This is a genomic window from Streptomyces avidinii (assembly GCF_014650695.1).
Lineage (GTDB): Bacteria > Actinomycetota > Actinomycetes > Streptomycetales > Streptomycetaceae > Streptomyces > Streptomyces avidinii.
Window position 1 is genome coordinate 1 of record NZ_BMVL01000025.1, and the last position, 49,608, is coordinate 49,608.

Here is a 49,608-nt window from a genome sequence, read left to right on the forward strand (position 1 = left end):
TTTCGCAGCTGCCCCGAAGTCGCCCCATCGCGCCCTGAAGCCGCCCGTCCAGGAGGTTCGCCATGTCCGCCGACCGGCCCGTCGCGCTCGACGAATACCCCATCCACCAGGCTCCCTTGTCGATGAAGCACGTCGTCAGCGGTGACCGGAACGCCTACGACCGCTGCATCTTCCACGTCTTCGACCACGCCGGCCGTGCCGTCCTGATACTCGGCCTCGGCGTCTACCCCAACGCCGGGGTCATCGACGCCTACGCCACCCTCCGCATCGGCGACGAGCTCCTCGCCGTCCGGGCCTCCGACGCCCTCACCGACGACCGGATGAGCCTCTCGGTGGGACCGCTGTCCATCACCGTCGACGTGCCGCTCAAGCAGCTCACGCTGCGCTGCGCTCCCGATCCGGCGGACCCGCACGGGCTTTCGTACGACATCACCTGGACCGCCGAGTTCCCTGCCGTCTGGGAGCCGCACCACGTCCAGCGGCGCGGTGACCGCCTCATGCTGGAAGGCCGCCGCTTCGTCCAGGCCGGCCGGGTCGCCGGCACGATCCGGGCCAAGGGCGAGGAGTACGTCCTCACGCCCGGGGAATGGACCGGTACCCGCGACCGGAGTTGGGGCGTGCGGCCGATTCCCGGGGAGGAGGGGGGCCGCGCGGCCGAGGAGTACCGGCCGGAGGGCTTCCACTGGCTGTGGATCCCGGTCCGCTTCGAGGACCGCTTCGTCATGGTCATCGCCCAGGAGGACGCCGACGGCCACCGCACCCTGAACGAAGCCGTGCAGGTCTTTCCCGAGGGCAGCGGGCGCCGCGACGGCCAACTCGGCTGGCCGCACACCGAGATCCGCTACCGGCCCGGCAGCCGGCACCCCGAGCGGGCCGTCGTCCACCTCACCGACCCCTCTCGCAAGCCCCTGGAGCTGGGCGTGGAGATCCTGAACTCCTCCCCGCTCGCCGTCGGCGCCGGCTACCCGCCCGCCGGTGACTGGCAGCACGGCACGTGGCAGGGCCGCGGCTGGAGCGACCGCCGCGTCTACGACCTCTCCGACCCCGCGGCCCACCCGGCGGCCGCCTTCGGGGTGACCGACCACTCGGCCCGATTCACCCTCGACGGGCAGATCGGGCACGGCATCTTCGAGCACGGCAGTTTCGGGCGCCACGACCCGAGCGGACTCGCCGACTACTCCTCCGTCGCCCAGTAGGTCCGGTACGACCAGCAGGAAAGGGGATCGACCATGGCCACCGCACCACGTCCGCGTACCTCGACCCGGGAGCCCGAGGAGCTCGGCCGCCGTCTCGCCGCCTGGCTGGACACCCGGCTCCCCGGCGCGAAGGTCACCAACGTCTCCGTCCCCGGGTCCAACGGGATGTCCAGCGAGACCCTGCTCTTCGACATGGAGCACCCCGACGCCCCGTTGCGCGCGTGCGCGCTGCGGCTCGCCGCCGACCCGGCCGCCTACACCGTCTTCCCGACCTACGACATGCCGCGCCAGCACCGCGTGATGAGTCTGGTCGCCCGGCACACGGACCTGCCCGTCCCGCGCGTGCAGTGGCTGGAGGAGGATCCGGGTCCGCTGGGGGCGCCGTTCTTCGTGATGGCCCGTGCGGAGGGGCGGGTGCCGCCCGATGTGATGCCGTACACCTATGAGGGCAACTGGCTGCACGCTGCCACCGATGTCGAGCGCGCCGCCCTGCAGGAGGCGAGCATCGGGCTGCTGGCCCGACTGCACGACCAGTTCCCGGCCGAGGAGGCCGAGTTCCTCCTCCCCGAGGGCGAGGGCACGCCCCTGCGCCGGCACGTGGACGCCCAACGCGCCTACTACTCCTGGGTGGTGGGCGGACTCGCCCCGTCGCCGCTCATCGAGCGGGCGTTCGCACGCCTGGAGGAGCTGTGGCCGCAGGACGAGGGCCCCGCCGTCCTCAACTGGGGCGACGCCCGCATCGGCAACGTCATCTACGACGGATTCACGCCGGTGGCCGTCCTGGACTGGGAGATGGCCGCCTACGCCCCGCGCGAGGTGGACCTCGGCTGGACGGTCTACCTGCACCGGTTCTTCCAGGACCTCACCGTCGGCTTCGGCCAGCCCGGCCTGCCCGACTTCCTGCGCCGCGAGGACCTGGAGCGCAGGTACGCCGAACTCACCGGGCACACCCCGCGGGACATGGAGTTCTACACCCTGTACGCGGCCCTGCGGCACGGGATCGTGATGCTCCGCATCGCCTACCGGCAGGCCCACTTCGGCGAGGTCGAGGTCCCGGCGGATCCCGACAGCCTGATCCTGCACCATGTCGGCCTGGCCGCCATGGTGCAGGGAACGTACTGGTAGGACGGGCGCGCGGCGCAGGGGTACCGGCGCGTGGGGGAGCAGGGGTGGTGGAAGGGGAGTCCGGCGGCCGTCAGGCCGACCGGGCCCGCCTCAGGCCGCCTGGGCGTGCTGCTGGCGGGTCTGCGTCTGCTGCGGCAGCACGGGGCTCACCACGCGGACCGGGCGCGAGCCCGGGCCGCCGACGTGCGAGAAGGGCTGCGTCCGCCAGTCCAGCCCCTGGGGCAGGGCCGACAGGACGACGGACTCGAGCTCCGGCGCCTCCACCGGCTGGATCATGCCCACGGTGGGCAGGGCGTCGCTCGCGGGCCGTCCGGTGCCCGCGCACACGGTGAGGCCGAAGGGGTTCCAGGGGGTCAGGCAGAGGGCGTGCTGGGGCAGGTACTCCTCGTCCGCGACGAGGGCGATCGACTGGCCGCAGTCGGGGCAGATCGCGTGGTGGATCTCGAACCCCTCGATCTCGTCGAGGTACTCGCCCTCCCCGCCGTCGTCCGGATAGGTGCCGTCCGCGGATTCGAGCAGTTCCAGGGGCTCCGGTTCGGTGCGACCGGCGCGCTTGGTATTCAGCATGGATGTACTCCCCCTTGGGTGGGCCGGGCGGGCAGGTTCTTCGGCCTCGGCCACAGCAACCAATTCCCGTCGAGCGTCACGAGTAACCACAACAGACAGGCCTCCACCTGCATACCCCTGTGGCCTTCGTCACATGCCTGCCGCAGATGCCTCCAGTGGGCGGACAGCACTGGGCCTGGAGCGCCCTTGGGCCGTAAGTTGAGCGGCTATGAGCGCAATGGAGGAGCTGGACCGCCAGATCGTTGATCTGCTCGTGCGGGACGGGCGGATGAGCTACACGGATCTGGGCAAGGCCACGGGACTGTCCACGTCGGCAGTCCATCAGCGAGTACGACGTCTGGAGCAGCGCGGAGTGATCCGCGGCTACGCGGCCGTGGTCGATCCGGAGGCCGTCGGCCTGCCGCTGACCGCGTTCATCTCGGTCAAGCCCTTCGACCCGAGCGCCCCGGACGACATCGCCGACCGGCTGTCCGGGGTCCCCGAGATCGAGGCCTGTCACAGCGTCGCGGGCGACGAGAACTACATCCTGAAGGTGCGCGTCGCCACCCCCCTGGAGCTGGAGGACCTCCTGGGCCGGCTGCGCGCGCTCGCCCACGTCGCGACGCGCACGACGGTCGTCCTCTCCACCCCCTACGAGGCCCGCCCGCCCCGCGTCTGATCCACCGCTGATCCACCGCTGATCCACCGCTGATCCACCTCCGGCCCGCGCCCGACCCGGCTCCGACCCGCGCCGCCCCGCTGCGACCCGCGTTCCGGCGGGGACCCGGTGGTCGGGCCGGGACGGGCGACGCGGGACACTGGTCGGCATGACTGACCGCACCGCCCACTCCGCCGATGCCGCCGGAGCACCGACCAGGACCGTCCTCCTCCGCGGGGGCGAGGTCCACAGCCCCGCCGACCCCTTCGCCACCGCGATGGTCGTCGAGCGCGGCCGGATCGCCTGGGTCGGTTCCGAGGGCGCGGCCGACGCCTTCGCGCAGGGCGTGGACGAGGTCGTCGACCTCGGCGGCGCGCTCGTCACGCCCGCCTTCACCGACGCCCACGTCCACACCACCTCCGCGGGCCTGGCCCTGACCGGCCTGGACCTCACCGGCGCGCGCTCCCTGTCCGCCGCGCTGGACCTCGTACGCGCGTACGCCGCGAGCCGTCCGGCCGACCGGGTGCTCCTCGGGCACGGCTGGGACGCCGCCCGCTGGCCCGAGCGCCGGGCCCCGTACCGCGCCGAGCTCGACGAGGCCACCGGCGGCCGCCCGCTCTACCTCAGCCGCGTCGACGTGCACTCGGCCGTGGTCACCACGGCCCTGCTCGCGCTCGTCCCGGGGGTACGGGCCGACGGCGATCGGCCGCTGACCGCCGACGACCACCACGCCGTACGGAGGGCAGCGCTGGCCGCCGTCACCCCCGCCCAGCGTGCCGAGGCCCAGCGGGCCGCCCTCGACCGCGCAGCCTCCCTGGGGATCGGCTCCGTCCACGAGTGCGGCGGGCCCGAGATCTCCTCGGCCGAGGACTTCACCGGCCTGCTCGCCCTGGCCGCCGAGCGGCCCGGACCGCGCGTGTTCGGGTACTGGGCCGATCGGGACCTCGAACTGGCCAGGGAGCTCGGGGCCGTCGGAGCCGCCGGCGACCTGTTCGTCGACGGCGCCCTCGGCTCGCACACCGCCTGCCTGCACGCCCCGTACGCCGACGCCGCGCACACCGGCACCGAATACCTCGACGTGCACGCCGTCACCGAGCACGTGGCCGCCTGCACCGAGGAGGGGCTCCAGGCCGGTTTCCACGCCATCGGCGACGCCGCGGTCACCGCCGTGGTGGAGGGGGTCCGGGCGGCCGCCGAGAAGGTCGGCCTGGCCCGCGTCCGCGCCGCCCGGCACCGGGTGGAGCACGCCGAGATGATGACCCCCGCCACCATCGCCGCCTTCGCGGAGCTGGGGCTCACCGCCTCCGTGCAGCCCGCCTTCGACGCGGCCTGGGGCGGCGAGGACGGCATGTACGCCGACCGGCTCGGCGCCGAGCGCGCCCGTACCCTCAATCCGTACGCGGCCATGCTCAAGGCCGGTGTCCCGCTGGCCTTCGGTTCGGACGCCCCGGTCACTCCGCTCGACCCGTGGGGCACCGTCCGCGCGGCTGCCTTCCACCGGACCCCCGAGCACCGGATCTCCGTACGGGCGGCCTTCACCGCCCACACGCGGGGCGGCTGGCGGGCGCTGGGCCGCGACGACGCGGGCGTCCTCGTCCCCGGCGCACCCGCCGACTACGCGGTCTGGCAGACGGGCGACCTGATCGTCCAGGCCCCCGACGACCGCGTCGCGCGCTGGTCCACCGACCCCCGCTCGGGCACGCCCGGACTGCCCGACCTGACCCCCGGTTCCGAACTGCCGGTGTGCCTCGCCACCGTCGTCGGCGGGCGGGAGGTATTCGTACGCCCACAGGGGTGATCCGGCGGGCCTCGGTTCGGTACGGGCCGTCGGACCCGGATAGGTTCGGCCGGGTCCACCAAGGACGTCCGTGCCGGACGACTCCGTCTGTGCAGCGCGCCCGCGCCTCGGGGGCGAGGGAAGGTTTCGCCGGGCGGCGGGTGGCCCCGGATCGGGGTCCGGCGGTCCAGTAGACAACGGTCACGGCGGCCCGCAGCCAGCGGGAGTCTGGCCGGCCCGAAGGACCGCGGGCCCCGATCCCTGTTCTCCCTGTTCTAAAGTCATCCTCTGCGACCAGACGTACAGGACGTGCAAGAGCACAAAAGGGGACTCAGTGAGCGACGGCGGACAGCGGACCTACGGGCCGCTCGGTACGGCCTTGGTGATCATTCCGACCTACAACGAGGCGGAGAACATCGGGCTGATCGTCGGGCGCGTCCGCGCGGCGGTGCCCGAGGCCCACATCCTGGTCGCGGACGACAACAGCCCCGACGGCACCGGCAAGCTCGCCGACGAGCTCGCGATCGGCGACGACCACGTCCACGTGCTGCACCGCAAGGGCAAGGAAGGGCTCGGCGCCGCCTACCTGGCGGGCTTCGTCTGGGGCCTGGAGGCCGGCTACGGCGTGATCGTCGAGATGGACGCCGACGGTTCCCACCAGCCCGAGGAGCTACCCCGGCTGCTCACCGCGCTGGCCGGCGCCGACCTGGTGCTGGGCTCCCGCTGGGTGCCGGGCGGCCGCGTCGTGAACTGGCCCAAGAGCCGTGAGTTCCTCTCGCGCGGCGGTTCGACCTACTCGCGGCTGATGCTGGACGTGCCGATCCGGGACGTGACGGGCGGCTACCGCGCCTTCCGCCGCGAGACCCTGGAGGGCCTGGGCCTGGACGAGGTGGCCTCCGCGGGCTACTGCTTCCAGGTCGACCTGGCCCGCAGGGCCGTGCAGAAGGGTTTCCGCGTGGTGGAGGTGCCCATCACCTTCGTCGAGCGCGAGTTCGGCGACAGCAAGATGAGCAAGGACATCGTGGTGGAGGCCCTGTGGCGGGTCACCCAGTGGGGCCTCAAGGCCCAGGCGTCGAAGCTGCTGGGCAAGGCGACCGGCAGGCCGGAGGGCAAGTCGTAGGCAGGTCGTAGGGCAGGTCGGAGAGCAGGCCCTGATCCGGCCCGGTCGTCGGACACCCCCTAGGGGGTGTCCGGTACCTCCGGCTGAGGTCGCTTTTACGCGGCCCCAGGCACACTGGATGGTATGACGACCGGCATTTCCACGGCCCCCCGGCGGCGCTCACCCGCCCGTACCTTTCTCCCCCTGGCCATCGCCGCCTGGCTGATCCTTGAGATCTGGCTGCTCACCGTGGTCGCGGACGTGGCCGGCGGGCTCGCCGTGGCCGCGCTGCTCGCGGGCGGCATCGTCCTGGGTGCGGTGGTCATCAAGCGGGCGGGGCGGCGTGCCTTCAAGAACCTGGCGGGCACCTTCCAGCAGGCCCAGCAGGGGCAGCAGCCCACGCCGCAGCAGCCCGGCCGGGGCAATGGCCTCACCATGCTGGCGGGCCTGCTGCTGATGATGCCGGGCCTGATCTCCGACGCGGCGGGCCTGGTCCTGCTGCTGCCGCCCGTCCGGGCCTGGATCGGCCGAAGGGCCGCCCGCTCGCTGGAGCGGAAGATGGCCTCGGCCCCGGCCGGCAGCTTCGGTGACGCCTTCCAGCAGGCCCGGATCCACTACCCCGACGGCAAGATCGTCCAGGGCGAGGTCGTCCGCGAGGACCGGCCGGGGCAGCAGGACGGCCCGGACACGGCGTACCGCCCGCCGCTGGCCCCGTAGAGCCCCTGTTCTCGAACAGCTACGGCCAACGGACATGTAGCGCTGTGTGACCGCTGTGGTCGTCGTTTCCCCTCGCCGGGCGCCCTCGTTGAGCCGAACGAGCGACTCGGCTCGGGTTCGCGCTGCTGCTGAAGTCCTTCGAGGTGGAGGCTCGGTTCCCGGAGTCGGTCGAGGAGGTGCCCGCCGCCGCGGTACGTGGCCCACCAGGTCTACGTGCCGGCGGAGGCGGGGCGGACCACGACCGGCAGAGCCAGGCGATCCAGCGCCGCCGTGGTCGGCCGAGCCGATCCGTGCGTCTTCGTACCCGCCGCTCGCGCCCTCGTACGGTCGTTCTCCGCCGCCCACCCGCCGAGGTCAGGAGGGGGCTCTCATATGGACCGCCCGGGGGTGCGGCACAGGTCCCCGCGGTGAAGCCTGGTGGCGTCCCTGTGGCGTCCCTGTGGCGAGCCGGATCGAGAGGCGGGCGAGACGTGGCGACACCGGTCACGCGGATTCCGCTGGACGGCGGTGACTTCATCCTGTCGAGGAACCGGGCGCCGTGTGGCAGGAGGGGCCGGTGAAGGCCGGCCGCGTCGGCGATGCCGTGCGCGAATTGCCGGTGACGCCGGAAGCCGCGCCGGCGCCGGTCACGAGCCGTCGCACGCCCCGCCCTCGACCAGCTGCGCAAGGCGGGCCCCGGCCGGATCGCCGTCGAGTTCGGCACCGACCTCGCGTTCGAGGCCGGGGCCGTGATCACCAAGAGCAACACGGGGAGCTGATCCGGATGACCGGCACAGGGCAGGACATCAGCGGGGGCACCTCCTCGGATGTGGCCGCGGCGGTCGCCCAGATCCTCGCCCCGGACGGGACGGTGGCCGGGGCGGGGTTCCTGGTCGCCGAGACCGTCGTGGTCACGTGTGCGCACGTCGTCGAGGCGGCCGGGAGCGGCCCGGGTGGCGCGGTCCTGCTGGCCTTCCCGCGCATCGAAGGCGCGGAACGCGTGCAGGGGCAGGTGCCGGCCGAGCTGTGGCGCGGAGCCGAGCGCGAGGACGTGGCGTTCATCCGGCTCGCCGCCACGCCGGCCGGCGCACGGCCGCTCCCGCTCGGCTCCGCGGACGGGTGCCGGGGGCACGAGGTGCGCTCGTACGGGTTCCCCGCGCAGGCACCACCGGAAGGGCACTACGGATCCGGCGTCGCCAGCGATGTGCTCCCGGCCACGGCCGGCCGGAGCGCCCTCCTGCAGCTGACCGACGCCAACGACCTGACGACCGGGTTCAGCGGCGGGCCCGTACTGGACGAGGTGACCGGCCTGGTCGCCGGCATGCTGACCGGGATCACCGCGCCCGACCGGTTGGAACGGGGCCAGAACATCGCGTACGTCACGCCGGCGCAGGTACTGCGGGAGGTGCTGCCGGAGCTGGTGGAGCAGGCGGTGTGCCCGTACCGGGACCTGGAGCCGTTCAAGGAGGAGCATGCCCGATGGTTCCAGGGCCGGGAGGACGCGGTCCGGCAGGTCGTGACCAACCTGGCCCGCCAGCAGCGGCTGACGCTGCTGCTCGGCCCGTCGGGATCGGGCAAGTCATCGCTGATGCAGGCAGGGGTACTGCGTGCGCTGGCAGCGGGAGAGGTCCCGGGCGGTGACCGCTGGCTGACCGTGCTCGCGCGGCCGCGGCAGGATCTGGCAGCGGAGATCGAACGGGCAGGGCTGCCCGGGGCACGCACCGACGGGATCGGTGCGGCCGTCTCCCAAAGGCTCGCGGCCGAACCGGGCCACCAGCGCATCCTGCTGGTCATCGACCAGTTCGAGGAGCTCTTCACCCATGCGGCCGACGGCCACGGGACGGCCGACGGCGGACGGATCAACCCCTCCGCCGTCGCGGACCAGATCGTCGCGGCGGTCGACTCGCACACCGGACTCAGCGTGATCCTGGTCATGCGCGACGACTTCTATCCCCAGCTGGCCGCTCTCGCCCCCGGTCTGCTGGCAGCGGCGACGCCGGGACTCCTCAACGTTCCGGGCACCTTGAGCGACCGGGACCTGCACGACATCATCACCCTCCCCGCCGGGGACGTGGGCCTTCGGTTCCAGCCCGGGCTGTCGGACCGGATCGTCTCCGACGTCCTCGCGGTCACCCCCGAGGAAGCGTCCACCCGACAGGCACCCGCGACCGTGCTTCCCCTGCTGGAGCTGACCCTCAGCCAACTGTGGCGCCAGCGGAAGGACGGATACCTCACCCACGAGGCCTACCGTCGGATCGGTGCGGTCAGCGGCAGCCTGACGACCTGGTGCGACAGCGCCCTCGACGAGCTGTCGCCCGAACAACGGCCCGTCGCCCGTCGAATCCTGACCTCACTGGTGCACCCCGCCGACCCCAGCCGCCGTATCCCGGCCGTCCGCGCCCAGGTCCCCTTGAGCGAACTGCGCGAGCTGGCAGTGGAACCCGACGAGACACCCGGCACCGACGTCGACAGCGTCATCGCCGCGCTCACGCGCCACCGGATCATCACCACCCAGACACTGCGCGACTCGCGAAACGCAGATGCACTTCCGGGCGAACCGGTGGCCGAACTGATCCATGACGCGCTCATCCGGGACTGGGGCACGCTGCGCGAATGGGCGAGGCAGGACCGCCGCTTCCATGAATGGCTCGACGCCACGAGGGAACGGCAGGCCCGCTGGGCGGAGAAGGCCGACCAAGGCGATCTGCTCGGCGGCACGGCACTGGCGGAAGGTCTCGAACTGTCGCAGAAACGCCGCCTCCCCAGCGGCATCGCGGCCTTCCTCACCGCCAGCCGAGACCGCCAACGGGCCGTCATCCGGCGCAGCCGACGGCTCAACACGATCCTGGCCGCGTTGCTCGCTCTCGCCCTCATCGCGGGGATCGGCGTCCTCTGGCAGTGGCGGTCCTCGGTCAGCACACGTGAGGCAGCCCAGTCCCGTCAGCTCGCGGCCGAATCCAACGCCCTCATCACCTCGAACCCCGAACTGGCCTCGCTCCTGGCCATCCAGGCGTACCGCACCAGCCACACGCCCGAAGCGCACGAAAGCCTGAACAACGCCGCGGCTCTGCCGCTGCACCGGCGTCTGTCGGGCCATAGCAGTGACGTATACCCGGTGGCGTTCAGCCCGGACGGACACACCCTCGCGAGCGGAAGCGCAGACGGCACCGCACAGCTGTGGGACACGGCTACCGGGAAGGCGGGCATCACATTCGACCACGGTTCCGTGGCCGTGGTCTCACTGGCGTTCAGCCCCGACGGCAGCATCCTCGCCACCGGCAGCAACGAAGGGCCGGTGCGGCTGTGGAACGTGGCCACCGGCAAGCCCCTCGCCACGCTGACCGGGCATACCAGCCAGGTGAAGGCCGTGGCGTTCAGCCCCGATGGGAAGACGCTCGCCACCGGCAGCAACGATACGACCGTGCGGCTGTGGGACGTGGACACCCGAAAGTCCCGCGCCACCCTGCGTGAGCACACCGACATCGTGCACGCGGTGTCGTTCAGCCCCGACGGCCGCACGCTTGCCACCGGAGGCGGCACGACCGTGCGGCTCTCGGACGTCGACACCGGAGCGGCCCTCAGGACGCTGTTCGAGTCGGAAGGCGAAGTGGGCTCGGTGCTGTTCAGTCCCGACGGCCGCACCCTCGTCACCGAAAACGGCGACGGGTCGGTGGGGCTGTGGGACGTGGACACCTGGAAAGCGCGCACCACGCTGTACGGGGATGGCAACCCCATCCACTCCATGGCGTACAGCCCTGACGGAACCATGCTCGTCATCGGAAGTGTCGACCACAGCGTGAAGATCTGGGACGTGGCCACCGGAGCGGTCCGCGCCACCCTCCTCGGGCACACCAACGTGGTGGAATCGGTGGCGTTCAGCCCCGACGGACGCACCGTCGCTTCCGGCAGCCTCGACCACAGCGTGCGATTGTGGGATGTGGCAGACCGCACCGTCCTGACGGGGCACACCGGCTCGGTGCTGGCAGTGGCGTTCCGTCCCCACAGCAGCCTCCTGGCCACCGGCGATGCCCTGGGGGCGGTCAAGTTGTGGGACGCGGCGTCCGGCAAGCCACACGGCACCCTCAACCACGGCGGCGCGGTACTTTCGGCGGCCTTCACTCCCGATGGAAGCACCCTCGCCACCGGTCGCTGGGACAGCGAGGTACAGCTGTGGGACGTGGCCGGGGGCAAGGTCCGCAGCACCATCACCGTCCCCGCGGACAAGGTGAACGCGGTGGCGTTCGGCCCTGACGGCAAGACCCTGGCGACCGGCGCGGACGACGGAGCGACAGCGCTGTGGAACGTGAAGACCGGAAAGGTCCAGACGGTCATGGGCGAGCACACCGCCTTCGTGGGTTCTCTGGCGTTCAGCCCCGACGGCAGCCTCCTCGCCACCGGAAGCGGCGACCGTACGGCGCGCGTGTGGGACGTGGCCACCGGCGAAACCCGCACCACCCTCACCGGTCACACCGACCGGGTGACATCAGTGGCCTTCAGTCCGGACGGACGGACAGTCGCCACCGGCAGCTTCGACCGCACCGTGCGGCTGTGGGACGCGGCGACGGGCAAGACGCGCAGCACGCTGATCGGCCACACCAACGACGTCAATGCGGTGGCGTTCAGCCCCGACGGCCGCACCATCGCCAGCGGAAGCACGGACGGCACCGTGCGGCTGTGGGACGTCGAGTCCGCCAAGACCCTCACCACACCGCTCGGGCACTCCGACAGCGTGGCGTCGTTGGCGTTCAGCCCCGACGGCCGTACCGTCGCCTCCGGCAGCTACGACAAGACGGCACGGTTGTGGAAAGTCGCGCTCCCCGCGCCCGCCGCATCCGTCAAGAAGATCTGCCAGTCGGTCAACCGCGACCTCACCCCCGAAGAACGGACGGCGTACCTGCGGGGCCAATCGGTCAGCCCCGTGTGCCCCTGAGCCGCGGGGTGCGGGGACCGGCTGCTGCCCCCCCGCACCCCCGCCCGGGCGGGCTCGGCAGCGGAACAAAGCCGCCGGAGGCCGCAGAAAGCCGAGGGGCCCCGCCACACACTGTGTGGCGGGGCCCCTCGGTTTGTGTATCCGTCCGGCTGTCAGGCGGACTTGCGGCTGTCCCGCGGATGCACGGCAATGTTCATGGCGCCGGAACGCAGGACTGCAAGCCTTTCGGCCAGCACTTCCTCCAGCTCCTCGCGGGTGCGTCGCTCCATGAGCATGTCCCAGTGCGTTCGCGCAGGCTTGCCCTTCTTCTCTTCGGGCCCATCCCCGTCCACCAGGAGTGCCATGGCGCCGCACGCCTTGCACTCCCACTCCGGCGGAATTTCTGCCTCAACCGAGAACGGCATCTCAAATCGATGTCCGTTCTGGCATGCGTACTCCACCGCCTGGCGCGGGGCCAGATCGATGCCGCGGTCCGTCTCGTAGCTGGTAACCACGAGGCGCGTACCGCGGAGAGCTCGCTCACTCATGAATCGTGCCTCCCGGGCTTGTCGCCCACAGGACAGGTGTCGCTGTCGTCGTCATCCGGTCAACGTCCGGTCGGCGGTATAGATTCCCGCTCCGGGTCGTGCGTCGCCCGTCGTGCCGCCCCTTGTTGTACCCACCAGTGCCCGTTTTGTCACATCTGGCAGCAGATGTCACCCAACGTCCACGCATCTTGAGCGCGCAGTAACGGTCCGCCTGGCAGGCCAAAGGCGTACACTACCGGCCCTTTGCTTGAACGTCTAAATTCGTTCGGAATTCGTTCGTGGATCCGGGCGGTGCGCACTCGCGGACCCGCGTTCAGATCCGCTCCGGTACAGGATTGCCTGCCGCCTCCACCGCGCGCCGCACCGGCACTCGCGCCAGGAGTACGAATCCCAGTGCGAAGAAGACCACCAGCGAGATGATCGCGTCCCGGTAGCTCCCCGTGAGCTGGTACGTCAGGCCGAACACCAGCGGCCCCACCCAGCTCAGACCGCGGTCGCTCATCTCGTACGCCGAGAAGTACTCGGCCTCCTTGCCCGCCGGAACCAGGTGCGAGAACAGCGAGCGCGACAGCGCCTGGCTGCCCCCCAGCACCAGTCCGATCATCGCCGCGAGCGCGAAGAACCACACCGGGGTCCGGGCCGGCAGGAAGTACCCCATCGCCAGCGTCACCGCCCAGGCCGCCAGCGAGCCCAGGATCGTCCGTTTGGCTCCGTAGACGCGGGCGAGGCGGCCCATGCCCAGCGCGCCGGCCACGGCCAGGACCTGCACCAGCAGCACCGCCCCGATCAGGGTGGACTGCTCCAGCTCCAGCTCCTCCGAGCCGTAGATGGAGGCCTGGGAGATCACCGTCTGCACGCCGTCGTTGTAGATCAGGTACGCCAGCAGGAACGACAGGGTCAGCGGGTAGCGCCGCATGTCCTTCAGGGTGGCGACGAGCTGCTTCCAGCCGCTGACGGCCGGAGCCGCCCCCGGCTCCCGGACCACGGCCCGGTCGCGCAGCCGGCGCAGCGGGATCAAGGCGAAGGCCCCCCACCACAGGCCCGCGGAGGCCAGGCAGATCCGTACCGCCTCGCCCTCCGTGAGGCCGAAGGAGTCGTGACCCTGGAAGAGGACCAGGTTCACCACCAGCATCACGGAGCCCGCGGTGTAGCCGAAGGCCCAGCCCCGCGAGGAGACGGTGTCCCGCTCGTCGGGGGTGGAGATCTGCGGCAGGTAGGCGTTGTAGAGCACCATCGAGACGGACAGCGAGGCGTTGGCCACGACCAGCAGCAGGCCGCCCAGGAGGTAGCGCTCACCGCCCAGGAAGAACATTCCGCCGGTCGCCACGGCGCCCGTGTACGCAGCCGCCGCCAGCAGCGGCTTCTTGCGCCCGGTGCGGTCGGCGACGGCGCCCACCAGCGGCATCAGCAGGACGGCCAGGATCACCGAGGCCGAGACCGAGTAGGCGAAGAAGGAGCCGGCCCGCACCGGGATGCCCAGCGGGTGCACGAAACCCTCGGAGTCCGCGGCGGCCTTGGCCACCGCGGTCAGGTAGGGGCCGAGGAAGACGGTCAGCACGCTCGCCGAGTAGACGGAGACGGCGAAGTCGTAGAAGTACCAGCCCCGCTGCTCGCGCTTGCGCTCGGCCGTTGCGGTCGCCGCAGCGGTCGCGGCCCCGGTTGCCGGCGGCGGCTTCGCCGTCGCGGCGGCCGCCGTTCTGCCGTCCTCCGACCCGGGTTCCGCTTCCTCGCTCCTGCTGCTTTCTTCCGCACTCATGCGGTGTCCCCCTCGCTGGTCCCGTACCGCAGCGGCCGCCTGGTCCGCGCGAGGGACGAAGGGCGAGTCAGGCCCAGGCCCCGCGTCGGTCCAGCACCGTGCGCAAGATGTCGATCCGGTCGGTCATGATGCCATCGACACCCAGGTCGAGGAGAGCCTCCATACGTTCCGGTTCGTTCACGGTCCAGACGTGCACCTGGAGTCCCCGCTCGTGCGCGGTGCGTACGAAGCGGCGGTCGACCACGCGGATGCCGGCCTGGGTCTCCGGAACCTGCGCCGCCACCGCGCCCACGCGCAGCGCCGCGGGAATGGCGTACGAGCGCAGCCGCAGACCGAGCACCCCGCGCACACCGTAGGAAGTCGCCAGCCGCGGGCCGGCGATCTTCTGGGCGCGGGCCACCCGGCTCTCCGAGAACGAGCCCACGCAGACCCGGTCCCAGATCCCGGCCCGGGCGATCAGGTTGACCAGTGGGTGGAGCGCCGACTCGGCCTTGACGTCGATGTTCCAGCGGGCGTCCGGGAACTCCTCCAGCAGCTCCTCGAAGAGCGGCAGCGGCTCGGAGCCCGCCACCTTGGCCTCGCGGACCTGCTTCCAGGACAGCTCGGCGATCCGGCCCCGCCCGTCGGTGACCCGGTCCAGGGTGGCGTCGTGGAAGGCGACCAGTTTCCCGTCGACCGTGGCGTGCACATCGGTCTCGAAGTACCGATAGCCCGCCTCGGCGGCCCGGCGGAAGGCGGCGGCGGTGTTCTCCAGACCGTCCGCGGCGCCTCCCCGGTGTGCGAAGGGGATCGGAGCCGGGTGGTCCAGATACGGATGGCGAAGGCGTACGTGCGTCACGGCGGCAGTATGCCTCTTGTTACCGGTGGGACGGGTGCGGCCGCGTGGCTGCGTCATGAACGCCGTGGCTCCCCGGCCGTGCGGCCCGCGCCGCCGGGCCCGCGCCGCCGGGCCCGCGGGCACCCCCACCCTGGTCGGGGTGGCCCCCGGCGTGACAGGCTGTGGGCGCCGAAGCAATCCAATACCGGCGCCGCTCGCGGTCGGGCGAGGCCAATTCGACGAAGGTGGACCGGACAGCATGGCCGAATGGACCTCAGCGGTCGGTGCCGCACAGCTCGCCCGCCTCATCACCTCCCAGCAGGAGCGGCCCAGCGCTCCCGGCGCGCGGAAGCTGCCCGCCTACCGGACCCTGGCCGACGGCATCCGGCTCCTCGTCCTCGAAGGCCGCGTCCCGGTCGCCGCCCGGCTGCCCGCCGAGCGCGAGCTGGCCGTCTCCCTCTCGCTCAGCCGCACCACCGTCGCCGCCGCGTACGAGGCCCTGCGCGGCGAGGGGTTCCTGGAGTCCCGCCGCGGCGCCGGCAGCTGGACCTCCGTCCCGGCCGGGAATCCGTTGCCCGCCCGTGGTCTGGAGCCGCTGCCGCCCGAGTCCCTCGGTTCGATGATCGACCTCGGCTGCGCCGCGCTCCCGGCCCCCGAACCCTGGCTCACCAAGGCCGTCCAGGGCGCCCTGGAGGAGCTGCCGCCGTACGCGCACACCCACGGGGACTACCCGGCGGGCCTGCCCGCACTGCGCCGGATGCTCGCCGACCGCTACACGGAGCAGGGCATCCCCACGATGCCCGAGCAGATCATGGTCACCACCGGCGCGATGGGAGCCATCGACGCGATCTGCAGCCTCTTCGCCGGGCGCGGGGAGCGGATCGCCGTCGAGTCCCCCTCCTACGCCAACATCCTGCAGCTCATGCGCGCCGCGGGGGTCCGTCTCGTCCCCGTCGCCATGGCCGACGGCCTCAGCGGCTGGGACATGGACGTCTGGCGGCAGGTGCTGCGCGATTCGGCGCCGCGCCTGGCCTACGTGGTGGCCGACTTCCACAACCCGACCGGGGCCCTGGCCTCCGAGGACCAGCGCCGCGCGATGGTGGAGGCCGCCCGGTCGGCCGGCACCGTTCTGGTGGCCGACGAGACCATGCTGGAGCTCCAGCTGGACCCGGACCTGGAGATGCCCCGTCCGGTGTGCTCCTTCGACCCGGCCGGCAGCACCGTCGTCACCGTCGGCTCCGCCAGCAAGGCCTTCTGGGCGGGCATGCGGATCGGCTGGGTCCGCGCCGCCCCCGACGTCATCCGGAGCCTGGTCGCCGCCCGCGCCTACGCCGATCTGGGCACTCCGGTGCTCGAACAGCTCGCGGTGAACTGGCTGATGCGGACCGGGGGCTGGCAGGAGGCCGTCGGGATCCGCCGCCGGCAGGCGCGGGAGAACCGCGACGCGCTGGTCGCGGCGGTGCGCCGGGAACTGCCCGACTGGGAGTTCGAGGTCCCGCGGGGCGGGCTGACGCTATGGGCCCGCGCGGGCGGCCTCTCCGGATCCCGGCTGGCCGAGGTGGGGGAGCGGGTCGGCGTACGGGTCCCCTCGGGGCCGCGGTTCGGCGTGGACGGCGCCTTCGAGGGATACGTCCGGCTGCCGTTCACCGTGGGCGGGCCGGTGGCCGAGGAGGCCGCCTCCCGCCTGGCGGCGGCGGCCCGGCTGGTCGGCACGGGAGCGGGCGGCAGCGGGGCGGAGCCGCCCCGCACCTTCGTGGCGTAGCGGAGGGAGCGGGTACGGGGCCGGCTGCCGTCCGGAGCGCACGGACGCCGCCGAGCCCCGCCAAGGCTACGGCGTCTCGGCCGGCACCTCGGGCATTTCCGAGGCATCCCTCGCCGAACCCTGGGCGGGCGGCTGCACCGGCTTCACGAGCCGGTCCGGCAACAGCTCCAGCACGGCCTGGCGGTACGCCGGCTGGGTGCCCTCGTCGTACGGGTCCGGGGTGGCGGGCACCTGCAGGCGGTGCACGGGCCCGGTGCCGAGCCGGGCGTACCCGCGGCCCGGCGGCACCTGGGCCGTCGGGGTGGTGTGCGGCGGCAGTCCCAGCACGTCCGCGATCTGCTGGACGGCGGCGGGCCCGAGGACGGCGCGGGCGCGGGTGTGCTGCCAGACGGAGTCGTTGAGCAGCTCCAGGTGCCCGAACTGCTCGGCGACCACCACCGTCACATGAGCGGGCCGTCCGTGCCGCAGCGGTACCTGCAACTGGGCCAGCGGATCCGGGCCGCCCTCGGAGACGGCGAGGTGGGCCAGCACGGTCGGCTGGTCCAGCAGGATCCACAGGGGCCGCCGGGTGTTCTCGGGCGCCGGCCGGCCGACCTCACGGGCCCGGTGGGTGGCGATCAGCCGCCGCTCGGTCTCCTGCGCGGCCCATTCCAGCGTGGCCTGCGCCCCGGTCGGCCCGCACTCCACGGCGAGGACGCCGCTGCGGCCGGCCAGGCACGTGTACTCGCCGCTGCCCCCGCCGTCGACGATCAGTACATCGCCCCCGTGGCGCAGGGCCTGCAGGGCGACGGAGCGCAGCAGGGTGGAGGTGCCGCTGCCGGGCTGGCCGACGGCCAGCAGGTGGGGCTCGGTGGAGCGGGGCCCGGTGCGCCAGATCACCGGCGGCACGTCGCGGGGCTCGTCGCCCTCCAGGACGGGCAGGGTGCGCTGCACGCTGCCGGCGTCGGTGAAGCCCAGTACGGTCTCGCCGGGCGAGGTGACGAACGGCTGGGCGGCGATGCCCGTCGGCAGCGCCGCCAGCACCTTCAGGTCGAGCTGGTTGCCCTCCTCGTCCCAGTCGAAGAGATACTCCCGTCCGCGCCCGGACTTGGCGTGCAGCAGTGCCTCGATCCGGGCCCGTGAGGTGGCCTCGCCGTCGGTGAAGTAGGCCGGGTAGCGGATGTGGAGCCGGGTGATGCGGCCCGCCTCGTCGAACTCGTAGCCGCTGAAGGCCTTGTCCCAGTCCCCGCCGTGGGCGAAGAGCGGGCTCGGGTCCTCCGGGATGGAGAAGTACGGCACGAGGGCTTCGTAGAGGGAGCCGAGCCGTTCGGTCTCGGCACCGCTGGGTCCGGTCTTCGCCGGATTGCGGTCGCGTCCGTGCCAGGCCGCCGCCGCCATGAGGGTGATCATGGCGAGGAGCGGGCCGTAGGGGACGAGCGCGACCACAAGGACGCAGGCGGCCCCCAGGAACAGCGCGGGACCACGCTTGTCCTTGGGGGTCTCGGACCACCGGCGCCGCCCGGCCGCGGCCAGGATGCGCAGGCCGCGTCCGATGACGAGGAGCGGATGGAGGACGTCCGTGGCACTGTCGGCGGCCGTGCGAGCGAGGTCGCGGCCCCGGGCCAGCGACACGGTGCCGCTGCTGAGGATGCGGGGAAGTGGGCGCCGGGCCACGGGCGTCTCCTGGAGTTGTGGGTGTGACGGTGATTCGGGTGTCGCTGGCGTCGCCGCGTGATGGCCGGGCTAGAGCTTGATCCCGCCGAGCAGGCTGGCGAGGCTCGCGGTGCTCGCCGTGATGCTCGGGGCGATGGCGGAGCCGGCGAGGAAGAAGCCGAAGAGCGAGCAGACGAACGCGTGCGTCAGCTTCATCCCGTCCTTCTTGAAGAAGAGGAAGCAGATGATGCCGAGCAGGACCACGCCTGAGATGGACAGAACCATGAGGTTTTCTCCTGGTGGGTGGGGACAGTCACCATCAGTTCTTCCAGGCTCACAGGAAGTATCAATGCGACAAAAGGTGCATACGGGTGAATCCAGGGGTTTTTCACTTGACCGGCTCAGCCCGGCTGGCGGGCCCGGCCCGGGGTGGGTCGAGGCTGATCATTGCCTCGGCCCGACCCGGACATGTGCAGGCCAGGGCGCTACTCTGGCGATTCACCCGTACGGACGCAGTGCCGTGCACCCCCCTGCCCGCCCGGCCCGGCCGGTTCCTCGCTGCCGCGACGGGCGGGTGGACCATGTCAGCAACGAGTGAAAGGCGGTACGAACCATGAGCGAGCACGCCGCGGAGGGATCCCGCTCCCAGGGTGTCCCCGACGAGGACGTCATCGAGCTGGCCACCAAGATCTTCGACCTCGCCCGCCAGGGTGAGACCGAGACCCTCGCCGCCTATCTGGACGCCGGCGTTCCGGCGAACCTCACCAACGACCGCGGCGACACCCTGGTGATGCTCGCCGCCTACCACGGCCACGCCGATGCCGTGTCGGCCCTGCTGGCCCGCGGCGCCGAGGCCGACCGTGCCAACGACCGGGGCCAGACCCCGCTCGCCGGCGCGGTCTTCAAGGGCGAGGAGGCCGTCATCCGGGCCCTGCTCGCCGGAGGGGCCGACCCGAACGCCGGAACGCCCTCCGCCGTGGACACGGCGCGCATGTTCGCCAAGGCCGACCTGCTGGAACTTTTCGGAGCCAAGTAGTCCGGTTTTGCCTGGGATCTGGCCCGGCCCGGGCGCAGCCCGACCTCACAGGTTGGTCACGGCAGCCATAAATGTGGTCGCGGCGCACAAACCGGCTGGGTCATCATGGCGTCGGATTCGATTCGCGAGCACGGGGGACGGGCAGAAGCGGGCGAGACACGAAGGGTGTGCCGGCCGGCCCGGCCTCCATGGTCACGAAGCACCGACGAGAGTGAGAAGGCAATGGTCTACATCGAGCGGAACATGACGGCGGACGTCCTCACATGCTGTTACGCGGCCCTGTGAATCCCGATTCCCGGTTGCGTCCCCAGCTTGATTTGAGGCCATTCCCATGTTCGAACCAGTCATAGCGCCGAGCGGTACCCTGCTCGGGCTCCTCCAGCGGGGCCGCGGCGACGGCACGCTGCACGCACTCGCGGCACCCAGGGCGGAGGCCCTCGAGGCCCTCAACCACTGCGTGCTCCGCGACCCGCGCCAGGACTGGCAGGTCGAGAACCGCTCCTTGTACTACGCCCGGCTCTACCTGGACCTCGCCGGTCCGCTGGGTGAGATCGAGGCCCACCTCTTCAGCGCCGACGACCTCGTCGACGAGGAGGACCACCGCACGGGCCTCGCCCTGTCCGTCCTGGGCCACCTGGCCTCGTACGGCCGCGACGACGCGCTCATGCTGCTGCGCCGGTACGCCGCCTCCGGGGCGAACTGGGCCTGGGCGCTCGACGAGCTGGCCCTGCGCGACGACGACGAAGGCCTGCGGTCCCTGGCCGCGGCCGTCCTCGCCCGCTTCCCCGCCACGGCGGAGGGCGAGGCGCGGCTGGCCGCCGCCGTCCGCGATGCCTACGAGCCCCGCCCGTGGTGCCTGTGGGAGGAGACCCCCCAGTACGGGGAGCGCCTGCGCGCCGCCCGTCAGCAGGGCTCCTTCGACCGCTGGCAGCGGCAGATGAGCCCGAGCGGGCCCCGGCCCGGCTGGGGCGTCCAGGCCGTCTTCGACTGGGCCGCCGACGGCCTGCGCCGCGGAACCCCGCTGCACGTCCCCGCAGCCCGCTGCCTGGCCGCCGTGGCCCAGCCCGAGGACCGCTCCGCGATCCTCGCGGCCGCCGCCGGCGCCGACGGCGAGGCCGCCCGGGCCACCGCCCTGCACCACCTGGTCCTCGCCGAACCGGACAACCCGGCCGTACTGGACCTCATCGAAGCCGCCGCCGACGAGCCCGCCGTGGCCGCCTACGAGCGCATGTGCGGCCCCGAGGCCGTCGAACGGGCCCGACGCTGGGTCCACCGCCCCGACGCCCTCGGAGAGGCCGCCGCGGCCATCCTCGCCGCGCGCGGCGGAACCGAGGACGCCGTCCTGGTCCTGGGCGCGCTGCGCTCCACGGTCCGTGGCGCGGGCCCGGACACCCGGCGCCTGTTCGCCCTGGTGGACGGAGCCGGCCGGCTCGCCATCGGCTGCGCGGCCCCCGTGCTGCGCCACATCTACCGCGAGACGGCCTCCTCCCACCTGCGCGGCCGGGCCGCCCGGGCCCTGGCCAGCACCGACCCGACCTTCGCGGCGGGCTTCGCCGTCGAATGCCTCTGGGACTGCGAGGAGACCACCCGCGAGGTGGCCGCCCGCCACGCCGAAACGGCCGACGCCCGCGTGGCACCCCGACTGCGCCGCCTGGCCACCGACCCGGCCGAGGAGGAGGACGTCCAGTCGGCCGTCCGCAGCCGCATCACCCCGGAATCGGCCGTGTAGCGCCCCCGGAAAGCCGAACCCCCGCGCCCGGGCCCCGCGACGACGGAGCCCGGGCGCGCCGCGTTCCCGCCCGAGGGCACCGGTCCGCCACGGCCCCCGTGGCGGGGGCCGTGGCGGAGGCCCGTTCTGCCGGGTCCGGCGCGCTTCGGTCAGTGCACCGGCGGAGGAGCGTCCAGGGAGAAGCCGACCTGCGGCCCCCGCCACCCGCCGCCCGGGTGGGTGCACTCCGACCGGGGCTTCCTCTCCGTCACCGCGACGCTCACCCCCTGTGCCCGGAGGTTCCTCACCAGCTCGGGCAGTTCACCGGTTTCATCGGGCCCGCACGAACCGGACCGGAGTACCCGGCCGGGCCTGCGCGGCCGAGTCCAGGGCCGGGCCCGGCGGGACCACGCCCACCACCGGGTAGCCGCCGGTCACCGGATGGTCGGCCAGGAACACCACCGGCAGGCCGTCAGGGGGCACCTGGACCGCGCCCAGCACCATGCCCTCGCTCGGCAGCTCCCCGGCCCGGGCGCGGACCAGCGCAGGACCGCCCTCCGTGCGCAGCCCGATCCGGTTGGAACGCGGCGACACCCGCAACGCCGAGCGCCACAGGCCGGCGAGGGACGCCCCGGTGAACCAGTCCGCCCGCGGCCCGAGCCGGAGCGGGAGCAGCAGTTCCGACGGCGCCGCGGGCAGCCCGTACGCGTCCGCCCCGGGCACCGGGTCCGGTCCCGCGGGGCCCACGGGCAGCAGCATCCCGGCCGACAGGGCCGGCGGCCCGAGGCCCGCCAGCAGGTCCGTGGAGCGACTGCCCAGGACCGGCGCGACGATCAGGCCTCCCCGGACCGCGACGTAGCCGCGCAGTCCCGACTCCGCCCGCCCGACCTCCAGCTCCGCCCCGGCCGGCACCCGGACCGGCGCTCCCCAGGCCACCGGGCGCCCGGAGATCCGTACCGGACAGGGCGCGCCCGTGACCGCCACGACCGTCGCAGCCGGGGCGCGCAGCGACACCCCGTCCAGGGTCGTCTCCAGCGCCGCCGCGTCGGGCGGGTTGCCGACCAGCCGGTTCGCCAGCGCGTACGCCGCCGTGTCCAGCGCTCCCGACCGGGGGACCCCGAGGTGCGCGTAGCCGGGGCGGCCCCGGTCCTGGACCGTGGTCAGCGCCCCCGGCCGTACCACCAGCAGCTCAGTCACGGCCGCCCTCCGTGAACCGCACCCGGACCCCCGGCGCGAACAGCGCCGCCGGTTCCCGATCCGCGTCCCAGAGCACCGCGTCGGTGGAACCGATCAGCTGCCAGCCGCCGGGGGAGGAGCGCGGGTACACCCCGGCGTACTCGCCCGCCAGTGCCAGCGAGCCCGCCGGGACGGCCGTGCGCGGAGTGTCCCGGCGGGGCACGTGGAGGCGCTCCGGCAGCCCCGTCAGATAGCCGAAGCCGGGAGCGAACCCGCAGAACGCCACCCGGAACTCGGTGGCGCCGACGATTCCCGGCACCTCCCCGGGGGCCACCCCCCACAGCCGGGCCACCTCCGCCAGGTCCGGCCCGTCGTAGCGCACCGCAACGGTGACCAGCGGGCCCTCCTCGCGGGTGAGCGGCGGTACCTCCCAGCGCGCGATCAGGACCCCGAGCGCGGCCGGATCCCGTACGCCGTCCAGCAGTACGGTCCGTGCCGCGGGCACCAGGTCCCGTACGGGGCCCAGCGCGCCCGCGTCCCGGCGGCGCAGCAGCTCGGCGTGGAGCGCGGCGACCTCGTCGGCCGAGTCCAGCTCGATCAGCAGGGCCTCGCCGCCCACCACCAGGGTCCTCACGCGAAGGCCTCCACCCGGATCCCGGCCGCGCCCAGTGCCTCCCGGACCCGGCGGGCCAGCCCGGCCGCCCCGGGGGTGTCCCCGTGCAGGCACAGCGAGCGCGCGGCCACGCGCACCGGGGACCCGTCGGCGGCCGTTGCCGCCCCCTCGGCGGCCATTCGGACGGCCCGCGCCACGACCGCGTCCGGGTCGTGCAGCACGGCGCCCGGCTCGCCGCGCGGCACCAGCGTCCCGGCGGGCGTGTACGCACGGTCGGCGAAGGCCTCCGGTACGGGCGCCAGCCCGGCCTCCTCGGCGGCGGCGAGCAGCAGCGACCCCGGCAGTCCGAGCACGGGCAGACCCCCGGTGGCACCGGAGCCCGCCGCCAGCCGGACGCCCGCGACCACGGCGGCGGCCTGGCCGGCGTCGTGCACCGTGCGGTTGTAGAGCGCACCGTGCGGTTTCACGTACGACACCCGGGAACCGGCCGCCCGGGCGAACACCTCCAGCGCCCCGATCTGGTAGGCCACCTCGTCGGCGAGTTCGCCCGGCGGCACGTCCATCGAGCGCCGCCCGAAGCCGGCCAGGTCGCGGTAGGACACCTGCGCGCCGATCCGCACCCCGCGCTCCGCGGCAAGCTCGCAGACGCGGCGCATGATCGACGGGTCCCCGGCATGGAAGCCGCACGCCACATTGGCACTCGTCACCACGGAGAGCAGAGCCTCGTCGTCGGTGAGCGTCCAGCGTCCGAAGCCTTCGCCGAGGTCGGCGTTGAGGTCGATCACGGGAGCGGATGCGATCATGGAAGCCATGCGCCGAGCGTAGAGCAGGCAGCCGGACCGGACGCCGGGGACGATCCGGCCGAACCATGCCGTTTGGGATGTTGTCAGCAACAGGACCTAGTCTTTGTCCGTGACTCTCCCTGCCCCGGCGAAGACCCTTCCGTCCCCGGCGCCGGGCCCGGCCGCCGACGAGGGCCTGGCCCGTCGGCTGCGCGCCCTCGCCTGCACCGCCCCGCTGCACGACCTCGACGTCCGCAAGGCCAATCTGGCCGGCGAGTACGGGGTCTACGCGATGGCGGAGGTCGCGCTGGCCGCGATCGACCTCGTCACCCTCAACATGGACTTCGACACCGGCGCCGACCACGAGCAGATAGTGGCCAGGCTGCTGCCGCGCGTCGCGGCCCAGGCACCGTCCCGCCCGGCGGCCGAGCACGAGCGGGTGGCCCGCTGGGTGCTGGAGAACCTGATCAACGTCGGCAGCGTGGACCGCGGTTTCCGCGCGATCTACGGCACGTTCGGACCCGACGGCGTGTACGTGCGCCGGGACTACGACTTCAAGCTGATCGAAGAGGTCCCCGGATACGGCGGCGTGGTCTACCTGCGCACCACCGACGAGGCCGTCAACGTACTGGTCGGCGCCCTCGACACCGACGTCACCAGCGCCCAGATCGCCGCCGAGGTCAAGCTGGAGGTGCTGATCAGCCGCGGGCGGCTGGCGGACGCCCAGCTCGCCGCCGAGCAGGCCCGCTACCGGACCGTGCAGTACGCCGAGACCCTGCGCCGGACGCTGGACGCGACGCGCCGCAACGTCCGGGCGGTGGACTGGCTCCAGGCCGTGCCCGACATGATCGCCGAGGCCCTGGACCACGTCGCCGACCGCTACCGCCACGAGAACGCGATCCTGACCAACATCCGCAAGGCGCGCGACGAGGCGGAGGAGCCGGAGAACAAGCGCCGCGCCGCCGAGCTCGTCGACATCGTCAAGGACTGCATCCGCCGGCACACCCAGCTCCAGTCCCGACTGCTGGACGCCGGCCCGCTGTTCCGCGCCGAACAGGACCGCCAGGCCTTCGCGGCCCCGGCGCCGCGCTCCGGCATCGACCTCTACGGGCAGCTCGTCGCGCCGCTGCTGCCGCTCCCACTGGAACAGGCGGGCCGGGTGACCGCCGCGTTCTTCGCCTCCGGAGCGGGGCTGCGCACGCCCGTCTCGGTGCGGGTGGCGGACCTGGTCGAAATCCTGCTGACCCCGCCGGTGGAGCGCGAGCACCTCGGTGCGGAGATGCCCGAGCCGGACCTCATCGCCACCCCGGACGACAGCCGCTTCAGCGAGGAGCAGCTGGCCGCCGCGATGGAGCTCCTGGACCTTCCGCACGACGCTCCGCGCCGACTGTCCGGCCTCCTCGCGGAGGCCCGCCGCAGCGATCCGGACCTGCCGTACCTGGTGGCGCTGCTGGCCGTCCACGCGGCAAGCCCGGCCGTCGGCACGGCCTACCGGCAGGGGGAGGAGCGGCTGCTGTTCGCCGTGGACGACGGCACGCAGCTCGACGACCCCGAGTTCGGCGGAGCCGACCTCATCGTCGGCACCGCGCTGCTGGACGCCGCCGGCATGGCCGCGGACCGCGCGGAGGCGGCATGACCGTGCACGCGGCTGCGCTGCCGCGCCGGGCCCGTTCGGTTTCGGCTCGGCCGAATCCAGCCCCGCCGGCCTTCGAGGCGCAGGTCCGGGCGGAGCCCGGTGCCCGGCGGAGCCCGGTTTCCCGGAGCTCCGCCCCGGACCCCGCGCCTCAAACGCCGGCAAGGCTGAATCAGCCGAAGCCACCTGCTCCACCCAGCGGCCCCGCCGGCAGCAGCCGTACCGCCCGAACGACCCGCACCGCCGAGGAGACGTACCCGTGAGCGACCACCACGCCGAGCACCCCGCGTGGAGCGAGCCCGACGCGCCGTCGGCTCCCGCCGTGCCCGCCGCCATCGCCGCGGTGACCCCCGCCGACGCCGCCGACGCGGCCCGGCTCGTCGCCTTCGGGCTGCAGCCCAAGCTGCTCCCCGCGCGTGACGCCGAGTACGCGGAGCTGCTCCGGCGTTACCGCGAGGACCCCGCCTTCGGCCGCCTCGCCGACGCCGTCGCCACCGGCCTCGGCCTCGTCGTCCTGGAAGTGTCCGCGCGCGCCGGCATGGCCGTGGCCGCGGACGAGGACTCCGTCTTCGCCGTCCGGATGGGCGACTACGCCCGCCGCACCGCCGCCGACTCCGCAGACCGCTTCCTGCACGGCCTCGCCCATCTCGCCGTCGCCGCCCTGGCCTTCCCGCGCCCCGAGGACCTCGCCGACGACGGCTACATCGGCCGCATCACCGTCAACGGGGTCGACGCCTTCGTCCGGCAGACCTGCCGCCGCCTGGAGGAGCGCGCCGAGGAGCTCGGCGAGAACACCGACCCGGCCTCCGACGCCCCCGGCCTGGAGGCCGCCTGGCGCGTCTACGCCCGCCGCAGCGCGACCGGCGCCACCAAGGACGCCCGCCGCCTCGCCGGCTCCACCACCGGCATCGTCGGCAAGGCGGCCGCCTTCCTCACCGACTCCGGTTTCCTGCAGCGCACCGGCGACGAGGCCGGCGGCACCTACCGCACCACCCCCCGCTACCAGCTCCAGGTCCGTGACATGGCGGGCAGCGCGGCGATGGCCGAGCTCCTGGAGCTCGGCGTGGTCCCCGTCAGCGACGGCTCCGCCACCCTGCTGCCGCCGCCCGAGGGCGACGACCTGGACCTGGCCGCCGACGCCGGGCTCCCGTTCCACGCCTGAGCCCCCGGGCCGCGGCCCGCGCTCCGATCCCCGTACGTCCTGCCTCACCCAGACACCACGAGAGTCCGCCGCCATGTACGAGCTGTCCCGGATCCGCCTCTACTCCATCGGGCCCGCCGGTGCGCGCTACGCCGACACCGTGCTCGACCTGCGCGGAGTCGGCGAGCCGGTGCCCCACCCGGCGCCGACGCAGGCGGAGTTCTTCGAGGACGAGCCCACCGGACCGCCGCGCCGCCCCGCGCCCGCCGGCGTGCTCTTCCTGGAGAACGGCGGAGGCAAGTCCGTCCTGCTCAAGCTGATCTTCTCGGTGATGCTCCCGGGCCACCGCAACACCCTCGGTGGCGCCAGCTCCGGCGTCCTGCGCAAGTTCCTGCTCGCCGACGACTGCGGCCACGTCGCCCTGGAGTGGCAGCACACCCAGACCGGCGAGTGCGTGGTCGTCGGCAAGGTCAGCGAATGGCGCGGCCGCCAGGTCTCCAACGACCCGCGCAAGTTCGCCGAGGCCTGGTACTCCTTCCGCCCCGGCCCCGGCCTGAGCCTCGACAGCCTGCCCGTCGCCGAGGCCACCTCCGTGCGCCCGCCCGTCGAAGGGGCCTCCGGCGCCCAGGGCCGGCGCCGCACGATGAAGGGCTTCCGCGACGCCCTCACCGAGGCCGGCAAGGTGTACCCGCACCTGGAGGTGTACTTCGAGGAGATCCACGACCGCTGGAACGAGCACCTCACCGAACTCGGCCTCGACCCCGAACTCTTCCGCTACCAGCGCGAGATGAACGCCGACGAGGGCGAGGCGGCCGGCCTCTTCGCGGTCAAGAAGGACTCCGACTTCACCGACCTCCTGCTGCGCGCCGTCACCGACACCCGCGACACGGACGGCCTCGCCGACCTCGTCCACGGCTTCGGCAACAAACTCGGCCGCCGCGCCGAGCTGATGGCCGAACGGGACTTCACCGCCGGCTCGGTGGACCTGCTCACCCGCATCGTCGAGGCCGCTCAGGCCCGCTCCCGGCTGCGCGACGTCCACGCGGGTGCGGAACGCCGTACGCGCACCCTCGCCCGGCGGCTGTCCGCCCGAGCCGCCGAGGAGCGCGGCCGGGCGGCCGACCTCGCCCAGCGGGTCACCGGCGCCGCCCACCAGGTCACCGCCGCCGAGTCCGCCCGCACCCGCAGCGCCGCCGTCTCCGCCGAACTCGCCTACCGGCACGCCTCGCTGGCCCTGACCGTCGCCGACAAGGCCGCCGCCGCGCAGCGCCGCGAGCTCCTCGAAGCGCGCACGCTGCACTCCGCGTGGCAGGCCGCCGAGAACGTGCTGCGCCACCGCGCCGCCGCCGACCGCTCCGCCCGCGTGGCCGCCGCGATCCTGGAGGCCGAGCGGGACGCCGCCCCGGCCCTGGCGGCCCGTGCCACCGCCGCCGGCGAGCTCGTCCGCGCCCTGCACACCGCCGCCGAGCACGGCGAGCGGCTCGCCAACGAGGAGGAGGAGCGTTCCGCTGCCCTCCAGGCCACCGGCGAGGACGCCCACCGCGACGCCACCGCCGCAGCCACGGCCGCCCAGCGGGCCCGCAGCGAGGCCGAGCACCTGCGCTCGCGGCTCGCCGAGGTCCAGCAGGAGACCGCCGAGGCCGTGCGCGCCGGCTGGCTCGACGACACCGCCCCCGACGCCGACCCGGCGCGCGCGGCCCTCGCCGCCACCGACGCCGAGAAGACCGCCGTGGCCGCCTGGGACGAGTCCCGGGAAGCCGCCCGCGCCGCCACCGAGGCCGCCCGGGAGGCGGCCGCCGCGGAGTCCCGCGCCGAACTCACCGCCGCACGGGCGGCGGACGCCGCCGACGCGGCCGAGGCCGCCCACGACGCGGAGCACCGGGCCGCGGCTTCCCTCGCCGCCGCCCCGCGCCTGGCTGAGCTGCTGGGCCTGCCCTCGGTGCCGGCATCCTTCCTTCCCCACCCGCGCACGCAGAGCGGCGGCACCTCCGGGCCCTACGCGGGATCCGGCGCGCAGGCCGCGCAGGCCGCACAGGCAGCGTCCGCAGCGTCGGCCGGGGCCGCGCACGGCTCCGGCGCCCACGCTCCGGCCCCCGCCGCGCCCGGCGGCCGCCCCGAAACCGCCGGAGGCGGCGGGCTCACGGTCGCCGACCTCGACCGGAACGCCGACGACCTGCGCACCCTGCTCACCGACGGGGTCGCCGCGGCCGAACGCCAGCTCTTCGAGCTCCGCACCGCCGCCGCCGACGACGCCCGCATTCTCGGCGCGCTCGGTGACGGCGGCCTGCTGCCGCCCGGCCCGGACGTCCTCGCCACCGTCGAGTACCTCGGCGAGCACGGCATTCCCGCGCTGCCCGGCTGGCGCTACCTCGCCCAGTCCGTGGACCCCGCCGACCACGCCGCCGTCCTTGCCGCCCGTCCCGAACTCGTCGACGGCGTCGTCATCACCGACCCCGACACGCACGGCCGGGCCCGCGAGGTCCTCTCCGGCGCCGCCCTGCTGCCCCGCTCCACCGTCGCCGTCGGTACGGCCGCCGCCCTGCTGGCCCCGGCAACGCCCGTCGACGCCGATTCCGCGGTCAGCAGTGTTTTCATCGTTTCGCCGAACCCGGCCATGCACGACGAGCACGCCGCCGACGAGGAGCGCCAGGCGCTGCGGGCCCGCGCAGCCGCCCGCGACACCGAGATCCGCGACCTGGCCGCCCGCCTCGGCGGTGACCGCGAGCTCGCCGCCCGCCTCTCCTCCTGGCGCACCGGCTGCCCGCCCGGCCGCCTCACCGAGCTCGCGGAGGCGGCTGCCGCCGCCCGGATGTTCGCCGAGGAGGCCGACGCCGAGCTCGCGGAGGCCCGTACCGTACGCGCCGAGGCCGACGAGGCCGCCGCCGACGCGGCCCGCGTCCGTGAGGAGCGCCAGGACACCGCCCAGCGCGCCCGCCGCGTCGCCGACGCCCTCGCGGGGCTCGCCTTCCGACTGCGCGAGCGCGCCGGCTGGCAGGCCAAGCTCCGGGAACTCGCCGACGACGCCGCCGAGTCCGAGGCCCGCGCCGAGGTGTGCCTGGACCGCGCGCGTGCGGCCGACGAGGACCGCCGGGCCGCCCAGCGCGCCGCCGACGACGCCCGCCGCACGGCCCGCGCCCTGCGCGCCGAACGCGCCGAGATCGCCGGCGCCCCCGACCAGCTGCCCGACGGCGACGGCCCGCGCGCCCCGCTGCCCGATCTGCGCGAGGCCTACCGCGCCGCGTCCCAGCTCTACGAGAAGGTCGGCGTCGGCGCCGACCTGCGTGCCGAACAGGCCCGCGCCGAGAGCGACGAGAGCGCCGCCCTGGCCGAACTCGACCGCCTCACCAACAAGGTCCGCACCCGGGCCGCCCAGCTCCTCGAAGGCACCGACGGCGCCGACGGCCCCTCCCGGCAGGCCGCGGCCGCACGCGCCGAGTCACTCGTGCAGATGCTGGAGACCCGCGCGTCCACCGCGAGCGAGCAGCTCGGCCGACTGCGCGGCGAGGCCGAACGGCACGCCCCCGCCGAGGGGGAGGCGCACACCGAACTCCCCGAGGAACTCGTCCCCGAGGACGTCGAGCAGGCCCAGGCCCTGCTGCGTACGGCCACCGCGCAGCTCGCCGCCCACACCGCGGCCGTGGAGAGCGCCCGGGCCGCCCATGCGGACCTGCTGCGCGCCCACCGCACCGCCGAGGACGGCGCCGGCGGCTTCGACGAGACCGCGGCGCTGCTGCGGGACCTGCTGCGCGACCACACGCACCAGGACGACGAGCAGGAGCCGGTGCCCCACCAGGGCACCCTGGAGGAGGCCCGCCAGTCGGCCACCGAGGCCCGCCGCTCCCTGCGCGGCTGCTCGGCCGATCTGTCCGCCGCCGAGTCCGCGGTGCGCGAGGCGAGCGACATCCTGGTCCGGCACGCCAACGCCACCTGCTACGAGCAGGTACGCACCCCCGCGCGCCAGCAGATCCGCGAACTGCCCGCATCCGCGCTGCCCGAGCACGCGGCGGCCTGGGCGGCGGCCTTCGCGCCCCGGCTGCGCGTCCTGACCGACGAGCTGGCGCAGCTGGAGCGCAACCGCGACAGCATCGTCGACCGGCTGCGCGGTCTCGTCGAGTCGGCCCTGGCCACGCTCCGTTCCGCGCAGCGGCTCTCGCAGCTGCCGGAGGGGCTCGGAGAATGGTCGGGCCAGGAGTTCCTGCGGATCCGCTTCGAGGAGCCCGACCAGGCCACCCTCACCGAGCGGCTCGGCGAGGTCATCGACGAGGCGACCCGTGCGGCCGTGAAGAAGAACAGCAGCGCCTCCTTCGGGGAGGGCCGCCGTGACGGCATGTCCCTGCTGCTGCGGGGAGTCCAGGCGGCCCTGGAGCCCAAGGGCATCTCCGTGGAGATCCTCAAGCCGGACGCGGTGCTGCGCGCCGAGCGGGTGCCGGTCGGGCAGATGGGCGACGTGTTCTCCGGCGGGCAGCTGCTGACCGCCGCGATCGCGCTGTACTGCACGATGGCGGCCCTGCGCAGCAACGACCGGGGCCGGGACAAGCACCGGCACGCGGGCACGCTGTTCCTGGACAACCCGATCGGCCGTGCGAACGCCACGTACCTGCTGGAGCTCCAGCGGGCGGTCTCCGACGCGCTGGGCGTCCAGCTGCTGTACACGACCGGCCTGTTCGACACCACGGCGCTCGCCGAATTCCCGCTGGTGATCCGCCTGCGCAATGACGCGGACCTGCGGGCAGGGCTGAAGTACATCAGCGTCGAGGAACACCTGCGCCCGGGTCTGCCGCAGCAGTCCCCCGAGGAGGAGACCATCCACGGCGAGATCACGGCCACCCGGATGTTCCGCCGCAGCGGCGTCTCCTGACGCCGGCGGCTGCGGGCACCGCCGCCGGGGCGGTCAGCGCGCGGAGAAGCGCCCGGAGGCCGCCAGGGGGCCGTCCTCGCGGGGTATTCGGCCCGCGGCGGCCTCCCGGGCCTCCCGGGCCTTCCCGGCCCTCCGGGTCGCCCGTGAGGCCCGGCGGGCCTCACGGCGGAGCCTGCGCGCCGTACTGCTCGGCTCGGACAGGACTCCGTACCGCTGGTTCCACATCTGCCGGGTGATCCACACGTCCAGCACCCCCCAGGTGGCCACGATCGTCCCCGCTATCGCGCCGAGCCCCATCGGCAGGGCCAGCCACGACCCGGTCAGGGTCAGGAAGAACGTGATCGTCGCCTGGGTCAGCGTGACGGCCACGATCAGCACCGCCCGCACCGCCGAGGTCCGTACCGGATCCGGCATCCGGTGCCGCCGGGCCGGCTCCTCGACCCACAGTCCCCGGCCGGTCGCGCCCGCCCCCGCGCCCGCCACCGTGCCGCCCTCTTCGTACCTGCTCATGGTCCGCTCACTCCCCACCGCGCGGTCCGCCGTGCCCTTGCGTCGCATCCACGCACCGCGTCCAACTCACCACGTCCACCCCTCACGTCTACCCACGACGGCGGATCCAACGTGCCCCCTCGAACAGAGAGACGTTCGGCGGTGCCGAGAGATTCCCGTATCGCGGAAGCCTTCACGGGCCGGAATGATCGCGGAACGAACAATTCCAGCCATCCATCGGGTTGCAGGAAGGGACACCTCACCAAGTGTCATCTGCCACATATCGGGCCGCACTTGACCGGAAGTGTCGGACAACTGGTGATCTTCGTACCGGAGGCAGGCCGAAAACGTCCGGACACGCCTTCGAAGCTGCTCCACAGCAGTAGTAGGCTCACGCCGTTTAAATGACGGAACACCGACCCCCGGTAACGGGGTTGACCTGGGGGAGGCTGGGGAGGCCATGCGCTTTCGCGGGAAGTCCATCCGCCGGAAGATCGTGGCGTTGCTCCTTGTGCCGCTCGTCTCCCTGACCGCGCTCTGGGGCTTCGCCACGGTCATCACCGGCCGTGAAGCCATTCAACTCTTCGACGTGGCCTACGTCATCGACAAGGTCGGCTACCCGATCGAGGACGTCGCCCGCGTCATCCAGAAGGAACGGCGCCAGACCCTCGTCGTCCTCGGCGACCCCCGGGCCGCCACCGCCACGGCCGAACTCACCAAGCGCCGCGCCGAAACCGACGAAGCCGTCGAGGCGATCAGCGTCAGCGCCCGCGACCCCAAGGTCATCGACGAGCTGAGCTCGCAGAGCGCCCAGCGCCTGCGCTCGATCGTCTCCGCCTTCCAGGGCATCGGCTCCTTGCGCCGCTCCGTCGACCAGAACGCGGTGGACCCCACCCAGGCCCTGGAGCTCTACAACCGGCTGGTCGACCCCTGCTACGACTTCCTCATGAACCTCCACGGTCTGGACAACGTGGAGGTGGACAAGGAAGGCCGCGCTCTCGTCGGCATCAGCCGCGCCCGCGAACTGCTCTCCCGCGAGGACGCCGTCATCGCCTCCGCCCTCGCCGCGCGCAACGTGACCGCCTCCGACGTGCGCCACGTCTCCGACTTCGTCGCCAACCGCACCCTGCTCTACGAGTTCAACCTCGTGACCCTCCCCGCCGACGAACGGGAGCGCTTCGAGCAGTACTGGAAGGACCCCGGGACCAAGCCCCTGCGCGACGCCGAGGAGCGCTTCATAGCCGGCGGCGCGGTCAACAAGCCGCGCAACATCACCGCCGCCCAGTGGGACGAGGCCGCGGCCAAGGTCCTGGACGAACTGGCGGCCATGAACACCGCCGCCGGCGACCGCTACCAGCAGCGCATCGAGCCCGTCGCCAGGGACGTCATGGTCCAGGCCGCCGCGGCCGGCATCCTCGGCTTCCTCGCGCTGATCGTGTCCCTGATCCTCTCCGTACGCATCGGCCGCGACCTGGTCCGCGACCTCTCCCGGCTCCGCAAGGAGGCCCACGAGGCCTCCGGCGTCCGGCTGCCCAGCGTGATGCGCCGCCTCGCCGCCGGGGAGCAGGTGGACGTGGAGACCGAGTCGCCGCACCTCGAGTACGAGAAGGACGAGGTCGGCCAGGTCGGCCAGGCCCTCAACACCCTCCAGCGCGCCGCCGTCGAGGCCGCCGTCAAGCAGGCCGACCTGCGCCGCGGCGTCTCCGAGGTGTTCGTCAACCTGGCCCGCCGCAACCAGGTGCTGCTGCACCGCCAGCTGACGCTCCTCGACACCATGGAACGCCGCACCGAGGACACCGAGGAGCTCGCCGACCTCTTCCGCCTCGACCACATGACCACCCGCATGCGCCGCCACGCCGAGGGCCTGGTGATCCTCTCCGGCGCCGCACCCTCCCGCCAGTGGCGCAAGCCCGTCCAGCTGATGGACGTCGTACGGGCCGCCGTCGCCGAGGTCGAGGACTACGAGCGCATCGAGGTCCGCCGGCTCACCCGCCTGGGCATCGTCGGCCCGGCCGTCGCCGACATCACCCACCTCATCGCCGAACTCCTGGAGAACGCAACCGTGTTCTCACCGCCGCACACCGCGGTCCAGGTGCACGGCGAGCGCGTCGCCAACGGCTTCACCCTGGAGATCCACGACCGTGGCCTCGGCATGACCCCGGAGGCGCTGCTCGACGCGAACCTCCGGCTCGCCGAGACCCCCGAGTTCGAACTCTCCGACACCGACCGCCTCGGCCTCTTCGTCGTCAGCCGCCTCGCGCAGCGCCACAACGTCAAGGTCGTCCTCCAGCCCAGCCCGTACGGAGGCACCACCGCGGTGGTCTTCCTGCCCGTGAGCCTGCTGACCGAGGCCCCCGAGACCAACGGCGCCGGCGCGCGGTTCGACGGCGCCCGGGCCGCCGCGAAGCCCAGCCGGTCCGAGAAGGCCGGCCACCTCGGCAGGGGCGCCGCCGAGCGGTCCGCACCCGCCGTCATGGAGCGTGCCCCCTCGGGCCGTCCGCTGCCCGCGGCCGAACTGCGCGGCCCGGTCGAGCTGGAGGCCCCGCTCGTGGGCGGCGGTCTGAACGGCCTGAACGACCTGGACCGCCTCGACGGCCTGGACGACCCCGCGGGGCTCGACGACGCCCCCACGGCGATCACGAGCCGCACCGGCACCGCCGGCCGCCCGGTCATGGCGACCCTCGACGACGAGACCCCGCCGAACGGCACCCCGCGCAGCGCCCTCCTGGGCCTGCGCCCGGCGGACCGGCCCCACACCGACCGGCACGCGGAGCGGGGAGGCTCCCGCAAGGGCGACCGCGACCGGGAGCCGCTCGGCCCCACCGGCCCGGTCCGGCTCGACACCCAGCGCATGGAGGCCTCGCGTCCGGACGGCTCCCGCACCCAGGGCGCCGTACCGCTGCCGCGCCGCCGCCCGACCCCGACTCTGGTCGCCGACCACGGCCGCCGGGTGGACCCCCGCCCGGTGTCCGCGGTCCCGCAGCCCGACCCGGCCTCCGCGGCCGGTTCCGATGGCGGATCCGATGCCGGGGCCGCCGCACCCGCCCCCGGCATCGGCGGGCTGCCCCGCCGGGTCCGTCAGGCGAGCCTGGCGCCCCAGCTCAAGAAGGCCACGTCCGCCGCACCCGCCGAAGCCGCACTTGACCAGGTGGCCGACCGCGACGCGGATGACGTACGTACGCGCATGTCCGCACTCCAGCGCGGCTGGACCGCGGGCCGCAACCAGCACGCACAGCAGAAGTCCGAGACCGAGGCAGGCACATCCGCCGCCGACGGTCCCGCGAACGAGAACGAAGGGGACGGTCGATGACCGCACCGCAGACCGGCAACGACACCAGGGGCCGCGGCTCCGGCCCGCTCAACTGGCTCCTCGACGAGCTCGTCGACCGGGTCGGCTCCATCCGCAAGGCGGTGGTCCTCTCCGGCGACGGCCTGCCCACCGGCAGCTCCAAGGACCTGACCCGCGAGGACAGCGAGCACCTGGCCGCGGTCGCCTCCGGCTTCCACAGCCTGGCCAAGGGCGTCGGCCGGCACTTCGACTCCGGCCGGGTCCGCCAGACCGTCGTCGAGCTCGACGAGGCGTTCCTCTTCGTCATGGCCGCGGGCGACGGCAGCTGCCTGGCCGTGCTGGCCGACGCCGACTCCGACGTCGGGCAGGTGGCGTACGAGATGACGCTGATGGTCAAGCGCGTCGGCGACCACCTGGCGACCGCCCCGCGCACCGGGCTGCCAGCCGGAGGGTGAGTCGTAGGGCATGAGCGATTCAGGCCAGGACCACCCCGCCGACCTTCCCGCCGGCTTCTCCGACGACCCGTCCTACGACGACCCGTCCTACCCGGACCCCGACCACGCGCACTGGTTCGACGACGATGCGGGTCCCGTCGTCCGTCCGTACGCCATGACCCGCGGCCGGACCAGCCACGCGGGCCAGCACCGCCTCGACCTGATCGCGCTCGTCGTCGCCGAACCGGCGGCCGACGATCCGGTCTGGGACATGACCCTCTCCCCGGAACACGCCCACATCCTCGGGCTGTGCCGGGGCCGACCGCAGTCGGTCGCCGAACTGGCGGCCGATCTCGACCTCGCGGTCGGGGTCGTCCGCGTCCTGATCGGCGACCTGGTCGATGAGGAACTGGTCCACGTGACCAGGCCGGTACCCCCGGCCGAACTGCCCGATGAATCCATTCTGCGTGAGGTGATCGATGGCCTTCGGGCGCTTTAGCCGCACCGGTGCCATGCACGCGGTGTCGCCGGTCGAGCCGCTGACCTTGAAGATCCTGGTCGCGGGCGGCTTCGGGGTGGGCAAAACCACCCTGGTCAGCGCGGTGAGCGAAATCAGACCCCTGCGCACCGAGGAACGGCTCTCCGAGCCGGGCGTCGGTGTCGACGACACCGGGGGAGTGGAGGGCAAGAGCACCACCACGGTGGCCATGGACTTCGGGCGCATCACGCTCCGCGAGGACCTGGTGCTGTACCTGTTCGGCACGCCCGGGCAGGACCGGTTCTGGTTCCTTTGGGACGAGCTGGCGCAGGGTTCGCTCGGCGCGGTCGTCCTCGCGGACACCCGCCGTCTCGCGGACTGCTTCGCCGCCATCGACTACTTCGAACGGCGCGCGATTCCCTTCGTGGTCGCGGTCAACTGCTTCGACGGAGCCGACCGGCACCCCGTGGTGACCGTACGGACGGCACTCGACCTCGACCCCGGGGTGCCGGTGCTGCTGTGCGACGCCCGGGACCGGGAGTCGGTGAAGGACGTGCTGGTGGGGGTCGTGGAGCACGCGATGTCCCTGGCGCGCGAGCGGCGCCGGAGCCTCTCGGCGGGCGCCTGACGGCCCGGGCGTCTGACGGACCGTGCGCCTGACGGCCCGGGCGCCTGACATCGGGCGCCTGACGGGCCGTGTGCCTGACACGCCGGCTCTCCGACCCGGGCCGCCGACACGGGGCCCGTCACCGGCCGCCGACATGGAGGCGGCCCGTACCCCCGCCGACTGGGGTACGGGCCGCAGCTCTCACGGGGGGCTCGGGTCCCGGTCGCGGCGCGGGACTGTGGAGCGAGTGTGAACCTGCTGCCGGGGGCCGTCAAGCGTTCGGACAACACGAGCTGTTCAGCGCACGGCGACGACGGCCGACCCGTGGCCGAACAGCCCCTGATTGGCGGTGATCCCGGCGCGCGCGCCGGCCACCTGGCGGTCCCCGGCCGTACCGCGCAACTGCCAGGTCAGCTCACACACCTGCGCGATGGCCTGCGCCGGCACCGCCTCCCCGAAGGAGGCCAGCCCGCCACTGGTGTTGACCGGGATGCGGCCGCCCAGAGCCGTCGCTCCCTCCCGTACGAGTTTCGCGCCCTCGCCCTCCCCGCACAGCCCGATGTCCTCGTACCACTCCAGTTCGAGCGCCGTGGACAGGTCGTACACCTCGGCGAGCGAGAGGTCGTCCGGGCCGAGCCCCGCCTCCTCGTAGGCCGCGCGGGCGATCGAGGACCGGAAGGACCCGGCCGCCGGCGCGGCGGCCACCGACGAGTCGGTGGCGATGTCGGGCAGGTCCAGCACCGTCCGCGGATACGTGGGCGTCACCGTCGAGACGGCCCGGATCCGCACCGGATCGGCCACCCCGCGCGCCCGCGCGAAGTCCATGCTGGTGAGCACCAGGGCCGCTCCCCCGTCGGAAGTGGCGCAGATGTCGAGCAGCCGGAGCGGATCGGCGACCACGGCCGAGGCCGCGACCTCCTCCGCGGTGACCTCCTTGCGGTAGCGGGCGTGCGGATTGAGCGCCCCGGCCGCCGCGTTCTTCACCTTGACCCGGGCGAAGTCCTCCAGGGTGTCCCCGTGCAGCGCCATCCGGCGCCGGGCGTAGAGCGCGAAGTACGCCGGGTTGGTGGCGCCCAGTACGCGGAACCGCAGCCAGTCCGGATCGTCGGGCCGGTCGCCGCCCGCCGGCGCGAAGAACCCCTTGGGTGCGGCGTCCGCGCCGACCACGAGGACCACGTCGGCCAGGCCCGCCAGGATCTGCGCGCGGGCCGCCCCGATGGCCTGGGCGCCCGACGCGCAGGCCGCGTACACGCTGGTCACCCGCGCGCCCTGCCAGCCGAGGGCCTGGGCGAAGGTGGCGCCGGCCACGTAGCCCGGGTAGCCGGAGCGGACGGTGTCGGCGCCGACGATCGACTGCACGTCCGTCCAGTCCAGCCCGGCGTCGGCCAGCGCCGCACGCGCGGCGGTCCGCCCGTACGCGACGAAACTGCGGCCCCATTTGCCCCAGGGATGCATTCCGGCCCCGAGGACGGCGATGTCGGCGCTCACTCTGCACCCCCCACCGGCCGGAAGTGCCAGGTGGTCCAGACGGTTCCGGCGTCCTCGTTCAGCACGCCCCCGACCACCTCGACCTCCATACCGACCGCGAGATCGGCCACCCCCACGCCGGGAACGGCCTGCCCCAGCACCACCATCCCTTCGGCCTCCAGCTCCACCGCGACCAGCGTGTACGGAGCCCAGGGCGCGGCCGGGTCGGACACGTAGGGGGCCGGCGGCCGGTAGCGCCCGTCGGTGTAGGACCACACCCGGCCGCGGGGGGAGAGGGGAACCTCGGCGAGTTCGCCGCCGCCGGGGCAGCGCGGATTGCGGCAGTAGGCGTCCTCGCGCGGGAAGAACACCGCGGTACAGGCCGAGCACCGGGTACCGAGCAGCCGGAAACCCCTGCCGTCCGGCCCGTCCTCGGTGAACCACCCGCTCACGACGGGTGTGCGTGTGCGTGCCACGATGCCCCTCCCTGGTCAGTGACCTGACGGATCGTCAGGAACTTGGCCTCAGGAGTCTGCCACGGGCGGGCAGCCCTGACACGGGTTCTCGGCAAGCCACTTCTGCGCGATCTCCGCCAACTCCGCGTCGCGCCCGGCCAGCATCATCCCGATCATCTGTGCGTCCCCGCGCAGCGACCACGCCGGATGCCCGAAGGTCGCCGGGTTGTTCCCCTCGATCAGGAAGTGCGCCGGCCAGGCGGTCCCGTACCCGATCAGGGGAAGGGCGGCGAGGTAGCGCCTGCGGCCGCGCGCCACTCCGTACACCGTCAGGGCCAGACCGGTGAGCGTGCCGGTCAGATGGATCCAGCGGGTGGCGGCGCGCGAATGCATCGCGACGTAGTACGGCCAGAACTCCTCGTACGAGCTGAATGTCATGCGGGCACGCTACTCACGGCCACACGGGGGCGACAGTCACGGGGAGGCGCCGTACCTCCCCGTGGAGTCCATGGGGAGGTACGGCAACAGCCGTCGCCCGCAGACCCCTTGGAATACCATCGCCGGATGCCGGCACACCTGAAGGACTCGCACTGCTCCACCTGCGGAGCGCCGTACTCCACCCCCGACTGGCCCCGCACCTGCGCGGATTGCGGAGCGACCGCCTACCGCAATCCGCTGCCGGTGGCCGTCACCCTCCTCCCCGTCGAGGACGCGGACGGGACCGGCCTCGTGGTCATCACCCGCACCATCGAACCGGGCCTCGGCGGCATCGCCCTTCCCGGCGGGTTCATCGACTTCGGCGAGGACTGGCGCGATGCCGTCGTCCGCGAGCTCCGCGAGGAGACCGGCATCGACGCCCCGGCCTCGGAGGTCACCCTGGCCGACGCCCTCAGCTCCCCGGCGGGCCACCTCCTGCTCTTCGGCCTCCTCCCGACCCGCCCGGCCGCCGACCTGCCCGCATCGAAGCCGACGGACGAGACCACGGGCTGGCACATCCTGCGCACCCCGTCGGAACTGGCCTTCCCCCTCCACACCCGGGCGGCGGCGTCCTGGTTCGCGGGCACGTACGCCTGAGCCCCGTCGCCGCGCGACCGGGCCGGCAGCTGCCGGCCCGGTCGCGCGGCGACGGGGCTCGCTCGCGGTGCCCGGTCGCGCGGGTGGTGTCAGTGCCAGTTGCTGATCTGCACGTCGTGCGGATGCGGGGCACCGGCGCCCGTCTCCACCAGGGACTTCAGGCTCATCAGGAAGATCGCCCACTTGGTGCTGCAGTGGTTCATGAACTCCACCGGTTCGCGCCAGCCCGCGTGCGTGAACAGGAGGATCGTCCACTCGCCGTCCTGGGACAGCTCGAAGTCCACCGTGGTCCCGACCCACTCGGCCGGACCGTCGATCACCTCCCACCGCACCCGCGCGTTCGGCCGCAGGTCGAGAACCTTCATGTCGAAGCCGCCGACGTCGCCGAAGCGGAACTGGAGGACGTCGTCGCCGCTCCCGCTCGTGTCGGTCGTCCACCACGCGGCCAGACCCTCGACCGTGGTGAGTGCCTCGTAGACCTTCTCCGGGGTTGTCCTGATTCCCACCCGGTGCAGGATGTCCACCATCTCGGTCTCCCTACTTCTCGGATCGCTTCTCGGGTTGCCTGTCGCGTTGCTTGTCGGCTTGCTTGTCCGTGTTCCTCTCTCGTTGGATCGCCTCGGCGAGGCTCTTGATGCGGCGCAGGCGGGCGTCCCACATCTCGCCGACGGAGTTCAGCTGGGCCACGGCGCGGGCCAGCTGTGCCTCGTCCACCCGGTAGCGCTTCTCCCGCCCCGACGGCTCGGACCGGACGAGTCCCACCCGGTCGAGCACGGCCAGGTGCTTGGTCACGGCCTGCCGGGTCACCGGCAGGTGCGCACTGAGCGTGGTCGCGGTCCCCCGGCCCTCGGCCAGCAGCAGGTCGATCATGCGGCGCCGGGTCGGGTCGCCTATCGCGGACCACAGGTCGTCGTCGACGGCGGTGCTCATCGCCGTGCCGCCAGCCGGTCGGCGGCCGCGACCAGACGCGGCAGGTAGAAGTCCCAGCCCTGCCGGTGGTCGTTGTAGTGGGCCTCGAGTACGGCGGCCTCCCAGCCCCGCTCGCGGTAGCCGCTCTCGCGGAAGCGGACCGTGGTTCCCCCGCCCTCGGGGACGAGCTCGAAGGTCACCAGGAGCGAGTTGCCCGGGCCCGCCCCCTCCGGCTCCGTTTCCTTCTCGTCGTAGGTCCAGCGGAACGAGAACAGCCGGGGCGGCTCGGCCGCCACCACCGTGAACGGGGCGGAGTCGTGCCGGCCGGTCTCCGCATCCGTCCAGGTGAGCCGGCCGGTCGCACCTGCGATCGGTTCGAAGGCGGTCTCGGCGCTCCACCAGTCCCGGATGTGCTCGGGGCTGCTGAGCACCTCGAACACCACCTCGGGCGATGCGTCGATGCGCAGCTCGCGCTCGATGCTCCCGTACTCCATGGCCGTCTCCATCTTTCGCAACCTTCGGTTGCGTATAACGCTAGCCCACCTCCGGCCCATGTGCAACCAATGGTTGCATTATCGGGTCGCGCTGAGATCCGGAAAGGGCGGCTGGAGCCCCGTACGTGACGTGACCCCCTCCACCGGCTTTCGCTAGAGCCCCCGTACGGTGGCCCCCTCCACCGGCTTCCCCGTCTCGTCCTCCACCACCACCGATTCCCCCACCCACCGCACCGTGTACCGCTCCACCTCGCCCGCGCCGAAACCCGGCCCCGGATCCCGGATCACCACCCCGCCGCCCGTACGCCCCCGCGCCGGCGCCCACACCTCCAGCTCCAGGCCGTCACCGGAGGCGGAGCGCACCGGCAGTACGGACCCCGCCCGCGCCAGCACCGGGATCCGGCCCTGCGGAGCGTCCAGCAGGATCTGGCCCGGGCCCTCGTACGCCACCCCGGTCGCGGTGTCGTACCACCGGCCCCGCGGCAGCCGTACCGCCCGCCGGTCCGCCCCGCACTCCAGCACCGGCGCCACCAGCAGCGCATCGCCCAGCAGGAACGCGTCCTCGCAGTCCCGCAGCTTCCGCTCCTCCGGCGTCCCCCACCACACCGGCCGCACGTACGGGGCGCCCGTCCGCCGTGCCAGATGGGCCAGCGTCACGAAGTAGGGCCGAAGCCGCTCCCGTTCCGCCATCGCCGCCGCGGCCTGCTCCGCCACCTCCGGCCCGAACTCCCACGGCTCCCGCCGCCCCGCCCAGATCGCCGAGTGAGTCCGGAACAGCGGCAGGTACGAACCCAATTGCAGCCACCGCACGTACAACTCCGGCGACGGGGAACCCCCGAACCCGCCGACGTCCGGGCCCGAGTACGGCACCCCGCACAGCCCGAGCCCCAACACCAGCGCCAGCGAGGCCCGCAGCCCCTCCCAGCTGGACTCCACATCCCCCGACCACGTGCCCCCGTACCGCTGCATCCCCGCCCACCCCGACCGGGAGAACACGAACGGCCGCTCGGCCGGCCGCAGTCGCACCAGCCCCTCCCACCCCGCCCGCGCCATCCCCAACGCGTACACGTTGTGGCCCTCACGGTGGTCACCGCCCGCCCCGTCCAGTGCGTGCCGCGCCGACCTCGGCAGGGTGTTGTCCCCGAACGGCGCGAAGGACACCGGCTCGTTCATGTCGTGCCAGAAACCGGCGAAGCCCTGCGCGAGCCGCTCCTCGTACAGCCCGCCCCACCACTCGCGCACCGCCGGATCCGTGAAGTCCGGGTACGCGCACTCACCCGGCCACACCTCGCCGCGCACCTCCTCGCCCCGCGCGTCCCGCACGAAGGCGCCCCCCGTCCCCACGGCCCGCCCCGACGCGTGGACCCCGTCGCCCACCTTCACCGCCGGGTCCACGATCGACACCAGCCGCACCCCCAGCTCCCGCAACTCCCGCGCAAGCCCGGGCAGATCGGGGAACCGCTCCTCGTCCACCGTGAACACCCGGTGCCCGTCGTAGTGGTCGATGTCCAGGTGCACGGCCGACAGCGCGAGCCCGCGCGACGCGTACCCCGCGACCACCCGCCGCACCTCCTCCGCGCTCCCGAAACCCCACCGCGCGTGCTGGTACCCGAGCGCCCACTCCGGCGGCACCGCGGCCGCCCCCGTCAGCCCCGACCACCCCTGCAGCACCCGCGCGGGCGTCCCCACCAGCACCCAGCAGCGCAGCGGCCCGCCGTCCATCCGCAGCTCACTCGCCCCCGGCCGGTCCACCCCCGAGCCGGCCCCCTCCTCACCCTCGCGCAGCACCACCCGGCCGTCCCACGCGTTGTCGTGGAACGCCAGATGCGTCCCGGCGTCCGCGACCACCATCTGTACCGGCATCGTCAGGTACAGCGGATCGGTCCCCGGCCCGAAGCCCCCCTTCGGATCCGTGTTCCACAGCCGGTACGCACCGTCCCGCAGCCGCGGTCCCGCGGCCCGCCCGCCCAGCCCGAAGAACCGCGCGTCCGCCGGCACCTCGCTGCGCTGCAGCCACCGCGCCCCGCCCATCCGCGGATCCACCGGCTCCCACCACCGCGGCGGCGACTCCCGCCGCAGCACCGCCCCGCCCGGCGTGCGCACCTCCACCGCCCCGTGCCGGGACACCGCCACCGTCACCCGCTCCGACACCACCCGCCAGCCGCCCCCGGTGTCCGCTTCCAGCACCGCCCGCGGGTCCGGCTCGGGGCCGTCGCCCACCACCGCGTACGAGGGCGTCGGCCCGGCCCCGTCCCAACTCCAGAACACGGCGCCGCCCACCGCGACCCGTACCAGCAGCTCCGAACGCGCGAACCGCAGCACGCCCCCGCCCGGCCGGGGCTCCGTACCGGTCAGCAGACCCGGCACACGCGCCCGCTCCGCGCCCCGGCGCGGGAGCCCCACCGCATCCGCGCGCCGGTGGCGCCAGGCCGCGCGCCAGGCGCGCCGACCGCGCTCCGTACCCAAGTCCTTCACCGCACGTACCAGATCACGACCGTCCATGCCGCTCACCCTGCCACCGGCCTCCGGCCGAGGGGACGGCGTTCAACTTCCGTTCACCCTGCAGCGGCACCCCCGTGCCGATCACCCGACCCGCCAGGCCGACCCTGGTGCAGGGGACGATCACATGGCATGGTCCCTGTGAGCCGCCGCGCCCACACCCCCGCGCGATGGCACCGTACGCACACGAAGCGCGAGCCGCAGACTTGACCGGGAGCCGACCCATGACCTCAGCCACGCAGCCGGAACCCCTCTGGGCGCCGGGCCCCGACCGGATCGCCGCGGCCCGTATCACCGCCTTCCAGGCCTGGGCCGCAACGCGCTTCGGGGCCCCCGCCGAGGGCGGCTACCCCGCCCTGCACCGCTGGTCCGTCGACGAGCTCGACACCTTCTGGCAGGCCGTCGCCGAATGGTTCGACGTCCGCTTCACCACTCCGTACGAGGCCGTCCTCGCCGACCGCTCCATGCCCGGGGCACAGTGGTTCACCGGAGCCACCCTCAACTACGCCGAGCACGCGCTGCGCGCCGCCGAGGACCCGGCGCGCGCCGCGGACCCCGCCCTGCTGTACGTGGACGAGACCCACGAGCCCGTCCCCGTCACCTGGGCCGAGCTCCGCCGCCAGGTCGGGTCGCTCGCGGCCGAGCTGCGCGCCCTGGGCGTACGCCCGGGCGACCGGATCAGCGGTTACCTCCCCAACATCCCCGAGGCCGCCGTCGCCCTCCTCGCCACCGCCGCCGTCGGCGGTGTCTGGACCTCCTGCGCCCCCGACTTCGGAGCCCGCAGCGTCCTCGACCGCTTCCAGCAGGTCGAGCCCGTCGTCCTGTTCACCGTCGACGGCTACCGGTACGGCGGCAAGGAACACGACCGCCGCGACACCGTCGCCGAGCTCCGCGCGGACCTCCCCTCCCTGCGCGCGGTCGTCCACATCCCGCTCCTCGGCACCCCCGCCCCCGCCGGGGCCCTGGAGTGGTCCGCCCTGACCTCGGGCGACACCGAGCCCGTCTTCGAGGCGGTCCCCTTCGACCACCCGCTCTGGGTGCTGTACTCCTCCGGCACCACCGGCCTCCCCAAGGCCATCGTCCAGTCGCAGGGCGGCATCCTCCTCGAACACCTCAAGCAGCTCGGCCTGCACTGCGACCTCGGCCCGGAGGACCGGTTCTTCTGGTACACCTCCACGGGCTGGATGATGTGGAACTTCCTCGTCTCCGGACTGCTCACGGGCACGACCGTCGTGCTCTACGACGGCAGCCCCGGCTACCCCGACACGGGCGCCCAGTGGCGCATCGCCGAGCGCACCGGCGCCACCCTCTACGGCACCTCCGCCGCCTACGTCATGGCCTGCCGCAAGGCCGAGGTCCACCCGGCCCGCGACTTCGACCTCTCCGCCGTGAAGTGCGTGGCCACCACCGGTTCCCCGCTCCCGCCCGACGGCTTCCGCTGGCTCCACGACGAGGTGGCCGAGGACCTCTGGATCGCCTCCGTCAGCGGCGGCACCGACGTCTGCAGCTGCTTCGCGGGCGCCGTCCCCACCCTCCCCGTGCACATCGGCGAACTCCAGGCCGCCTGCCTCGGTACGGACCTCCAGTCCTGGGACCCCTCCGGCAAGCCGGCCATCGGCGAGGTCGGCGAGCTCGTCGTCACCAACCCCATGCCGTCCATGCCGATCCACTTCTGGAACGACCCCGACGGCAGCCGCTACCGCGACAGCTACTTCGAGATGTTCCCCGGCGTCTGGCGCCACGGGGACTGGATCACCATCACCGACCACGGCTCGGTGATCATCCACGGCCGCTCCGACTCCACGCTCAACCGGCAGGGCGTCCGGATGGGATCCGCCGACATCTACGAGGCCGTCGAACGCCTCCCCGAGATCAAGGAATCCCTGGTCATCGGCCTGGAGGAGCCGAACGGCGGCTACTGGATGCCGCTCTTCGTCCACCTCGCCCCCGGTGCGGCCCTCGACGACGACCTGCGCGCACGGATCAAGGCGACGATCCGCGAGGAACTCTCCCCGCGCCACGTCCCCGACGAGATCATCGAGGTCCCGGCCATCCCGCACACCCTCACCGGCAAGCGCATCGAGGTCCCGGTCAAGCGCCTGCTGCAGGGCGCCCCTCTGGCCAAGGCGGTCAACCCGGGCTCCGTCGACAACATCGACCTCCTCCACTTCTACGAGGAGCTGGCCCGCACCCGCGGCTGAGGTCACTGTCAGTGGCGTTGATTACTCTGAGTGAGCAAGTGATTGCGGCACTCAGGGGGAGCCATGCCACGCAAGACGAACGACACCGGTACGCACCGGACCCGCACCACCGACCGGCGCCGCACGCTGCGCCGCGAGGTCCCCGGCACCGTCGGCCTACTGGCCGACGCCGGCGACTTCGCGGCCATGCGCGGCTACCGCAGCTTCACCTTCGACGACCACCGGGACTACCTCCACCACGTGGACGGACTGCTCCGGTCCCTCGCCGCCCAGGGCATCCACACCACCGTCGCCCTCTTCGACCCCGACGAGTACGTCCAGTACTGCGGGGAGAACGGCCTCGACCCGGACACCGCCGAAACCCGCGCCCGCTTCACCGCCGAGCTGGCCGGCAGCGGCACCGTCCTCCCGTACACCGGCCAGCCCATCGACGAGCTCGTCCCGCTCCTCGTCGACGAGGCCGTCCGCCAGGCCACCTGGGAGTACGCCACCGGCCTCCTCGCCGAAGTCGGCCGCTGCGCGGACTGCGGCGAGGACATCGGCCGGGCCTCCTTCGAACGCGCCACCCACGCGCTCGAACGGCTCGTGGCCGGCGCCGGACCCGGCCACCACCATTTCGTCTGCAGCGTCCCGACCGAGGCGCAACAGCTCGTCGCCGTCCTGCACGCCGACACCACCGACGACCCGGACACCCCGCCGCGCATCGAGGGCCGCGAAGGCCTCGACTTCGTGACGGTCCTCGCAGCCGGGCTCGCCCTCGGCGGCCCCGGGGGACTGGTGGTACGCACCACCGCCGAGGGCCGGGGGGACCGGGTCCACGGCTGGCGCCTGGACCGCGGCCGGCTCACCGCCCTGACGGCCGCGGCCGTCTTCAACGCCTACTGCACCGACGCCGACACCGGGGACCCCGTCGCCCCCGAATCGGGCGTCGAGTACTGCCCGGGGTACGAGGTGGACGCACCCGGACCGCACCACTGACCGGTCCGGGACGGACCGAGGGGCCCTCGCCACCGGCGAGAGCCCCTCGGAACAACACCACGCCTCCGGCTACTCGCCGGACAGCACCGCCTGCGCGGCCACACGGGCCTCCTCGGCCGTGTCCGCCGCCCGGGCAGCCGCGGCCGCCCGCTCGCACTGGGCCAGCGTGTACTTGGCGAGCGTCGCCCGCACATAGGGAATCGAAGCGGCACCCATCGAAAGAGAGGTGACACCCAGACCGGTCAGCACACAGGCCAGCAGCGGGTCGGAGGCAGCCTCGCCACAGACACCACAGCTCTTGCCCTCCGCCTTGGCGGCATCCGCCGACATGGCGACCAGGTCGAGCAGCGCCGGCTGCCACGGGTCCTGGAGCCGGGACACGGCGCCGACCTGGCGGTCTGCGGCGAAGGCGTACTGGGCCAGGTCATTCGTGCCCAGCGACAGGAATTCGACTTCCTGGAGGATCGAACGTGCCCGCAGCGCGGCGGAGGGGATCTCCACCATCGCGCCGAACTTCGCCTTCAGACCCGCTTCCCGGCAGGCGTCCGCGAACGCCTTGGCGTCAATGCGGTCGGCGACCATCGGGGCCATGACCTCGAGGTACACCGGCAGCCCCTCGGCAGCCTTGGCCAGCGCGGTGAGCTGCGTACGCAGCACCTCCGGGTGGTCCAGCAGCGAGCGCAGCCCGCGCACACCCAGCGCCGGGTTGGGCTCGTCGCCCGGGGTCAGGAAGTCCAGCGGCTTGTCGGCGCCGGCATCCAGCACCCGCACGACCACCCGGCCCTCGGGGAAGGCCTCGAGGACCTTGCGGTAGGACTCGACCTGCTTCTCCTCGGACGGCGCCTTCTTGCTGTCGTCCAGGAAGAGGAACTCGGTGCGGAACAGACCCACACCCTCCGCCCCTGCCTCGACGGCGGCCGGCACGTCCGCGGGACCGCCCACGTTGGCCAGCAGCGGCACCTTGTGACCGTCGGACGTCGCACCCGGACCGGACGAGGCGGCGAGAGCCGCCCTGCGCTCGGCGGCCGCGGCCTCCAGCTCGGCCCGCTTCTCCGGCGACGGGTCCACGAACAGGTCACCCGTACTACCGTCCACCGCGATCATCGTGCCCTCGGCGATCTCACCGGCGCCCGGCAGCGCCACGATCGCCGGCACGCCCAGCGCCCGCGCGAGAATCGCGCTGTGGCTGGTCGGCCCGCCCTCCTCGGTCACGAAACCGAGGACGAGCGCGGGGTCGAGCAGAGCCGTGTCGGCGGGAGCCAGGTCCCGCGCGATCAGTACGTACGGCTCGTCACTGTCGGGCACACCCGGCATCGGCACACCCAGCAGCCGCGCCACGATGCGGTTGCGCACGTCGTCCAGGTCGGCCACGCGGCCTGCCATGTACTCACCGGCCCCCGCGAGCAGGTCGCGGTACGCGGCGAACGCGTCGTACACACCGCGCTCGGCGGTGCTGCCGACGGCGATCCGCCGGTCGACGTCCGCCATCAGCTCGGGGTCCTCGGCGATCATCGCCTGGGCCTCGAGCACGTGCTGGGCCTCGCCACCGGCCAGCTGGCCACGTGCGATCAGATCGGCCGCCACGGCACTCACGGCCTGACGGGCGCGCCCCTGTTCGCGCGCCGCCTCATCCGCGGTGATCTGCCTGGCCGGCGGTTCCAGAACCGCCGTGCCCATGTGCCGCACCTCGCCGATCGCCACCCCGTGGCTCACGCCGACGCCTCGCAGCGTTGTCTCCATTTCACCCGTCTCCGATTGAGCGGCGGGCCGAGCCGCCGCGGTGGATGTCCGACTCGCCCGTACAGGCGGACGTGTCACTGCCAGCTGAAGAGAGCGTCGTCAGCCTTCACGTCGCCGGATTCGACGACGTCGGAGAGGGATTCGGCCGTCGCCTCGAGCGCCACGACCGGGCAGATCGGCGACTTGCCGGCTGCCTCGACGGCAGCGGGGTTCCAGCGGATGACGGTCTGGCCACGGGTCACGGTGTCGCCCTTGTTCACGAGGAGCTCGAAGCCCTCGCCGTTGAGCTGAACCGTGTCGATCCCGAGGTGCGTGAGTACACCGTGACCCTCGCTGTCGACGACTACGTACGCGTGCGGGTGCAGGGAGACGATCACACCGTCGACGGGGGACACCGCCTCCGAAGGCTCACGCACGGGATCAATGGCGGTGCCCGGTCCCACCATCGCGCCGGAGAACACCGGATCGGGCACTGCCGCGAGTCCGATGGCGCGCCCGGCAAGTGGGGACGTCACGCTGGTCATGGGGGCCTCCCAGGGGTGGGGCTCTTCGTGTCGCCGTCACTGCCTGTCGCGAACGGCGTACTCTTCTGAAGGATATGGCACAAGATGTTCGGGTTCGCCCGATGTTGGACCTGGTCCGAGCGTCCCCGTTGGCAGGGAGACTAGTGGACTAGACCGGTGGACTAGACCATACGCCTGAATCGATTTGCTTGGGCACCCCCAGAGCTGTACTGTCGTGACTCCCGCCAGGACGCCTCGTGTGAACTTTTCGCGAACGGCCGAAGGACGGGAACCCTCCTCTTCAGTATCGATCTTGAACCCACCTCTCTTTTCGTATGCCTTTTCGGTAATGCGGCGAGTGGTCAGGGGGACGGAAAACCGCTGATAGAGTCGGGACCGCCGGAAAGGGAAACGCGAAAGCGGAAACCTGGAAAGCGCCGAGGAAGTCGGACACGGAAGAGTCTGATAGAGTCGGAAACGCAAGAACAGAACGAAAGCCCGGAGGAAAGCCCCAGCGGATGTC

At 73.2% G+C, this 49,608-nt stretch carries 39 protein-coding genes and 1 pseudogene; 21 read left to right on the plus strand and 19 right to left on the minus strand.

Annotated features, from left to right (window positions below):
- Positions 1-62 precede the first annotated feature (62 nt).
- A complete protein-coding gene (locus tag IE257_RS36360) occupies positions 63-1,196 on the plus strand; it encodes an Rv3169 family protein (RefSeq protein WP_189974144.1) in 1,134 nt (377 codons plus the stop codon).
- A 33-nt stretch (positions 1,197-1,229) separates the two neighbouring features.
- A complete protein-coding gene (locus IE257_RS36365; protein WP_189974146.1) occupies positions 1,230-2,321 on the plus strand; it encodes a phosphotransferase family protein in 1,092 nt (363 codons plus the stop codon).
- Between the two features lie 90 nt (positions 2,322-2,411).
- Here IE257_RS36365 and IE257_RS36370 read toward each other — a convergent pair whose 3' ends face one another.
- Positions 2,412-2,888: a hypothetical protein gene (locus IE257_RS36370; protein WP_189974148.1), complete on the minus strand. Its 477-nt coding sequence runs from the start codon at positions 2,886-2,888 to the stop codon at positions 2,412-2,414.
- Between the two features lie 217 nt (positions 2,889-3,105).
- Here IE257_RS36370 and IE257_RS36375 point away from each other — a divergent pair, with 217 nt between their 5' ends.
- The 6 genes and pseudogenes from IE257_RS36375 (at position 3,106) to IE257_RS36395 (ending at position 12,027) form a co-directional block, all read left to right on the plus strand.
- The gene (locus IE257_RS36375; RefSeq protein ID WP_030663734.1) at positions 3,106-3,546 is read left to right on the plus strand and encodes an Lrp/AsnC family transcriptional regulator; all 441 of its coding nucleotides are present in this window, start codon (positions 3,106-3,108) and stop codon (positions 3,544-3,546) included.
- A 148-nt stretch (positions 3,547-3,694) separates the two neighbouring features.
- Positions 3,695-5,323 (plus strand): amidohydrolase, encoded by a 1,629-nt coding sequence (locus IE257_RS36380; RefSeq protein ID WP_189974150.1) that lies wholly within the window; start codon positions 3,695-3,697, stop codon positions 5,321-5,323.
- Positions 5,324-5,636: 313 nt separating this feature from the next.
- The gene (locus IE257_RS36385; RefSeq protein ID WP_189974153.1) at positions 5,637-6,422 is read left to right on the plus strand and encodes a polyprenol monophosphomannose synthase; all 786 of its coding nucleotides are present in this window, start codon (positions 5,637-5,639) and stop codon (positions 6,420-6,422) included.
- A 123-nt stretch (positions 6,423-6,545) separates the two neighbouring features.
- Positions 6,546-7,118, plus strand: coding sequence for an FxsA family membrane protein (gene fxsA, locus IE257_RS36390; RefSeq protein WP_189974155.1), 573 nt, complete (start codon positions 6,546-6,548; stop codon positions 7,116-7,118).
- Positions 7,119-7,759: 641 nt separating this feature from the next.
- A pseudogene (locus IE257_RS38770) lies at positions 7,760-7,876 on the plus strand (CU044_2847 family protein); the annotation flags it as partial.
- Positions 7,877-7,881: 5 nt separating this feature from the next.
- The gene (locus IE257_RS36395; protein ID WP_189974157.1) at positions 7,882-12,027 is read left to right on the plus strand and encodes an nSTAND1 domain-containing NTPase; all 4,146 of its coding nucleotides are present in this window, start codon (positions 7,882-7,884) and stop codon (positions 12,025-12,027) included.
- A gap of 152 nt (positions 12,028-12,179) precedes the next feature.
- Here IE257_RS36395 and IE257_RS36400 read toward each other — a convergent pair whose 3' ends face one another.
- The 3 genes from IE257_RS36400 to IE257_RS36410 form a co-directional block, all read right to left on the minus strand.
- Positions 12,180-12,554: an RNA polymerase-binding protein RbpA gene (locus IE257_RS36400; protein WP_007262928.1), complete on the minus strand. Its 375-nt coding sequence runs from the start codon at positions 12,552-12,554 to the stop codon at positions 12,180-12,182.
- Positions 12,555-12,867: 313 nt separating this feature from the next.
- Positions 12,868-14,310, minus strand: coding sequence for an MFS transporter (locus IE257_RS36405; RefSeq protein WP_189974159.1), 1,443 nt, complete (start codon positions 14,308-14,310; stop codon positions 12,868-12,870).
- Positions 14,311-14,377: 67 nt separating this feature from the next.
- On the minus strand, positions 14,378-15,148 hold the full coding sequence (locus IE257_RS36410; RefSeq protein ID WP_189974162.1) for a glycerophosphodiester phosphodiesterase family protein: 771 nt from the start codon (positions 15,146-15,148) through the stop codon (positions 14,378-14,380).
- A gap of 238 nt (positions 15,149-15,386) precedes the next feature.
- Between IE257_RS36410 and IE257_RS36415 the strand changes: the two genes are divergently transcribed.
- Positions 15,387-16,889, plus strand: coding sequence for an SCO1417 family PLP biosynthesis transcription factor (locus tag IE257_RS36415; protein WP_189974164.1), 1,503 nt, complete (start codon positions 15,387-15,389; stop codon positions 16,887-16,889).
- Positions 16,890-16,955: 66 nt separating this feature from the next.
- Here IE257_RS36415 and IE257_RS36420 read toward each other — a convergent pair whose 3' ends face one another.
- Complete coding sequence (locus IE257_RS36420) at positions 16,956-18,542, minus strand: ATP-binding protein (protein ID WP_189974166.1); 1,587 nt, start codon at positions 18,540-18,542, stop codon at positions 16,956-16,958.
- 69 nt (positions 18,543-18,611) lie between these two features.
- On the minus strand, positions 18,612-18,806 hold the full coding sequence (locus IE257_RS36425; protein ID WP_030031218.1) for a hypothetical protein: 195 nt from the start codon (positions 18,804-18,806) through the stop codon (positions 18,612-18,614).
- A 328-nt stretch (positions 18,807-19,134) separates the two neighbouring features.
- On the opposite strand from IE257_RS36425, the gene IE257_RS36430 reads away from it, so the two are divergent.
- Entirely contained in the window at positions 19,135-19,557 is a 423-nt protein-coding gene (locus IE257_RS36430; RefSeq protein ID WP_189974169.1) for an ankyrin repeat domain-containing protein, read from the plus strand.
- A 331-nt stretch (positions 19,558-19,888) separates the two neighbouring features.
- Entirely contained in the window at positions 19,889-21,286 is a 1,398-nt protein-coding gene (locus tag IE257_RS36435) for a HEAT repeat domain-containing protein (RefSeq protein ID WP_189974171.1), read from the plus strand.
- A 309-nt stretch (positions 21,287-21,595) separates the two neighbouring features.
- Here IE257_RS36435 and IE257_RS36440 read toward each other — a convergent pair whose 3' ends face one another.
- Genes IE257_RS36440 through IE257_RS36450 form a run of 3 tightly spaced genes read right to left on the minus strand, consistent with a single transcriptional unit; the run spans position 21,596 to position 23,866 of the window.
- Complete coding sequence (locus IE257_RS36440; RefSeq protein WP_189974173.1) at positions 21,596-22,462, minus strand: 5-oxoprolinase subunit C family protein; 867 nt, start codon at positions 22,460-22,462, stop codon at positions 21,596-21,598.
- A complete protein-coding gene (locus IE257_RS36445; RefSeq protein ID WP_189974175.1) occupies positions 22,455-23,075 on the minus strand; it encodes a 5-oxoprolinase subunit B family protein in 621 nt (206 codons plus the stop codon). The genes IE257_RS36440 and IE257_RS36445 overlap by 8 nt, the downstream gene beginning before the upstream one ends.
- A complete protein-coding gene (locus IE257_RS36450) occupies positions 23,072-23,866 on the minus strand; it encodes a LamB/YcsF family protein (protein WP_189974178.1) in 795 nt (264 codons plus the stop codon). Before IE257_RS36450 ends, IE257_RS36445 begins: the two co-directional genes overlap by 4 nt.
- Positions 23,867-23,966: 100 nt before the next feature.
- Here IE257_RS36450 and IE257_RS36455 point away from each other — a divergent pair, with 100 nt between their 5' ends.
- The 3 genes from IE257_RS36455 to IE257_RS36465 all read left to right on the plus strand — a co-directional run bounded on the left by IE257_RS36455 (position 23,967) and on the right by IE257_RS36465 (position 31,468).
- A complete protein-coding gene (locus IE257_RS36455) occupies positions 23,967-25,472 on the plus strand; it encodes a hypothetical protein (protein WP_229920875.1) in 1,506 nt (501 codons plus the stop codon).
- 256 nt (positions 25,473-25,728) lie between these two features.
- The gene (locus tag IE257_RS36460) at positions 25,729-26,631 is read left to right on the plus strand and encodes a hypothetical protein (RefSeq protein ID WP_189974182.1); all 903 of its coding nucleotides are present in this window, start codon (positions 25,729-25,731) and stop codon (positions 26,629-26,631) included.
- A 73-nt stretch (positions 26,632-26,704) separates the two neighbouring features.
- The gene (locus tag IE257_RS36465; RefSeq protein WP_189974184.1) at positions 26,705-31,468 is read left to right on the plus strand and encodes a coiled-coil domain-containing protein; all 4,764 of its coding nucleotides are present in this window, start codon (positions 26,705-26,707) and stop codon (positions 31,466-31,468) included.
- 33 nt (positions 31,469-31,501) lie between these two features.
- On the opposite strand, the gene IE257_RS36470 is transcribed toward IE257_RS36465, so the two are convergent.
- The gene (locus tag IE257_RS36470; protein WP_229920876.1) at positions 31,502-31,978 is read right to left on the minus strand and encodes a hypothetical protein; all 477 of its coding nucleotides are present in this window, start codon (positions 31,976-31,978) and stop codon (positions 31,502-31,504) included.
- A 439-nt stretch (positions 31,979-32,417) separates the two neighbouring features.
- Between IE257_RS36470 and IE257_RS36475 the strand changes: the two genes are divergently transcribed.
- Genes IE257_RS36475 through IE257_RS36490 form a run of 4 tightly spaced genes read left to right on the plus strand, consistent with a single transcriptional unit; the run spans position 32,418 to position 36,786 of the window.
- Positions 32,418-35,267, plus strand: coding sequence for a sensor histidine kinase (locus tag IE257_RS36475; protein ID WP_189974187.1), 2,850 nt, complete (start codon positions 32,418-32,420; stop codon positions 35,265-35,267).
- Positions 35,264-35,701: a roadblock/LC7 domain-containing protein gene (locus tag IE257_RS36480; protein WP_030016314.1), complete on the plus strand. Its 438-nt coding sequence runs from the start codon at positions 35,264-35,266 to the stop codon at positions 35,699-35,701. Before IE257_RS36475 ends, IE257_RS36480 begins: the two co-directional genes overlap by 4 nt.
- A gap of 10 nt (positions 35,702-35,711) precedes the next feature.
- Complete coding sequence (locus IE257_RS36485; RefSeq protein WP_189974189.1) at positions 35,712-36,179, plus strand: DUF742 domain-containing protein; 468 nt, start codon at positions 35,712-35,714, stop codon at positions 36,177-36,179.
- Positions 36,160-36,786, plus strand: a complete 627-nt coding sequence (locus tag IE257_RS36490) for a GTP-binding protein (protein ID WP_030016310.1) — start codon at positions 36,160-36,162, stop codon at positions 36,784-36,786. Before IE257_RS36485 ends, IE257_RS36490 begins: the two co-directional genes overlap by 20 nt.
- A 276-nt stretch (positions 36,787-37,062) precedes the next feature.
- On the opposite strand, the gene IE257_RS36495 is transcribed toward IE257_RS36490, so the two are convergent.
- The 3 genes from IE257_RS36495 to IE257_RS36505 are packed head-to-tail and all read right to left on the minus strand — an operon-like array spanning position 37,063 to position 39,125.
- Positions 37,063-38,253, minus strand: a complete 1,191-nt coding sequence (locus IE257_RS36495; RefSeq protein WP_189974191.1) for a lipid-transfer protein — start codon at positions 38,251-38,253, stop codon at positions 37,063-37,065.
- Positions 38,250-38,708 (minus strand): Zn-ribbon domain-containing OB-fold protein, encoded by a 459-nt coding sequence (locus tag IE257_RS36500; protein ID WP_189974193.1) that lies wholly within the window; start codon positions 38,706-38,708, stop codon positions 38,250-38,252. Before IE257_RS36500 ends, IE257_RS36495 begins: the two co-directional genes overlap by 4 nt.
- A gap of 48 nt (positions 38,709-38,756) precedes the next feature.
- Positions 38,757-39,125 carry an Mpo1-like protein gene (locus IE257_RS36505; RefSeq protein WP_052875867.1) on the minus strand — a complete coding sequence of 123 codons (369 nt, stop codon included), beginning with the start codon at positions 39,123-39,125 and terminating at the stop codon, positions 38,757-38,759.
- A 126-nt stretch (positions 39,126-39,251) separates the two neighbouring features.
- On the opposite strand from IE257_RS36505, the gene IE257_RS36510 reads away from it, so the two are divergent.
- Positions 39,252-39,761, plus strand: coding sequence for an NUDIX domain-containing protein (locus IE257_RS36510; protein WP_189974195.1), 510 nt, complete (start codon positions 39,252-39,254; stop codon positions 39,759-39,761).
- Between the two features lie 89 nt (positions 39,762-39,850).
- Here IE257_RS36510 and IE257_RS36515 read toward each other — a convergent pair whose 3' ends face one another.
- The 4 genes from IE257_RS36515 to IE257_RS36530 all read right to left on the minus strand — a co-directional run bounded on the left by IE257_RS36515 (position 39,851) and on the right by IE257_RS36530 (position 43,666).
- A complete protein-coding gene (locus IE257_RS36515) occupies positions 39,851-40,288 on the minus strand; it encodes an SRPBCC family protein (RefSeq protein ID WP_189974197.1) in 438 nt (145 codons plus the stop codon).
- Between the two features lie 10 nt (positions 40,289-40,298).
- Positions 40,299-40,691 (minus strand): ArsR/SmtB family transcription factor, encoded by a 393-nt coding sequence (locus IE257_RS36520; protein ID WP_189974199.1) that lies wholly within the window; start codon positions 40,689-40,691, stop codon positions 40,299-40,301.
- Positions 40,688-41,176, minus strand: coding sequence for an SRPBCC domain-containing protein (locus IE257_RS36525; RefSeq protein WP_229920877.1), 489 nt, complete (start codon positions 41,174-41,176; stop codon positions 40,688-40,690). The genes IE257_RS36520 and IE257_RS36525 overlap by 4 nt, the downstream gene beginning before the upstream one ends.
- Positions 41,177-41,317: 141 nt before the next feature.
- Positions 41,318-43,666, minus strand: a complete 2,349-nt coding sequence (locus IE257_RS36530; protein ID WP_189974201.1) for a glycoside hydrolase family 31 protein — start codon at positions 43,664-43,666, stop codon at positions 41,318-41,320.
- A 221-nt stretch (positions 43,667-43,887) separates the two neighbouring features.
- On the opposite strand from IE257_RS36530, the gene IE257_RS36535 reads away from it, so the two are divergent.
- Together IE257_RS36535 and IE257_RS36540 are read left to right on the plus strand one after the other, a co-directional pair.
- The gene (locus IE257_RS36535; RefSeq protein ID WP_189974203.1) at positions 43,888-45,864 is read left to right on the plus strand and encodes an acetoacetate--CoA ligase; all 1,977 of its coding nucleotides are present in this window, start codon (positions 43,888-43,890) and stop codon (positions 45,862-45,864) included.
- A 63-nt stretch (positions 45,865-45,927) separates the two neighbouring features.
- A complete protein-coding gene (locus tag IE257_RS36540) occupies positions 45,928-46,842 on the plus strand; it encodes a DUF8829 domain-containing protein (RefSeq protein WP_189974205.1) in 915 nt (304 codons plus the stop codon).
- Positions 46,843-46,911: 69 nt separating this feature from the next.
- On the opposite strand, the gene ptsP is transcribed toward IE257_RS36540, so the two are convergent.
- Both ptsP and IE257_RS36550 read right to left on the minus strand, forming a co-directional pair.
- Positions 46,912-48,582 (minus strand): phosphoenolpyruvate--protein phosphotransferase, encoded by a 1,671-nt coding sequence (gene ptsP, locus IE257_RS36545; protein WP_189974207.1) that lies wholly within the window; start codon positions 48,580-48,582, stop codon positions 46,912-46,914.
- Positions 48,583-48,656: 74 nt separating this feature from the next.
- Complete coding sequence (locus IE257_RS36550; protein WP_189974209.1) at positions 48,657-49,106, minus strand: PTS sugar transporter subunit IIA; 450 nt, start codon at positions 49,104-49,106, stop codon at positions 48,657-48,659.
- Positions 49,107-49,608: the final 502 nt, after the last annotated feature.

Excerpts from the sequence above, each read along its gene's own strand:
- ptsP (WP_189974207.1), bottom strand. The coding sequence starts at position 48,582 with ATGGAGACAACGCTGCGAGGCGTCGGCGTGAGCCACGGGGTGGCGATC.
- IE257_RS36405 (WP_189974159.1), bottom strand. The coding sequence starts at position 14,310 with ATGAGTGCGGAAGAAAGCAGCAGGAGCGAGGAAGCGGAACCCGGGTCG.
- IE257_RS36485 (WP_189974189.1), top strand. The coding sequence starts at position 35,712 with ATGAGCGATTCAGGCCAGGACCACCCCGCCGACCTTCCCGCCGGCTTC.
- IE257_RS36380 (WP_189974150.1), top strand. The coding sequence starts at position 3,695 with ATGACTGACCGCACCGCCCACTCCGCCGATGCCGCCGGAGCACCGACC.
- IE257_RS36520 (WP_189974199.1), bottom strand. The coding sequence starts at position 40,691 with ATGAGCACCGCCGTCGACGACGACCTGTGGTCCGCGATAGGCGACCCG.
- IE257_RS36515 (WP_189974197.1), bottom strand. The coding sequence starts at position 40,288 with ATGGTGGACATCCTGCACCGGGTGGGAATCAGGACAACCCCGGAGAAG.
- IE257_RS36540 (WP_189974205.1), top strand. The coding sequence starts at position 45,928 with ATGCCACGCAAGACGAACGACACCGGTACGCACCGGACCCGCACCACC.
- IE257_RS36415 (WP_189974164.1), top strand. The coding sequence starts at position 15,387 with ATGGCCGAATGGACCTCAGCGGTCGGTGCCGCACAGCTCGCCCGCCTC.
- IE257_RS36530 (WP_189974201.1), bottom strand. The coding sequence starts at position 43,666 with ATGGACGGTCGTGATCTGGTACGTGCGGTGAAGGACTTGGGTACGGAG.
- IE257_RS36430 (WP_189974169.1), top strand. The coding sequence starts at position 19,135 with ATGAGCGAGCACGCCGCGGAGGGATCCCGCTCCCAGGGTGTCCCCGAC.
- IE257_RS36505 (WP_052875867.1), bottom strand. The coding sequence starts at position 39,125 with ATGACATTCAGCTCGTACGAGGAGTTCTGGCCGTACTACGTCGCGATG.
- IE257_RS36475 (WP_189974187.1), top strand. The coding sequence starts at position 32,418 with ATGCGCTTTCGCGGGAAGTCCATCCGCCGGAAGATCGTGGCGTTGCTC.
- IE257_RS36450 (WP_189974178.1), bottom strand. The coding sequence starts at position 23,866 with ATGGCTTCCATGATCGCATCCGCTCCCGTGATCGACCTCAACGCCGAC.
- IE257_RS36360 (WP_189974144.1), top strand. The coding sequence starts at position 63 with ATGTCCGCCGACCGGCCCGTCGCGCTCGACGAATACCCCATCCACCAG.
- fxsA (WP_189974155.1), top strand. The coding sequence starts at position 6,546 with ATGACGACCGGCATTTCCACGGCCCCCCGGCGGCGCTCACCCGCCCGT.
- IE257_RS36465 (WP_189974184.1), top strand. The coding sequence starts at position 26,705 with ATGTACGAGCTGTCCCGGATCCGCCTCTACTCCATCGGGCCCGCCGGT.
- IE257_RS36535 (WP_189974203.1), top strand. The coding sequence starts at position 43,888 with ATGACCTCAGCCACGCAGCCGGAACCCCTCTGGGCGCCGGGCCCCGAC.
- IE257_RS36395 (WP_189974157.1), top strand. The coding sequence starts at position 7,882 with ATGACCGGCACAGGGCAGGACATCAGCGGGGGCACCTCCTCGGATGTG.
- IE257_RS36435 (WP_189974171.1), top strand. The coding sequence starts at position 19,889 with ATGTTCGAACCAGTCATAGCGCCGAGCGGTACCCTGCTCGGGCTCCTC.
- IE257_RS36375 (WP_030663734.1), top strand. The coding sequence starts at position 3,106 with ATGGAGGAGCTGGACCGCCAGATCGTTGATCTGCTCGTGCGGGACGGG.
- IE257_RS36365 (WP_189974146.1), top strand. The coding sequence starts at position 1,230 with ATGGCCACCGCACCACGTCCGCGTACCTCGACCCGGGAGCCCGAGGAG.
- IE257_RS36525 (WP_229920877.1), bottom strand. The coding sequence starts at position 41,176 with ATGGAGACGGCCATGGAGTACGGGAGCATCGAGCGCGAGCTGCGCATC.
- IE257_RS36510 (WP_189974195.1), top strand. The coding sequence starts at position 39,252 with ATGCCGGCACACCTGAAGGACTCGCACTGCTCCACCTGCGGAGCGCCG.
- IE257_RS36550 (WP_189974209.1), bottom strand. The coding sequence starts at position 49,106 with ATGACCAGCGTGACGTCCCCACTTGCCGGGCGCGCCATCGGACTCGCG.
- IE257_RS36490 (WP_030016310.1), top strand. The coding sequence starts at position 36,160 with ATGGCCTTCGGGCGCTTTAGCCGCACCGGTGCCATGCACGCGGTGTCG.
- IE257_RS36370 (WP_189974148.1), bottom strand. The coding sequence starts at position 2,888 with ATGCTGAATACCAAGCGCGCCGGTCGCACCGAACCGGAGCCCCTGGAA.
- IE257_RS36400 (WP_007262928.1), bottom strand. The coding sequence starts at position 12,554 with ATGAGTGAGCGAGCTCTCCGCGGTACGCGCCTCGTGGTTACCAGCTAC.
- IE257_RS36470 (WP_229920876.1), bottom strand. The coding sequence starts at position 31,978 with ATGAGCAGGTACGAAGAGGGCGGCACGGTGGCGGGCGCGGGGGCGGGC.
- IE257_RS36425 (WP_030031218.1), bottom strand. The coding sequence starts at position 18,806 with ATGGTTCTGTCCATCTCAGGCGTGGTCCTGCTCGGCATCATCTGCTTC.
- IE257_RS36480 (WP_030016314.1), top strand. The coding sequence starts at position 35,264 with ATGACCGCACCGCAGACCGGCAACGACACCAGGGGCCGCGGCTCCGGC.